The following is a 44,902-nucleotide window of genomic DNA, read 5'->3' on the forward strand; positions in this document are numbered from 1 at the left end:
AATGTCATCTCGGAGGCGATGAAGCCCACGCCCGACGACACCGTGCGGGCGTGGCTCGACGAGCAGGCGGCCGAGACGCTCTATCTCTCCAGCGTCACCATCGCCGAACTGTTGTACGGCATCGGTGCGCTGCCCGCGGGCAAGCGCAAGGACAGGCTCACCGAAGCCCTGGACGGGGTGATGGAGCTGTTCGCCGACCGCGTCTTGCCTTTCGATATCGCTGCCGCACGACGCTATGCCGACTTCGCCGTGAAGGCTCGTGCGGCCGGCAAGGGCTTTCCGACGCCCGACGGCTATATCGCCGCAATCGCAGCCTCCCGGGGCTTCGCTGTGGCCACGCGCGATACCAGCGCGTTCGACGCCGCCGGTGTGGAGGTCATCAATCCGTGGAGCGTGGAACGCTGACAGCTTGCCACGGCAGCAGGTGTTGGACCTGACAACCCTGCGGAAGCGACCTGCCACCGCGGCAACCCGCCATCACGGTCTCCTGACCGGACGGCCCCCCCGCTTCACGACGCTGATCCTTGGGTCCAGCCGATGGCCTGACGCCATCAACCCATGACGGGTCGGACTACGCTGCGCGTGCCGCCGCTCCGGCTGCGCCTCACGCGGTGATTGCGGCCACCGGCCGGCCTCTTCGGGCGCCTGTCAGCGGGGGATGGACCTCCGCTCGCGCAGGAGCCAGGTCGATGTCCGCCCAGATCGCTCACGCCTTCGCCTTCAGCCTCGCCACCACCCTGATGGCCACCGTCGTCATCTTCCGCGCCGGCGACGGCACACTCTCCGTCGCCCCGGCTGCCGAATATGACGGCGACGAAGCTGCCATCGTCCGCGAAATCGATCCCTTTGCCTCTTGAGAGGCGAGCGGGCGGCCATGAACGGCGGAGACGGCGTGCCCTCGTGCTCTGACGCCAACGCCAATCCCGCCTGTGCATCGTGGTGGTGGAGGCGCATCGGTCTGATTTTATGGAGCCGCCCCCATTATCTTCATCGGCATGCTCCTCAGCATGGCGACGATCGCATTCCTCTGCTGGCTGCTCTTCACGCTGGCGGTATTCGCGTTGCCGCTGTTTGCGGGCATCATGGCGGGCACATGGGCCTATGGTACCGGCGCCGGATGGCCCGGCGTTCTTGTTGTCGGCCTTGCCGCTGCTGGCCTGACTTACGCCCTCGGCCAGTTCCTGTTCGCGATCGTCCGTCCGATCTGGGCACGTCTGCTCATCGCCGCCGTGTTTGTCTTCCCGGCCGCAGCGGCGGGCTTCCACGCCACCCTTGGCATCGTGAAGCACACCATGCCCTCCCAGACGTGGCAGATGGGGTTTTCGATCCTCGGAGCCGGCGTGGTTGGCATTGTCGCCTTCGTGCGCATCACCGGAATGAAGACGTTCGGCCCTTCTGACGGGCACGGCTCCCCTCCCTTACACAGCGATAGCCGCTCGGCGCACCAGACGGCGAATGGCATAGCGTCCGCGTCAGCCGGCTGGGCCAGGAGGGAGCGGAGATCCGGCGCGCCGGCTTTGCCCTCCCATGCGGTAGGATTGGTGCGCGTGGAGGACGGCGGCCGCGTCGCAGTCGAAAGGCCCCCTGGGGCAGAGCATTCGCGACATTGGCGGGACGGGGAATGCGCATCTTGGCCAGCCTCAGGGCATCGTCCGCTCATATTGGCCGGTCGGGTCTGTGTAACCGGCGCGAGGGCCACGGCCTCTCCGTCATCCATCCGTCCGTGCCCGCTCCAGACGGCCTCTTCAATGGCCTGATCTGGCCGAAGGACGGCTTTGCCTCGAGCGTCTATGCCACAACGGCTGGTCCCGACTTTCTTCCCCTGCCGACGCCCACCCCGCGCACTGCGCGGGGACCCCGGATCGCCGTCATTCCTCGCGAAGCAACAAAGTCGCGCCTGCGCCGTCCTCCGCTGCGCTGCGGTCGCAATCCTCACCCCATCGCGCGAGCGCGACGGGGACCCCGAGCCGATGTGGCGTCGCTCGCCTCCGGCCTCTCGATCGCCATCGAGGCCGCAATGGTGCGGGCTCAGGAGACAGGACGGAGACGGAACATGGCCACCATCGGCACCTTCAAGAAGACCGGCACCAACGAGTTCACCGGCGACATCGTGACCCTCGGCGTGCAGGCCCGGGGCGTGCGCATCATCCCCGACACCCGCGCCAGCGGCGAGAACGCCCCCAGCCACCGGGTCCTGGTCGGCCGCGCCGAGATCGGCGCCGCCTGGTCCAAGCGCTCCACCGAGGGCCGCGACTATCTGGGCCTCAAGCTCGACGATCCGAGCTTCACCGCCGCCATCTACGCCAACCTCTTCGATGACGAGGACGGAGAGAACTTCTCCCTCATCTGGTCCCGCCCCAACGGGCGACGTGGCGAGTGAGGCGCCCAAGGCCCCGGCCGGATCTGGCCGGGGCTTTCCCCGCGGTTCAGTCCTTGCCGTCGGGGCGAACAAGCTCTTCGTGGCTGACGCCCAGCGCCTGTGCAAGTTCGTAGAGCGTGATGATGGTGGGATTGCGCCGGCCGCGTTCGAGCCCGCTGATGTACTGCTGGCTGAAGCCGGATCGCGTCTCCACGTCCTCCTGTGTCAAGCCCTTCTCCTGACGCAGGCGCGCGAAGTTCCGGCCGACCAGCTTGCGCATATCCATGCGCAGACGGATCGCAATTTACGCCCTCCGAGATTATCAACTATAGTATGTATAGGATCGCTTCGCCGCCAAGGCGCACAAACACCGGATTCGATGTGTTATTTCCCACTCGCGCCGTGTTCGCTACTCGGCTACGAAGCGTGAATAATAATGGTCATGGAGGTGTGGGGTCACATGACCGATTCTTTTGAGGATATCGCGCCGTCCAGCCTCCAACTCACCGGCTACGACAGATCGCACATACGCCTCTATGCGCGCCTTATGGATGCGGTGGCCGACGGCGCGGATTGGAAAGAGATCGTCGCAGCGCTCTTCGGACTAGATGCCGCGCATCAGCCTGAGCGTGCGCGTAATATCTTTGACAGCCATCTCGCCCGCGCCCGTTGGGTCGCCGCCAACGGCTACAAGGACCTTCTCCGCACCCGGGGCGACTGATCGGGCTGGCGGGATGCAGTCAGGGCATCACGCGATGCTCAAAGAGGGCCTTCCCTTAGGCGATGCAATTCTTGACTGTTTCGCTCGACACGCACGCCACTGATGCGGAGCCGAGGGAATGAAGCCGGACACATCGCGTTGGCGGGACAGCGCCAACTACGATTATTTCGACGACCTCTGCGTCGAAGGCCTCGCTTGGGAATGTCTGCGCCGAGACGAGACTTATCAGGACCAATACCACGCGATCGTCACAGCCGGTACCGAGGCCGAACCGCTCCCCCGGGAGGTGGAGCAGCGCTGGGGGCTTCGATTTCGCGGCAAGACCATCTCTCAGCTCGATCGAGCAGTCCATCATCTGGTCGCCGCGCGTCAATCCTGCCGCCGTGATTGTTGGCTCGTCTCCCCATTTCGCGGACGGCGTCCAGGTGAGGGAGGTCGATGGTATATCCGCGTTGCAGTTGAGCCCGGAAGGTGCTCACGCCTCCATCGGTGAGGGGAGGCACCAGTCGCAGATTCTGTTTCTCCCGGGCCGCCACCGTGACGCCCGCGTAGCAGTGGTCATTCCGATGGACGCGGACCTGATGGGCCGGGTGGAGGCGTTGAACCGCTTCTGGCGCACAGTCGAAGGGCGGCCGCCGCTGCCCGACACGCGCATGACTCTACAGCAACGGCACCGCCTGCGCAGCATGATGCTCGCCGCGGATGGTCGGGCCAACCGCGCCAGCTATCGCGACATCGCCGTGGCCCTGTTTGGCGCGGTGCGGGCAACTTCTGAGCCCTGGAAAACTTCGTCCCTCCGCGACCGGGTCATCGGCCTCGTCAAAGGCGGCCGCGCCCTCATCATCGGCGGCTATATGAAGATCCTGCGTCATCGTCGACGACCATAGCTGCGCCTTCGGCTTGGCGAGGGTGGGCATTTTACGCCCAACAACTTTCCCCCTCCTCCACGGCGGACGCCATTTGCCACAGTGATCGCCATTCGCCGCTGACACCCAGAGGTCCGAGATCGCCCACAGAGGTTCGATCTATGCGCCCCGACGCTGTCCCGCTGCCGCCGTGCTCTCTGCGCACCAAGGACGCCACCGTCTTCCTCAGCTTGTCGTCCAGGACCACTCGAGAAACACAGCACCTACGGGATAAGCGCCTCAAGGCCGCCCTCGACCGTCCGTACCCAGTGCGGGTCGTCGTCATGAGGGACCTCGGTCTCGATCCCTATGGAGGCTGACATACCGAGGATCGGGCATTCGCAGAGACGCGGCGCCCAGACCGTAGCGATACGGGCATGGTCCACGGTGCGATCAGCCCGACTGACCTGTCGTCCGAGCTAAAGTGAGGAGCGCACGAGCAGCTGGGCTATCATTCTTAGGAGAGGTTATGACAAAGATCGGGAGCACCTCTCCGCCGATCGGTCGATAAGTGACCCCTGGTATCGAAACAATTGTCTCCGACTCCAGCAGGGGCATTATTCCCAGGCAGGAGGCTACCAGCCCCAAAAGGCTATAACGCCCAATCTTATGAGCTACCACCTTCGGCTCGCCGCCCATGGCCCTTACGCGATCTGTGACGTAAGCGCTGATCTCATCACCTGAACCACCGGAGGACGTTAGAAGGCGTTCCTGAGCAAGCTCGCTCCAGGCCAAGCGGCTTTTAAACGTCAATGGATGCCCTTCACAAAAGGCGAGAAACACTCGCTCGTGCCATACCTCGATTGCATCATACGAATGTGCATGTGAATTCCCAATCGTGAACGCCAGATCAAGCCGCGCCATTCCAAGGGATAGCAGGTGGTGCGCCGCTGATGCTTCATGAAATTCAACGTCAATCTCGGGTTTCTGGCGGGCAAAATCGGCAAACAACTGCTAAATCGCTCCGCAAGCTGCAACTGAAAACACCCCGACCTTCAGATGGGCTCTCTCCGGCTGCCCTATAGCGGCCGCTTCTCGAGCCCCAGCTTCAAGCTGATCGAGCGCGTCCCGCACCCGATCAAGAAAGCGTTGCCCCGCGAGTGTGAGCGTTATACCCCCCGAGTGCCTGATAAAGAGCGAGGCGCCGATCTGGTCCTCAAGATTACGAATGGCCCGGCTTACCGATGATTCCTGGATGCCCAGCGAGATGGCGGCCCTGCGAAAGCTGCCCTGGCTCGCCACCTCAATGAAATAGCGCAAAACGCGCGTTCCAGTAAAAATATCCGGCATATCCCATTCAATCCGTCAAATTGAAAGCGTGACGGTCGGCCGACGAGGCCCGATCGACCAGAGATCATCGGCGCTGAACGCTATCAGGACGCGGATCATCTCTCCTGCCCATCGAATATCTTCTGGGGCTTGGTCAGGACGTCCGGGTGGAGCAGCACGTCCAATTGCGCCTTCGAAAGGAGGCGCTTCGCAAGGACTACTTCATAAACGCCGCGACCCGTGGCATGCGCTTCCTGAGCAACGGCCGTGGCGTTGGCGTAGCCGATGTACTGATTGAGCGCCGTCACAATGCCGATGGAGCGCTCCACCGCGGCGCGCATGGCGCTTCGGTTCGCCGTGATCCCCCGGATGCAGCGCTCTTCCAGGGTGAGGCAGGCCCGCGTCAGGTGCGTCACGCTCTTGAACAAGCTGTGCGCGATGATGGGTTCGAAAGCGTTCAGCTGCAGCTGGCCGGCTTCTGCGGCAAAAGTGACGGTGAGGTCGTTGCCAATCACCTCGAAGGCCACCTGGTTCACCATCTCCGGGATCACGGGATTGACCTTTCCCGGCATGATGGAAGAACCGGCCTGGACCGGCGGCAGGTTGATTTCTCCAAGCCCAGCCCTGGGCCCGCTGGATAGCAGGCGCAGGTCGTTGCAGGTTTTGGACAACTTGACGGCGGTCCGCTTCAAGACGCTGGAGAGCTGAACGAACGCTCCACAATCCTGGGTCGCCTCCACCAAATTGGGAGAGGTCACCAATGGAAGGCCAGTGATCGCCGACAGGTGGCTGCAGACCAGCTTCGCGTAGTCGGGGTGGGCGGTGATGCCGGTGCCGATGGCGGTCGCCCCCATGTTGATCTCACAGATCAGGCGGACGGCTTCCCCCAAGCGGTCCTCGTCCTCGCCCAGCATGACGGCGTAGGTGCTGAATTCCTGGCCGAGCGTCATGGGGACGGCATCCTGCAGCTGGGTGCGCCCCATCGTCAGCACGTCATGGAATTCCTCCGCCTTCACCTCGAAGCTCCGACGGAGCGTGGCCATCGCCTCGGTCAGCCGAAGGATCCCCACATGCGCCGCGACCTTCAATGCGGTCGGATATACGTCATTGGTGCTCTGGCTCATGTTGACGTGTTCATTGGGGAGCAGCACTTGGTACTCGCCCCTCCGGTGGCCCAGATGCTCAAGGGCCCTGTTCGCGATCACCTCGTTTGCGTTCATATTGGTGGAGGTGCCTGCGCCGCCTTGGATCACATCGACAACGAAATGATCATGCAGCTTGCCCTCACGGATCTCCACGCAAGCCGCGGCGATGGCGTCGCACCTTGGTGTATCCAGAAGACGCAGTTCCGCATTGGCGAGCGCGGCCGCTTGCTTGATGCAAGCCAAGGCCCGAATGAGATCAGGATAGATCGAGATTGGCGTGCCGGTGATCGGAAAGTTTTCCACCGCACGCAACGTATGCACGCCGTAGTAGGCAGAGGACGGCACGCGTTTGTCCCCGAGGAGATCGTGCTCCAGGCGCATCTCCACGTCTGGCACGTCCATTCCAGGCCTCACCATGCGCATCTCCCTTCCTGTGCTTTGGTCTTGCAGAGGGCCGACAGAGCGGCTTCCGTTTTCGGCGGCATACGCCAGTTCATGCTGCACGCCCGCTCACCATGCGAGGCGCGCCCGGTTTGAGCCGTGCAATACAGGCGCGGGCCAAGGCATCGGTGGCATCGATGAGGTGGGGGCGAAGGTCACTTCCGGCCTGGGCTAGCGCGATGGGAATTTCCGTGCACGCCAGCGCAACGGCGCTGCAGCCAGAAGACAGCAGGTCTTCGGCCTGCCGGGTCAATGCGCCGGCGGCATCATCGATGCGGCCGGCCTTCACGTGCCGTATACCGCGCATCACCTCATCTTGGGCGGCCGGCACGACACAGCTGTAATTGGAAGGCAGGCGTCGCTGGTAGATGGCGGCCCGCACGGTGCCCGTGGTCGCCAGCAAGCCAATGCGGCCGTCCACGATGCCGCGACGACGCAAGTCTTCCACCACGGCATCGACAATGTGCAGTATGGGGATCTGCGCCTCCGCCTGAAGGGCATCATACCAATGGTGCGCGGTGTTGCAGGGAATGGCCACACACGAAGCCCCTGAAACGTGCAGTCGGCGCAGGGCCTCAAGCATGGCGGGTAGGGGATCCGCACCCTGACCGATGATCGCCTCTGTTCGGTCGGGAACTTCGGTGGCGGAGCAGATGATCATTTGCAAATGATCCTGATCTCGTCCGGCCGGCGTGTTGGCTATTACCTTTTCCATGAAATCGACCGTCGCCAACGGCCCCATTCCTCCAAGAACGCCAAGCATATCGCACTCCTTCTTGCGTGCGACTATGGGTGAATTCTATTGGTTCAGTCCAATGCATATTCGGAACAATGAATTCCAAATATGCATAGCCGATCTTACAACTAATCTGTATCGTGCTCTCACCTTATTGCGCTAAGCAAAAAGGCCTGGCACGCGGCCAAAGCGATCCAGCCGAAAATGCTGCATCGGCAGTCTCGTTGCACGGCCATTGAGGAGGGCTGCAGCGGCTCGGCCCATCACTGGACCCGCCGTCAAGCCGAAATGCGAATTGCCGAAAGCCAGAAAGACGTTGGCGACGCCGCTCATTCGATCGAGTACCGGCAAGCCATCCGGAAGGCTCGGTCGGTCGCCGCACCACCGGCTGACTTGATCGGTCTGCACGCCTGGGAACATCCGCTTGGCCTGCTCCATCAGGAGGTCCGCCCTTCGCCAGTTCGGGGCAGCTCCGATCCCGGCGAATTCCACGGTGCCCGCCAGCCGCAGCCCCATGTCCATCGGCTGCGCCGCGAAGCCCCAATCGCGATGGGTCACAGGGCGGTGCAGGACAACGCCCGGATCGGCGAGGGTCACGTGATAGCCGCGCTCAGCCTCGATGGGCACGCTGCGGCCGAACTGCTTCAGCAGCCGGCCAGATCCCGCGCCGGCCGCAATCAGCAACGCATCGAGTGTGAGTTGGGAGCCGCCGTCCAGGATCAGACGGGTCACTCGGCTTCCTTCGGTCTGAATCGCCATGACCTCGCCCTGGACGATTTGGGCTCCGTTGCGCACCGAGACTTCAGCCAAGGCTGTGACCAGTCGATGCGGGTTGCGGCATCGCCCGTTGTCGGGGAGCAGAATGCCGCTCTGAAAACGGTGTGCCAGTGCGGGTTCCATCTGCTGGATGTCGTTTGCGTCAAGCACCTGGACTGCGACACCAGCCTTGGCGCGCATCTCTTGCGCCAGGGCAGATCCTGCGGCGGCGCCGGGCTTTTCGGAGACATAGAGTTGGCCGATCCGCTCCACCAGCCCTTCCGCGTCTGTGCCGCGGGTGAGTTGGGCATAGGCCTCAAAGCTTTCTGAATGGAGCGCGTGCATGGCCGCAGAGATGCGCAGGGCTTCCTCTTTTCGGCTGGCGCGCACCCAGCCGAAAAGCCAGGGCAGCAAACGGGGAAGATAACCGGGGCGGATGCTCAAGGGTCCAGTTGGATCGAAAAGCCAGCCCGGCACTTGACGTAGCGACCCTGGGATCGAGTAAGGCACGACGGCCCCCGGACTGATATTGCCCGCATTCCCGAACGAGGCGCCCCGTCCCGGAGGCAGGCTGTCCACGAGCGTCACCGCCCAACCGTCACGCTGAAGCCAAAGCGCGGAACACACGCCGACGATGCCGGCACCGACGATGGTGACGTGCCGCTCGGATCTCATGTTCATGATAGACTGCGCCTCCCGGCGGGCTGAAGGGATAGAGTTCCAACGGGAACGGTCAGTAAAGGTCGCGGCTCTCGCCACCGCCTCAGCCGCCACCTGATCTGGCGGTCTCAGATCTTGCTGGTGCTTGCGCGGCGCTTCGCCGACACGAGAGCGCCATCGCTCGCCCAGTTCTCCACAGCCACATCCTCGAACACGATGAGGAGGCGAGCGGGCGCGATCCCCGCATGCTCTTGGAGCGCGTCGGTCACCGCACGGGCAATAATCGCCTTTTGCTCCTCGCTCCGACCGGAGAGCATCTCGATACGCACATATGCCATTTGGACTGTTCTTCCCATTGCTCAGCGGTAGTACTTGCGGCGAAAATGCCCCTCGATCACGTTTGCAGCCATCGTAAGGGGGATAATGAGCGCCAAGAAAGTAAGGGCGACGGTCGTCAAGACCTCCAGCGGCCTGAAAGTCTGCATGCTGATCTGTTGGCCTTGGTAGAGGATGTCCGCAACCGCGATATAGCCGGCGAGCGCCGTATTCTTAACCACCAGCACGCACTGGCTGACCAACGGCGGCAACATGCGTTGCAGTGCGAGCGGCAACACCACCCGTCTGAAGGCCTGTGCCTGGGACATGCCGACGGAGGACGCAGCTTCGACCAACCCTCGGTCGATGGACTGCAAGCCGGCACGAAAGATCTCCGAAAAGAAGGCCGAGCTATAGAGGGCGAGCGCCAAGACGGCAGTTTGGAACGCAGGGATCGTCAAACCCGTCAGGATGGGGAGGCAGTAATAAATCCAGACCACCAGCACCAAGGGTGGAACAGCACGGAGCAGCTCCACCCAAGTGATGACTGGCCACCTCACGACCCGGTGGGACGACATGCGCAATAAAGACAGTGCGAGTCCGGCCAGCGCGCCCAGAATGATGGTTAACCCAGCAAGCGAAAGTGTCACTCCCATCGCGCGCAAGAAGACGTCCCGATACTCCCAAATGACCTGGAAGTTCCACTGGTAAGCAGCTTCGGTCATTCCGGTCGTCCCATTTCGATTTGATGGCGCTCCATGTAGCGGCGCGTGAACTCACGGGTGCGCGGGGCCGCCTGCTCGCCAAAGATGTGCGCGGGTGGGCCCAGGTCTTCGACCTTCCCGTCCGCTAGGAAAACGATTTGATCGCAGACCTCGTGCGCAAAACCCATTTCATGCGTGACGATGATCATCGTCATGCCTTCCTGAGCCAGGTCACGGATCACCTTCAGGACCTCACCAACGAGCTCCGGGTCCAGCGCCGATGTCGGTTCATCGAATAGAATTATCTCAGGCTGTAGAGCGAGCGCACGGGCGATCGCTACGCGCTGCTGTTGGCCGCCGGACAATCGACTGGGATAGGCGTGAACGCGCCCCTCAAGCCCGACTTTGCGAAGGAGAGTTGTGCCCATCTCTCTCGCTTGGTCTCGATCCATACCTTGCACAACCACTGGGCCCTCTATGACATTCTCCAGCGCTGTGCGGTGGGGCCAGAGGTTGAAGTGCTGGAAGACCATCGCCATCCGACGACGTTGACGACTGAGATCCCGGGCGGGCAACGGCTTGCGGCCACGGGGCGTATCGCGAAACCCCACCAATTCCCCAGCCAAGCGGATGCTGCCCACTTGAGGGACCTCCAGCATATTGATGCATCGGAGCAGGGTGGACTTTCCTGAGCCACTGGCTCCAATGAAGCCGAAAACTTGGCTCTTATGGATATCGATATTTATCCCCTTGAGTACTTCGATGTGCCCGAAACTCTTGTGCAGATCTCGAATGGAAAGAAGTGGACTATTCATCATGATGCTCATTCATGCCGGCGTGACATACTTGCTCCAGATCTCATCCAGGGCCCCCTGGATGCGGAAGTATTCAATTGCAACGTTCATCCAACGCTGAAGGTCCAGAGCTTCGAGGCGCATGCCGAAATTGATGGGCTGCGCACGAAGCGGCGTCGGGACCGCCAAAGTGCCTTGTCCGCGCTGGGACCGGTACAGGGAGAGCGTAGGCTCGTTTGACAGCACGACGTCGACGCGCCCACTCTCCATTTCCAGCGTCATGGCATCGTTCGTACGCACCAGGGTCCAACTTGCATTGGGCAGGAAATTCTGCGCCAGGCGCGTGGTGGATGCTCCATCGACGGCGGCGATCGTGACCGAAGCTTGATTCAACGCGGACCATTCGCGGAGCGTGTTCACTCTGGCTGTCAGGCCGAGGATTGCGAGCCGGCTCTGCGCGACCGCATCCGAGAAACCCGCCGCCAGCGCGCGCTGCGGCGTGGCATTGAACCCCCCGATGGTGTCGAAGCGGCGGGCCTGCAGCCCGGCGGCAGCGGTGCCCCAATCCGTCGTGACATATTCGCAGCGCACACCGATCGAGCCAAACATCAGCTCGGCGATGTCGGGCATGATGCCGGTCCAGCCTTGTGTTCGCAGGTCTCGCCTGTAGTAAGGAAAGGCTTCTACGGCGCCGATGCGGACCACCTTCTCTGTCAGAATGCGCGCCAAGTCGCCCTGAGAAGGGGCAGCCGTCGTCTGGGCTTGCGCGCTTCCGAGCAGTCCAACAGCGCTTAAGGGCGCCCCGAGGGCACCTGCCAAGAATTCTGCTCGATTCATTTTCGATCTTCCTCGGGAATGGACGGCTCCCGCCCTCTGCGGCTAAGTCCGTGCTTATTTTCATTATTTCCGGGCCAATTCCCTCGTACAGAACGCCGGGACGCTTGGGAAATTGATTATCGGTATATGCTATGCCGGATTTGCATTGGCGGCTCGGCGATGCTTGCGAACAAATGCAGCGAGAGCAGAAGGAGAGGGTTCTATGGAGCTGGCATGGCTGGAAGACTTCCTCACCTTGAGCTCTACGCTGAATTTCTCCAGGGCGGCGGAACTCAGGAATCTCACTCAGCCGGCCTTCAGCCGCCGCATCCGGAATCTTGAATCATGGCTCGGGGTTACGCTGATTGATCGCAGCACCTTCCCCGCCTCGCTCACACCGGAAGGGCTGAGCTTTCGGAAAGGGGCGCAGGAAATGGTTCGCGCCCTTTACCGGGAAAAAGAACAGTGCCTGCAATTGGGAGGGGTGGAACCCTCCTTCCACTCATTCGTGACATTACACACTATTGCGATGAGTTTTTTTCCGAAATGGCTGCACAGCTTAGAAGCCCGACTGGGGTCAATGCGCACTCAGGTTGTAGTTGGACCGATGCATGACTGCGTTGAAAGCCTGATTTCTGGCGCATCGGATTTCATGCTCTTTTACGCACACCCTTCTGTGCCGCTATTAATCGACGCGCAGCAATATCCCTCCTTTGCAATTGGGCGAGAGAGGTTGATCCCCGTTTCAATCCCCGGTCGGAGCGGGAAGCCTCGTTATGCTCTCAAAGCCGACAAACCCATCCCTTATCTGCGCTATGCGCGGCACACGTACATTACACGGTTGATTGATACCATCCTCGCCGCGCAACCTCATCTGCCCGAATTTGAAGTTGTGCATGAGAACAGGCTGACACTCGCGCTCAAGGCGATGGTGTTGGAGGGGTATGGCATGACGTGGCTGCCGGAAAGCACGATCGCTGCGGAGCTGCAGGCCGCCACGCTCGTCCCGGCCGGACCCGAGGAATGGTGGCTCGATATGCACATTCGCGCCTATCGCTCTGCGATCCGGGGGGCCCGAGAGAAGGAGAGGGTCTGGGCATCGCTGCACGACTTGGCCATTGACTGAACCAGCAGCGATATCGCGCGGGCGTCTCGCCCACGAAATTGCCCCACCGGCATGATGTGGGCGGAGCGCATCTCGCTCCAAGGTCGCCCTAAGCAGCATCAGATATCGCGAAGCGGTCGAGCGCATCGAGGAGGCCTTCGGCTGATGAAGGCGGTCGGGGATGCGCCGGCCGATGCTACGCGGCGTTGACCGGGTGGACTGGGCCTTCACTTTCGCGGCCGCGGCCTACGATCTTGTCTGCCCGCGCCTGCTGGCGGAGCCGGGTTGATGGACACGGCTCCAGCTTTCGCGAAGGCCTTCGCCGGACGCTGGCGGATGGTCGAGATGTGGCCCCCTGCGACAACGAAATTCTCGACTTTGGCGAAGAGACTCAGCTCAGGTTCGAGGCGCATCCAACGGCGAGATCGCCTTCGTCGCCGTGAAGGGCTTCCTCGATGTCCGCTACGGCTCGCGGGACGGCGTGGCCTGCGCTGAGCTCTTTTGGCAAGGCTACGACGCCGATGAAGCCTGCGGTCGCGGATAGGTCACGCTCGGAACCGCAGACCGCCTCGTCGGCCACATCCTCATCCATCAGAGCGACGATTCAGGCCTCGTCTGCGAACGCGACTGAGTTCTTCAACATCCTGCTAGCGGAGGAGTTCGGGGTCAGCGGAAATGGTCCAGCCAAGGTCTGCGACAGAATGGACGTGCTGTTGAATTCAATTGAGATCTGACCCGTCTGCTTTCCGGCGTTGAACCCGCCGCACCGATCGCCGCCCTCATCCCCTTCGACGACGACCTGCCCGACCGTATCGAGGCGCTGAACCTGTGGCATGCGCAGCGGGGGAAGCGGATGCCACCCGACACCCGACTGACCCGTCAGCAGCGCGGACGCCTGCGTCTGGTGCTTCAGGCCTACGATGGAGGAAACCGGGGCGCGAGCTACCGCGCCATCGCTGAGGCCCTGTTCGGCATCGAGCGGGTCGCGGCCGATCCCTGGAAGACATCTCCCCTGCGCGACCGCGTCATCGGCCTTGTGGAAGGCGGCACCGGCCTGATCGCCGGCGGCTATCTGCGGATGTTCCGCCACCGTCGCCGCCCGTGACGGGGTGGGGATTTTAGCCCCCCAATCTTCCCCATCCCTCCCGACATTCCTCCTCCGCCACCGTGGTCACCGTCCGCCGCCGCACTCCGGCGGCTCCCGCCACGCCCACGGAGGCCCGCTCCATGCGACCCGATCTCGCCACCCTCCCGCCGCGCTACCTGCGCACCAAGGAAGCCGCCGAGTTTCTCAGCCTGTCGGCCCGCACGCTGGAAAAGCACCGCACCTATGGCACCGGCCCCGCCTATCGCAAGCTTGGCGGGCGCGTCGTCTATTCCATCGACGACCTCCAGGCCTGGACCGAGCGCGGCGCGGTCACCTCGACCTCCGATCCGCGCGGCTCCGTCCTGCCGGCCAAGCGCCATGCGCTTGCCGCAGGTTCGTTCGCCGGCCGCGCCGCGCGCTGAACGCTTCCATGGCGGCGCGGCATCACAGCCTCTCGGAGCGCGGACAGCTGGACCTGTTCCGCGCCCGGCCAGGCGACTTCGCGCCACGAGATGCGCAGGATCTCATGGCCTATCCCTTCTTCTCCCTCTCCAAGACGCCGCGCGTTGCACCGATCGATTTCCGGACCGGCAGCATCGCCATCCGGGTCGAGGCCGTGCCCGACCACGGCATGGCTACCATCTGGGACGCGGACATTCTCATCTGGGCCGCCAGCCAGATCGTCGAGGCGCGCGACGCGGGGCTGCGCACCTCGCGCCTGATGGCGGCGACGCCCTATGAGATCCTCACCTTTGTCGGACGCGGCACCTCCCTGCGCGACTATCAGCGCCTCAAGGCCGCGCTCGACCGTCTCCAGTCGACGACGGTCTCGACCACCCTCCGCCAGCCGGCTGAGGGACGCCGGCACCGCTTCTCCTGGATCAATGAATGGCAGGAACGGACCGACCGCAACGGCCGGCCCGACGGCGTCGACCTTATCCTGCCGGACTGGTTCTACCGTGCCGTACTCGACGACGCGCTCGTGCTCACCATCGACCGGGCCTATTTCGGGCTGACGGGCGGACTGGAGCGCTGGCTCTACCGTCTGGTGCGCAAGCATGGCGGGCGGCAACAGGATGGGTGGCGATTTGATTTCCGGCACCTGCACCAGAAGTCGGGCAGCCTGTCGCCATTCAAGCGCTTCGCCTTCGAGCTCAGGGATCTGATCCGGCGCCAGCCTCTTCCCGGCTACAGGCTGTTCGTTGAGGTCGAGGTCAGCGGCCGGCTGCTGCTCGCCTTCGAGCCTGCCGCGCCCTGTGGACAGCCTGTGGATAGGCTCGTGCTATCGGGAACCCGGACTATCGTGCCATCGGGAACCGGTGCCTCGTGCTATCAGGAACCCAAACAGGCCTTAACCCCCTGTCCTCAATCAGAAAATCGCGCCCTTAACTTAGAGTCTAACCCAGAATCTAACTTTAAGAGGCGCGCGAGCGCTTTTGAGAGCGCCGCAGATCATCGCCGGCAGCGGTCAAAACGGCCTGGGAAAACGCCGCCTGACAGGTCTTCGCAGACACCTCCTCGCGGGGGAGATCGGCGATGATCGTCGCGCTCCTCAATCAGAAGGGCGGGGTCGGCAAGACCACCCTGGCGCTGCATCTTGCCGGGCAATGGGCTCGGCAGGGACAGCGGATCACGCTGATCGACGCCGATCCGCAGGGCTCGAGCCTCGACTGGTCGCAGCAGCGCAGCCGCGAGGGCCTGCCACGGCTGTTCGGTGTCGTCGGCCTCGCCCGCGACACGCTGCACCGGGAGGCCCCCGAGCTTGCACGTGACGCGGATCACATCGTCATCGATGGACCGCCCCGCGTCGCCGGGCTGATGCGCTCGGCCCTGCTCGCCGCCGACCTGGTGCTGATCCCGGTGCAGCCCTCGCCCTTCGATGGATGGGCGTCGGCCGAGATGCTGACGCTGATCCGCGAGGCGCGGATCTACCGCCCGGCGCTGTTGGTCCGGTTCGTCCTGAACCGCTGCGGCGCGCGTACAGTTCTCGCCCGCGAGACCGCACGGACGCTGGCCGACCAGGATCCCCCGGTGCTCGCCAGCACCATCGGTCAGCGCATCGCCTTTGCGGCGGCGGCGCAGTCCGGGCGTCTCGTCTTCGAGCGCGACGATGCGGGGCCGGCCACGCGCGAGATCGCCGCGCTCTGCGCCGAGATCAATGGTCTCGACCTCGGGAGGCTCGCGCCATGAGCGAGCGCCCGATCCGCCGCGACTTTGCCTCCCGACCTGCCGATCCCGAGCACTGGATCAAGGCGGCAGATGTCGCGCCAGAGCACCGCCCCGGCGCTACGTTCACCGCGCGCCTCACCATCGATGTGACGCCCGACCTGCGCGGGCGGATCAAGGTCGCCGCCTTCCGGCGTGGCGTCACCGTCGCCGAGATGCTGCGCGCCCTCCTCGCGCGCGAATTCCCTCCCCAATCTGGAGATCAGCCATGAGCGCGGCGTTTGCGCCCCGTGCGGCAAGCACGGCATCCGCGTCCAGTCCCCCGTCCGATGCCCTGACCCATGTGGAGTTGACCCATATCGAGAAGCGGATTGAGAACTGGATCCGCTTCGGCCATCACGCGCATGAGCAGCTTCTGGATCGCCGCCGGCGCATCCTCTCTTTCCCTCCCGGCTGCATCTTCGCCTTTGTCCGGTGGGCGTCGAACGACTTCGGTACCGTGGCCTCCCGCCTCGATATCGTGCGCTGCGTGGCGCCGGGCGAAAGCTACCAGACGCTGCCTTTCGTTCGGCCCGGCGGCGAGATCCTGCTGCGGGTGGATGGATGGCCGAAGGTGGAGAAAATCCTTCAGCACATCGACGCCATCGAGGCGATCGGGATCGATGCGGGGACCGTCGCCCCTGACCATTGGGGGCATGTCGCGCACCGCATCAGCGTCGGCTTCGAGCCGCGCGCCTACACGATTGAGCGCCATTTGGCGTGGTTGAAGCGGCAGGAGTGCGGGCAATGAACCGCGCCGCCTATGTGCTGATGGCTGCGGCCGCCAGCGTCGGCGTGGCCTACGCCGCCACGCTGCCGACGCCGCTCAAGCTGATCTGGAATGTCTCGGCGAGCGTTCCTGTCGGGCTCTATTCTCTCCACCCGGCCGATGCTCTCGAGATCACCGATCTGGTCGCGGTGATGCCACCGCCGCCGCTCGCTGCGTTCCTCATCGCACGTGGCTATATCGGCGAAGGCACGCCGCTGTTGAAGCGCGTGATGGGGCTTCCGGGGCAGGATGTCTGCCGCCTCCGTGACGCCATCACAGTTGATGGCGTGCCACTCGGCGAAGCGCTGCCGCGCGACCGCGTGGGCCGCGATCTGCCGGTCTGGCAGGGCTGCCGGCGTATTGCGCCTGGCGAACTGTTCCTGATGAACCCAGACGTTGGTGACAGTCTCGACGGACGGTATTTCGGGCCGATTTCAGACGGCACCGTCATCGGCCGTGCGATGCCACTCCTCACGGATGAAGCCGGCGACGGCGCCTTCGTCTGGCGCGCGGCGGTGCGCTGACATGCGTCGCTCGGCGCTCTTCCTCGCATCCGGACTGTTGATCGGCGGCGCCTCGCCTAGCTCTGCCACCGCGCAAACCATGTCGCCCAGTGTGACGTATTCCGTGACCTCCTACGCCGCCTTTATCGACGAAGCCGCACAGCGCTTCGAGCTTCCAGCCGGCTGGATCCGTGCGGTCCTGCGGGCCGAGAGCGGCGGCGATCCGCGCGCCGTCTCACCCGCCGGCGCCATGGGTCTGATGCAGATCATGCCTGCGACCTGGGACGAGCTTCGCGTCCACTACGGTCTCGGCGCCAATCCATTCGACCCGCGTGACAACATCCTCGCCGGCGCCGCCTATCTGCGTCAGCTCCATGACCGCTATGGCAGCATCCGCGCCATGCTCGCGGCCTATAATGCCGGGCCGGCGCGCTATGAGGCGTCGCTTGCGGGTGAGAGGCTGCCGCTGGAGACGCGCACTTACATCGCGGCCCTGGCGCCGATCATCGACACAGAGTCTGCAGCCGGCGCCACCGGATTGGTGCGGCCAATGGCGCAAAGCTGGCACGAGGCGCCGCTGTTCGCCGCGCAGCCCGCGCGCAGCAATCCCACCGATTCCCCGTTCCTCGCGCCGCGATCGGGCGCGCTTTCCGTTGCTCCTTTGCCATCGCGGAGGGCGCCATGAGCAGGCTGACCGGCTTTCGCATCCTGTCGGGTTCTGGCGTTCCATGGCGCGCGAGCAGGCGCAGGACAGGAACCACGACCGCACGAGGGCAGGATAAAAGGGCGCACATTGCGCGACGGTCGGGGTGTTGTTTCACCACGTGTTTTCCGCGCCTTCGGCACCTTGTGGAGCCAAACCACAAGGTTTGCGCGTGCCGCAAATGGCACCGCATCAACGATTTTCCGCACATTGCGAGGCTTCGCCATGAGCGATGAACGCGAGTTCCGCGTCCGTCCCGGCCGCATCCGCTCGACCCGCGCACAGCAAGCCCGTCCCTTTGTCGCCCAGGCGCTCGCCGCGGCCCGGAAGGCCGGCGGCGGGATCTCTCGCTCCGGCAAGATCGCCTCTGGCAACCGCTCGCGTTTCGGCAGCGGACAGGTTGCCAGCCTTCAGGCCAGCCGCCGGATCACGCCGCGCTCACGCGGCGCCGTGGTGAAGGCCCGCGTCGTCCGACACACGGCCCGCGCGGGCTCCCTCAGTCAGCACCTCACCTATCTCCGCCGCGAGGGCGTGACCCGCGAGGGCGAGAAGGCGCGGCTGTTCGGTCCCGAGAGCGACAGCGTGGATGTCGATGCCTTCACCGAGCGCTGCCGCGAGGACCGTCACCATTTCCGCTTCATCATCTCGCCCGACGATGCCCTGGAGATGGAGGACCTGCGGGCCTTCACCCGCGACCTCGCCCGTCAGATGGAGAAGGACCTCGGCACCGGGCTCGACTGGGTCGCCGTCGATCATTGGAACACCGAGCATCCCCATGTGCATCTGATCGTGCGAGGCCGCCGCGGCGATGACCAGGATCTCGTGATCTCCCGCGACTACATCAAGGAGGGCATGCGCGATCGCGCCCGTGACCTGATCACCCAGGAACTCGGCCCGCGCACCGAGCTCGATATCCGCCGGGGTTTGGAACGTCAGATCGAGGCCGAGCGCTGGACCGAGCTCGACCGCCAGCTTCTCCGCGAGACCGGCGAGAGCGGCATCATCGACATGGCGCCGGCTCCCGGCCGACAGCCGGACGAACACCATGCGCTGAAGATCGGGCGCCTTCGCAAACTCGAGACGCTCGGCCTCGCCAGTGAGATCGGCAACGCCCAATGGATGATGGAGCCGGAAGCGGAAGCCACCCTGCGCGGGCTGGGGGAGCGCGGCGACATCATCAAGCGCATGCACCGCGCCCTCACCGAACGCGGTATCGAGCGTGGCACGGCGAGCTATGTCCTCGCCGCCGAGAGTCTCGACGTGCCGGTCATCGGCCGACTGGTCGCGCGCGGTCTCGATGATGAACTCCACGGCTCCGCCTATGCCATCGTCGATGGCGTCGACGGGCGTTCTCATCACATCCGGCTGCCCGACCTCGATGCCGCCGGCGATGGCGCGCCGGGCTCCATCGTCGAACTACGAACCTTCGACGACGCGCACGGCAAACGGCGCGTCGCACTCGCGGTGCGCTCCGATCTGGACCTCGCCCATCAGGTGACCGCCACCGGCGCCACCTGGCTCGACCGGCAGGCCATTGCGCGTGACCCCATTGCTCTGTCAGACGGCGGCTTTGGCGCCGAGGTGAGCCAGGCACTTGACCGACGCGCCGAGCATCTCATCCGCGAGGGGCTGGCAGAACAACAGGGACGGCGCGTCGTCTTCGCCCGCAATCTCATCGACACGCTCCGCCGCCGGGAACTGGAGGCCGTCGGCGAGAAGCTCGCCGCCGAGACCGGCCTGGCGTTCAACAGGGCCGGCACCGGCGAGTATGTCGCCGGCACCTACCGCCAGCGCCTCAACCTCGCATCCGGCCGCTTCGCCATGCTCGACGACGGCCTCGGCTTCCAGCTCGTGCCCTGGTCGCCCTCTCTGGAGCGCCAGCTCGGCAAGCATGTCTCCGGCGTCGCTCGTGATGATGGTGGTGTCGACTGGAGCCTCGGTCGCAAGCGCGGCCTCGGCCTCTGACCCGATAGAAGGATAATCACCATGTCGGCGACGAAAATCCTGTGGGGGCAGATCTTCACCGTCCTGCTCATCGTGCTGGCGGCGATCTGGGGCGCGACACAATATGTGGCCTGGAGCCTCGGCTATCAGCCGCAGTTGGGCGCGCCGTGGTTCGTGCTTCTCGGCCTTCCGATCTACTACCCACCGGCCTTCTTCTGGTGGTGGTACGTTTTCGATGCCTATGCGCCGGAGGTGTTCTTCCGGGGCGCACTGATCGCCGCCTCCGGCGGCTTCCTCTCCATCGCGGTCGCCATAGCCCTGTCGGTCTGGCGGGCGCGGGAGGCCTCCCGGGTCGAGACCTATGGTTCAGCGCGCTGGGCCGAAAGGGATGAAGTCCGGTCTGCCGGGCTGCTCGGCACGGATGGCGTCGTGCTCGGCCGGTATGAACGGGACTATCTGCGTCATGATGGGCCCGAGCATGTGCTGTGCTTCGCGCCGACCCGCTCCGGCAAGGGCGTCGGCTTGGTCGTGCCCTCGCTGTTGACCTGGCCGGGATCGGCCATCGTCCACGATATCAAGGGCGAGAACTGGCAGCTCACCGCCGGCTTCCGCGCCCGGCATGGCCGCGTGCTGCTGTTCGATCCGACCAACGCCAAGTCCGCCGCCTACAACCCTCTGCTGGAGGTGCGTCGCGGCGAGTGGGAAGTCCGTGACGTCCAGAACATCGCCGACATCCTCGTCGACCCCGAAGGCTCCCTGGAAAAGCGGAACCACTGGGAGAAGACCAGCCACGCGCTGCTCGTCGGTGCCATTCTTCACGTGCTCTATGCCGAGACGGACAAGACGCTTGCCGGCGTTGCCGCCTTCCTCTCCGATCCGAAGCGGCCGATCGAGTCCACGCTCGACGCCATGATGAAGACCGCGCATCTCGGCGAGGCGGGTCCTCATCCCGTCATCGCAAGCGCTGCCCGCGAGCTGCTGAACAAATCCGACAATGAGCGATCCGGTGTGCTCTCCACCGCCATGTCCTTCCTCGGCCTGTACCGCGATCCGGTGATTGCCGAGGTGACGCGACGCTGCGACTGGCGCATCGCCGATATCGTCGGCGGCAAGGCTCCCTCGACCCTCTACCTCGTGGTGCCGCCCTCCGACATCAATCGCACCAAGCCGCTGATCCGCCTGCTCCTCAACCAGATTGGCCGGCGTCTGACCGAGGACCTACAGGCCAAGGGCGGACGCCACCGTCTGCTGCTCATGCTCGACGAGTTCCCCGCACTCGGCCGGCTCGACTTCTTTGAATCGGCACTCGCCTTCATGGCGGGCTATGGCCTGAAAGCCTTCCTCATCGCCCAGTCGCTGAACCAGATTGAGAAGGCCTATGGGCCGAACAACTCGATCCTCGACAATTGCCATGTCCGCGTGAGCTTCGCGACCAATGACGAGCGCACCGCCAAGCGCGTCTCCGATGCGCTCGGCACCGCCACCGAGATGAAAGCGATGAAGAACTATGCCGGGCACCGGCTCTCGCCGTGGCTGGGTCATCTCATGGTGTCGCGCTCGGAAACCGCCCGCCCGTTGCTCACCCCCGGCGAGGTCATGCAGCTCCCGCCCACAGACGAGATCGTCATGGTCGCCGGCACCCCGCCGATCCGGGCCAAGAAGGCCCGCTACTACGAGGACTCGCGCTTCCGTAACCGGGTCCTGCCGCCGCCAACGCTCTCTCGCAGTTCGAGCGCCCAACACGATGACTGGACCGCGCTGCCGGTGCCCGCACCACAGGAGAGCACGGGCGGGAGCCCCGCCGTCGAAAGTCACGACGATGACCCGACCGGCTCTGAGCACCGGCTTCAGCCCGAACTTCGCCGCGTGAAACCGGTCGAGAAAATGCAGCCAATCGAGAATGAGTTCGAGTTCGACGCCGATCGCGACGACGAGATGGACGACGTCGCCGCCCGGAACCGGCGCATGACCGGCCTGATGCAGGGCGTCGCCCGACAGGTCAGCCTCAATCCCAACGACGGCATGGAGCTGTGATCGCCATGGCAGGTCGCACGAAGAAAGCGCAGATCTCCGTCTATCTCGAGCCCGACCTCATGGACATGTTGGCCCACTACGCCGCCCAGCGCGACCAGTCCATGTCCCTGATCGCCCAGGCCGCAATCGCCTCCTTCCTGTCGCCCGACAGCTCAGAGCGCCAGGAGGCCGCTCTTGCCCGGCGCCTCGGCCAGATCGATCGCCGCCTGGCCCGGCTGGAGCGGGATCTCGGCATCTCGACCGAAGCCTTCGCCACATTCATCCGCTTTTGGCTCGCCACCACCCCCGCGCTGCCCGAACCGGCCGCCCAGGCCGCGCGGGCAAAGGTGTCCGAGCGGTACGCAGCATATACCACCGCGCTTGGCCGGCGCCTCGCCAAGGGGCCGCAGCTGCGGCAGGAGATCGTTGAGGATGTTTCTCAACTGGAGGGTGACGGAGGCCGCCGGTAGTGACGCATTCTCGGGCTTTGAGTACGTCTGCTTGTGACGAACGGACCGAGCCAAGTCGCCGAATGGGTCCGAAATCTCAGAGTTGAAACGCCCCGAAGCTATTTGAACATGGAAGTGTTCATCGAGCACTTCGGATCGCTCTGGGATTCAATGTGATGGCATCCGGCTTTAGGCTAGAAAGAACCACGCCGAGCGCCGCGGTGTGGAGTGGTGCAGAGGAGTGCGTGACACGGTGTCCCCCGAAGGCCACATTCTCATCGTTGACGACGATGCCGAGATCCGGCGCCTCGCCGGCAAGTTCCTGCGTGAGCACGGGCACAAGGTCACGGCCGCGCAGGACGCCCGCGAGATGCGGGAGACAATGGCCGCCGGCACGGTGGACCTCGTCATTCTCGACATCATGCTGCCGGGGACGAGCGGGCTCGATCTGTGCCGGGACATCCGCCGCACCTCGAATTTGCCCATCATCATGCTGACCGCCCGCGGCAGCGACGTGGACCGGATCGTCGGCCTGGAACTCGGCGCGGACGACTATCTGGCCAAGCCCTTCAACCCGCGCGAACTGCTCGCCCGCATCCATGCGGTGCTGCGGCGGACCCGGCTGTCCGACCCCGCCGCTGTTAATGGCGGCACTTGCCTGGCATTTTCCGGCTGGATGCTCGATACGCGGCGACGGGAACTGACCAACCCGGAAGGCGCCATCGTCGACCTCTCCACCGGCGAATACGACCTGTTGCTGACCTTCCTTGAGCATCCCCAGCGCGTGCTCACGCGCGACCAGCTGATGGATGCTGCGAAAAACCGCATCGCCACCGGCTTCGATCGGGCGATCGACATCCAGGTAAGCCGGCTGCGCAGGAAGCTTGATTCGAGCGGCGGGCCGGAGATGGTCAAGACGGTGCGCGGGACCGGCTATTTCTTCGTCCCGGAGGTGGCGCGCTCATGATCCGCGCCCTCGACAGCCTCGCCCTGCGGACCGCAGTCGTGGCCGTGCTCGGAATCGTCGTGGTCCATGTGTTGAGCCTGTGGACCTACGAACATGCCATGGAGCGGGAGCGCCATGCGGCACATGCCGTCCGCCTCGCCGACCAGGTTGTGGCGCTGCGCAGGTCGCTCGCCGCGACGCCGCCGGACCAGCGCGAGGACGTCGCCCATGCGCTTTCCGGCGGCGCCATTGATGCCCATTGGGGCCGCGCGGCCATGGCGGCGGCGGGGCCCTACGCCGACGAGTCCGCCCAGCGCCTCGCCGCCGAGGTTCGCGCGCTCGCACCGGACCTTGCCGCAGCAGACATTCTGGTTGGCGCCGGGCCCGATCCACACCTCAGCCTTGTGGCCGTGCGCCTGCCCGATGCGAGCTGGCTGAATGTGCGCCTGTTCGCCTCCGTGCCGCAGACCGCCGGGGGGCACGGCTCCCTGCTCTCCACCACGTTGATGGCGGCGGGCGTGCTGCTCCTGTCCCTCGCCATCGCCGCATGGCTCACGCGGCCTTTGCGGGCCATGGCGCGCACCGTCGCGGCCCTGCCACCGGATGCGGCGCGCATTCACCTGCCCGAGACCGGACCGAAGGAGGTGAGGGAGCTGGCCCATGCCTTCAACGGCATGCAGGCGCGCATCGCTGGGTTGGTCGAGCGGCGCACCCAGGCCCTCGCGGCGGTCTCCCACGATCTGCGCACGCCCATGACGCGCCTGCGCTTCCGCCTCGAGGATGTGAGCGACCCGGCGCTGCGCGAGGCCATCGCCGGGGACGTCGCGGAGATGGAGCAGATGGTCGAGGCGACGCTCTCCTACCTGCGCGGCGAGGCGAGCGAGGAGCCGGTGCGGCCGCTCGATCTCGTGGCTTTGGTGGAAACCATCGTGGACGACGCGCGGGACCAGGGCCTGCGGGCCGATCTTTCGGCGCCGCCGCGCCTCGTCGTCGCGGGACGGCTCGTCAGCCTGAAGCGAATGGTGGGCAATCTGGTGGACAACGCGCTCGCCTATGGCGGCTCCGCGCATGTGTCCATTATGGATGAGGAAGCGGATGCCGTCCTGACGGTGCGGGACAAGGGACCGGGGATTCCAGAGGACCAACTCGCCGCCGTGCTTGAGCCCTTCGTGCGGCTTGAGGCGTCGCGCAGCCGCGCCACTGGAGGCGTCGGGCTCGGCCTCACCATCGCCAGCGCGGTGGCCGAGGCGCACGGTGGCACGCTGAGCCTCGCCAACGCCACCGGCGGTGGCCTCATGGTGACGGTGCGCCTGCCCAAGGTCCAGGCTGAAACAAACTGATACAGAAGCGATACGCGGCGTGACGCGCCGCACGCTATCGCTCTCCCGTACCGGAATAACCAGCGGACGGGTTGAGGCATGGGTCGCCATTTCTTGCGGAAAGCCGTATTCGGCCTGTGCGGGCTTCTCGCCGGCGCGGCGCTGTCCGGTCCCGCGGCGACCCACGAAGGCCACGACCACGGCGCGCCCCCGCCGCCCCCGGTGACGACGCTCGCCCCCCGCGCCGAGGCGACCTCGGCCGATTTTGAGCTGGTGGCGGTGCTGCGCGACGACACCCTCACCATCCACCTCGACCGCTTCGCCGACAACGCCCCGGTGGAGGGCGCTGCCATCGAGGTGGACACGCCCGAGGGCTTGCAGGCCGCGAAGCCCTCCGGGCTTGGCACCTATGTGCTGCCGGTTCCCTTCGCCGCGAAGCCCGGCGCGCACGACCTTGCCTTCACCGTTACGGCCGGCGACACGGTGGACGTTCTTGCCGCCACCTTGACCATACCTGCCGCTCCAACATCGTCCGAGACGCAAGCGCCGGCGATGCTGGCGCAGCTCGGCGGGCTGCGAACCGACCTCCTCGCGGGCATTCTGGCGGGCCTCCTCATCGGCTTCCTGGCCGGGGCGCTGGTCATGTCCCGGCGTCGGGTGGGCGCGCTCCTCGTCCTCGGATCGCTCGGCGTCGCTCTGGCCGGCGCCCCGCACGGGGCATGGGCGGCGGACACGCAGCCGCCCGCTCGGCAGCTCCCCGCCCGCGATGCCGCCCAGCGCCTTCCTGACGGCTCGGTGATCGTGCCCAAGCCGACCCAGCGCATCCTTGGCGTGCGCACCCTCGTGACCGCTGCCGGCACCTTTGCCGGCACTGTGGAACTACCCGGCCGCGTGGTGCCGGATGCCAATGCCAGCGGCCTTGTCCAGACCGCGGTGGGTGGGCGCCTCGCCCCGCCGGAGGGGGGCTTCAAGCCGCTCGGCACGAAGGTCGCGGCAGGCGAGATCCTCGCTTATGTGCATCCGCCCATCGGCGCCTCCGACCTCAAGGACCTGGAGCAGCAGGGCTACGAACTGGACCAGCAGATCGCCATCGTGAAGCGCCGCTACGAGCGGCTCTCGGCCATTCCCAACGCCGTCACCCGGCGCGAGGTAGAGGAAGCGGAAATCGAGCTGAAGGGGCTTCAGACCCGCCGCGCCAGGCTGGAGCGGGTGCAGCGCGAGCCGGAGGCCCTGCGCGCGCCGGTGTCGGGCGTCATCGCCGCCGCCGATGCGGTCGCGGGGCAGATGGCGGACCCGAATACGGTGGTGTTCCGCATCGTCGATCCCGGCCGACTGTGGGTGGAGGCGCTCGGCTTCTCGCCCGATGCCGGCCGGTCCGGTGCCACAGGACGCCTGCCCGACGGGCGCACCGTGGCCCTCGCCTTCGTGGGCGCGGGGATATCCGACCGGGCCCAGGCGTTTCCCGTCCTGTTTTCCGTCGCCGCGGACACCGGGGAGCTGCGCCCCGGCCAGTTCCTGACGGTCTTCGCGAAGGCCGGCGCCCCGCGCACGGGCATCGCCATCCCCCGCTCGGCGGTGGTGCGTGGGGCGAACGGCCAGCCCATCGTCTATGAGCACGTCAGCGCAGAGCGCTTCATGCCGCGCGAGGTGAAGACGGAGCCCCTCGACGCGTCCCGCGTGCTGGTGCTGGCGGGCCTCGCCCCCGTACGCCGCATCGTGACCGATGGCGCCGAACTCATCGACCAGATCCGCTGAGGCCGGTGATGTTCACGGTCCTCGTCACCCAATCGCTGCGCAACCGCCTGCTGGTGCTGGCGCTGGCTCTCGTGCTGGTGGTCTATGGCGCCTATGCGGTCACGCGGCTGCCGGTGGACGTGCTGCCGGACCTCAACCGGCCCACCGTCACCATCATGACCGAGGCGGAAGGCCTCGCCCCAGCGGAGGTGGAGCAACTCGTCACGTTCCCGCTGGAAACGGCCATGAACGGCCTGCCGGGCCTCGTCCGCCTGCGCTCAGTGTCCGGTGTCGGCCTCTCCGTGGTCTATGTGGAATTCGACTTCGGCACCGACATCTTCCGCAACCGCCAGCAAATCGCCGAGCGCCTCGCTTTGGTGCGGGACCGGCTCCCGGCGAACGTTGCGCCGCAGATGGGCCCCATCAGCTCCATCATGGGCCAGATCCTGATGTTCGCCGTCACCAGCGATAGCGCATCGCCCATGGCGGTGCGGGAGGCGGCGGACTTCGTCATCCGCCCGCGCCTCCTCGCCATCCCCGGCATTGCGCAGGTCATCCCCATGGGCGGGGAGGTGCGGCAGTTCCGCGTCTCGCCAGACGTTTCCGCCATGCGCGCCTACGGCATCACGCTCGATGCGCTGGAAAAGGCGCTCTCCAAATTCGGGACCAATTCCGGCGGCGGCTTCGCAGACCAGGGCGGCCGGGAGTTCCTCATCCGCAACATTGCCCGCACCCTGAGCCTTGATGACCTCAGGACCCTCGTCCTGCCCCGCCCCGCCGGTGGCAATGTCTTCCTCCACCAGATCGCGCAGGTGGATTTCGCAGCGCGGCTAAAGCGCGGCGATGCAGGCTATATGGGGCGGCCTGCCGTGATCCTCTCCGTGGAGAAGCAGCCGGAGGCGGACACCCTTGCCCTCACCAATGCGGTGGAAGCGGCGGTGGCCGACCTCAACCGCACGCTGCCCGACGGCATCCGCATCTCCCCGCCCGTGTTCCGTCAGGCGGACTTCATCGCCGCCTCCATCGGCAATGTGGAGAAGGTGCTGCTGGAAGCCATGGCGGTGGTGGCGGTGGTGCTGTTCCTGTTCCTTCTCAACTGGCGCACAACCGTCATCTCGCTCACCGCCATCCCGGTGTCGATCCTGGCCACCGCCATCGTGTTCCACGCCTTCGGCCTCTCCATCAACACCATGACGCTGGGTGGCCTCGCCATCGCCATCGGCGAATTGGTGGATGACGCGGTGGTGGATGTGGAGAACATATTCCGCCGCCTGCGCGAGAATGCCGCCGCAGCCGTACCCCGTCCCGTGTTCGACGTGGTGGTGGCGGCGAGCCGGGAGGTGCGCTCCGGCATCGTCTACGCGACCCTCATCATTGTCCTGGTGTTCGTGCCCTTGTTTGCCCTGCCGGGCATCGAGGGGCGGCTGTTCGCCCCGCTGGGGCAGGCCTATATCGTCTCGATCCTCGCGAGCCTTCTGACCTCCATCACACTCACGCCGGTGCTCGCCTTCTACCTGCTGCCGGCCCTCAGCCGCCATGCGGAGCGAGACGGCGCGCTGGTGCGGATGCTGAAGGGTGGCTACGCGGCGTTGCTCTCCACCGCCTTCCGCCACCCGCGCCTGGTGATGGGCACGACCGCGCTGCTCTTCGTCGGTGCGCTGGCCGGTGCCGCAAGTCTGCCGCGCGCCTTCCTGCCGCCGTTCAACGAGGGCTCGCTCACCATTTCCATGTCGTTCCGCCCCGGCCTCTCGCTGGCCGAGAGCGACCGCATGGGGCTTGTCGCCGAGACGCTGATCCTGGACGTGCCTGAGGTGAAGGCGGTGGGTCGGCGCACCGGCCGGGCGGAGCTGGACGAACATGCGGAGGGCGTGCACGCCTCCGAGATCGAGGTGGACCTGCGGCCCTCCGACCGCAGCCGGGCCGAGATCACGGCGGATATCCGCGACCGCCTCGCCGTCCTGCCGGCGTCCTTCAATCTGGGCCAGCCCATCTCCCACCGGCTGGACCACATGCTCTCCGGCGTGCGGGCCGAAATCGCCCTGAAGCTGTTCGGCGACGACCTCGACACCTTGCGCGCCACGGCGGAAAGCCTGCGCCAGCGCCTCGGCGCCATTCCCGGCCTCGTCGACCTGCAGGTGGAGCGGCAGGTGCGGGTGCCGGAGGTGACGGTGAGCGTGGATTACGGCCGCGCCGCCCTCCATGGCCTCCAGCCCGCACAGGTGACGGACGCGCTGGCGCGGCTCTCCAACGGGCGCGTGGCCTCGACCCTCGTGGACGGCAACCGGCGCTTCGACCTAGTAGTGCGCCTGCCCGAGGCAACGCGCAGCGCCGAGGGGCTGGCCCGCCTTCTCATCGAGACCTCATCCGGCTGGGTGCCCCTCTCCCAGGTTGCGGACGTGAAGGAGACGGACGGGCCGAACCAGATCCTGCGCGAGGGCGGGCGGCGGCGAATCGTCGTGCTCGCCAACACCTCCGGCGGGCGCGACACGGCGACCATCATCGCCGACATGAGCCGCGTGATCGCCGCGACGGACTTGCCGTCCGGCATGTCCGCGAGCCTCGAAGGCACCTTCGCGGCGCAGGAGGAATCCATGCGCACCATCGGCGCACTCGGCGCGGTGTCGCTGCTCCTGGTCTTCGCCATCCTCTACAGCCGCTACCGCTCGGCACTGTTCGCGCTGGTCATCATGGGCAGCGTGCCGCTGGCCCTCATCGGCGCGGTGGTGGCCCTGTGGCTGGCCGGGCAGCCGCTCTCGGTGGCGAGCATGATCGGCTTCGTGACGCTGACCGGCATCGCCGCGCGTAACGGCATCCTGAAGATCAGCCACATCATCAATCTCGCCATCACCGAAGGCCTGCCATTCGGTCCCGCACTGGTGGCGCGCGGGAGCCTTGAGCGACTGACCCCGGTGCTGATGACGGCCGCCTCCGCCGGCATCGCCTTGCTGCCGCTCATGAGCGGCGCCGAGATGCCGGGCAAGGAGATCCTGCACCCGGTGGCCGTCACCATCTTCGGCGGCCTCGTCAGCGCCACGCTGCTGGATGCCGTGCTCACCCCCGTCCTCGTCCTTGTCTACGGCCGCCGCCCGCTGGAGCGGCTCGTGGCGGCGGTGGGCGAGGCCGGCCCCAACCCGGCCGCCGCCCGCGCGGATGCCTTTTGATCGGAGTGACCCATGATCTTCCGCCCCCTTGCGTCGGCCCTCATCGCTCTTCCCCTTCTCGCGACGCCGCTCCTGGCGCACGAGCCCGGCATCGGCCCCAACGGCGGCGTGCGCTTGGACGCCGGGCATTTTCATGCGGAACTGGTGGCCGACGGGACGCCTGCCGTCTCGCTCTATCTCAGCGACGGCTCCGACAAGCCGGTTCCGGCCGACGGGTTCAAGGCCAATGCCATCCTGGTGGTGGACGGCAAGGCCCAACGTTTCCCTCTGACGCCCGCCGGCGGCAGCCGGCTTGCCGGGACCGCCCCGGTCGCCGTGCCCAAGGGCGTGAAGGGCGCCGTCCAGCTCACCGCGCCGGACGGCTCAACGACCCAGGCGAAATACTGAACTCAATCCCTGCCTCGCCTCGTCTGCACGGCGACGCCCCCAGGAGGCCGACCATGACCCGACCTAAGCACCTGTCCTCCGTGTCCCGCCGCACCGTCCTCGCGGGTGGCGCCGCTGCCGGCGCGCTCGGTTTCTCCGGCGGGTGGAGCCGCGTCCTAGCCGCCCCGCTCATCACCGTGGAGAGCCTCACAATCGACGTGAACGGCAAGACGGCCAAGGTCTTCGCCGTCAAGGGCCCGGCGGGCGAAGGCATCTTCGCGAAGGAGGGCGATCGCCTCGCCGGCGCGGTGCTCAATGCTTCGCAGGCGCCGGCGGTGATGCACTGGCACGGCCAGATCTTCGCTCCGGCGGACCAGGACCGCGCCCGCCCCGACGGCGGCGAACTCGCGCCCGGCGGGACGGACCAGGTGGACTTCCTGCTCACGCCCGGCACCCACTGGATGCATTCCCATACACTGAGCGAGCAGCAATTGCTCGCCGCTCCCCTTATCACCCGAGAGGCGGATTCGGGCGATGCGCAGGACGCGGTGGTGATGCTGCACGATTTCTCGTTCCGCAGCCCGGAGGAGATCCTCGCCGGCCTCGGTGGGAGCAGCGCCCATGGCGCGCACGGAGCGAGCCAGCCCACCCCGGCCGCGGCGGGGATGGCGATGCCGGGAATGGGCCATGCCGGCCACGGCATGGGCGCGATGGGCGGCATGGGCGGCGGGATGATGGGGCCTGCTCCTGCTGGCGCCGACGCCGGCCACGCGGGGCACGGGATGGGTGCGGGAATGGGCGGCGGGATGATGGCCCACGCCAATGACGTCGACTACGACGCCTTCCTCGCTAACCGCCGCACCCTTGTCGATCCTGAGGTGGTGAAGGTGGAGAAGGGCGGACAGGTGCGGCTACGCATTATCAACGGCGGCACCGCCACTGCCTTCTTCGTCACCGTGCCGGGCCTGAAGCCGCGCTGCGTCGCGGTGGATGGCTCACCCTGCGTTCCGCTGGAGGCGGATGCTTTTCCGTTGGCCCAGGGACAGCGCATCGATCTTCTCGTGGATATTCCGGCGAGCGGCGGGGCCTTCCCGGTGCTGGCGCAGGTGGAGGCCTCGCCCCGGCGTACCGGCCTCGTCCTGGCAACCGCCGGAGCGACCGTCGCGCGCATTGCCGACACGGCCGACCGTCCGCAGGGCCTGCTCGACCTCACGTTCGAAGCGCGACTTTCCGCTGGGAAGCCGCTCGCGCCGCGCAGGGCAGACAAGGTCTTCCCCATCATGCTCGGCGAGGAGGCGGGCTATCGCTGGACCATTAACGGCCGCACTTATGGTGAGGCAAGCCCCTTTGCCGTAAGCCCTGGCGAGCGGGTGGAGATGACCTTCATGAACCCCACCACCATGAGCCATCCCATGCATCTGCACGGCCACCATTTCCAGGTGGTGGGCATCGGCGGGCGCCGCTTTTTCGGCGCGGTGCGCGACACGGTGATGGTGCCGCCGCACATGCCCGTCACCATCGCCTTCGACGCCGGGCCGAAGGGCGAATGGTTCCTTCATTGCCACCACCTCTACCACATGGCCACCGGCATGATGGCGGTGGTGAAGATCGCTTGAAGCCGCAGAGGAGAGACCGTCATGAATTACGATCAGATGATGGGCAGTGGCATGTGGGGGATGTGACTCTTCGGCCTCCTCATCCTGGCGCTGGTCGTGCTCGGCATTGCGGCGCTCATGAAATATCTCCGGCGCTGAGGCGGAATACACTGGCAGTCTGACCGTCCACGGATAGGCCTGATCGTGCCTACGGCGCGGCCAAAGATTTTGCGGGGCGGACGGTCAAGCAGCCTCGTGCCGTGCTCCGGTCACGACGCTCAATTCGGCCCTGGCTTGGACCGGAACATCGCTGCTTGGTGCTCGTGACGGCCTTCGCCGAACCCGCGCGATGCGGATGGCAAGCGCACCAACGCCTGCTTCGCCCTGGGCGAAGACCGGCCGCTCCTCCCTTTCGCCGGCCTCTGATGCGCGTGGGAAGGCGTGCGCTAGCTCAAGGAAGGCGGGGTGCGGAGCGACCTCTATGGCTTCCTCGCCACCGAGCCGAACGCCGAAGTGGCCGCCGTGCACCAGAAGGCGATGCCGGTGTGCCTGGTCACGGCCGACGAGCTGGACGTGGGATGCGGGACGAGGCGAAGACGTTGCAGCGGCCGCTGGGGATGGAGTGCTGGCGGTACTAATAGTCGCTCGGACAATGTCGCCGATTGACCCATACCGGCCCCTCGAGTGCCCTCTCAGCGACGTCCGCTTTGCGCCGCCATTTCCGCCGCTCAGGCTTCGGCGATGCATCCCCAAGAGCGGACGTCTCGCCGGTGGCTGCTCCTGTCACGATGTGCCATGGCTTATAGCAATGGTTGGTCGGCGCGAGCCATTCGGCTCTGCGCCCGATTCCGGAAGCCGACATTCGAGCGTGTGGCGTAGGCCCGGTTTGGCCGGAGGTACTGCGCGCGGAACGCGGGCAGACTAACTCCCTCTCTTGCCGATTGGCGCGCCGCCTCCGTATCCGCCCGGCAATGTGAGCTCAGCCTCTGGTCAGGCGGAAAGCTGCGTGGCGGCGCCGGCTCTGACGTTGCCCCTTGTCCCTAATCCAGCTTGAAGTTCGTTCTGGCCCGACTTTAGGACCAGGACATGAAGCGCCGCCGTCTTTCAGAAGAGCAGATTATCGGGATCCTGAAGGAGCATGAGGCCGGCATCCCGGTTGCGGAGCTGTGCCGCAGGCACGGGGTCAGCGACGCCAGCATCTACAAATGGAAGGCGCGGTTCGGCGGCATGGAGGTGTCCGAGGCCAAGCGGCTACGGGCGCTGGAAGATGAGAACGCCAAGTTGAAACGCATGCTGGCCGATGCCATGCTCGACAATGTGGCGCTGAAGGATCTCCTGGGAAAGAAATGGTGACGCCCGCTGCCGAGCGGAAAGCTGTCGCGCATCTGGTGGGCCATCACGGGATGAGCGAACGGCGGGCGTGTAAAGCCACCGGCTTCTGCCGCATGACCATGAGGTACAAGACGACGCGTGTGGACGACACCGCCCTGCGCGAGCGCATGAAAGCCATCGCCCATGAGCGGCGGCGGTTCGGCTATTGGCGCCTGCACGTGTTGCTGGGGCGGGAAGGCTTCGTGGTCAACCACAAGCGCCTGTTCCGGCTCTATCGCGAAGAGCGCCTGACGGTGCGCCGGCGCGGCGGCCGCAAGCGGGCGATCGGAACGCGCGCCCCCATGCTGACGCCACGGACACCGAACCAACGCTGGTCGCTCGACTTCGTGTCCGATCAGTTCACCTGCGGTCGCCGCTTCCGCATGCTCACGGTCGTGGATGACTGCACCCGGGAATGCCTCACCCTGGTGGCGGACACATCGCTGTCCGGCGTGCGGGCGGCCCGGAGCTGGATCGCCTGATGGCCGAGCACGGCCGTCGAAGATGATCATTAGCGACAATGGCAGCGAGTTCACCTCGAACGCCATCCTCGCCTGGGCGGACGCGGCACAGGTCGAGTGGCACTACATCGCGCTGGGCAAGCCCATACAGAATGCCTTCATCGCGAGCTTCAACGGTCGCCTGCGCGATGAACTTCTCAACGAGACGCTGTTCTCGGCGCTGAGCCAGGCGAGGGCCGCCTTGAGCGGATGGCGGTCCGATTACAATGGATCCAGGCCCCACTCCGGCCTCGGCTGGCAAACCCGTCCGCCTTCGCCGCAACCTTCCACCCCCGACGGGATCTGCCGCTGCGCCAAGCCAGAAGCTCCGCGCCAGATCCCGCCGCTCACACCGCCGAACAGGCCAAACCCCACCGCCGGAGCGAACTCACCGCTGGATAGAAGTTGGGGGCAACGTCACAGACCTTCCCAGCGTCAGCTCAGGGCCACTTCCCGGCCCTAGGCTGCTGTCGGCGATATGTCCGCTTCTCGTTTGAAGTCTCCGTTGGCGGTCAGTCTGCTCCCGGCCCCGGAGCCGTCCGTCAGCAAAGCGCGCCCATCTCGGCCAATGAGCTGGTAACGGCCGCGGCCCAAAAGCGCACATTCGCTAGGTGGAGGACGTCGGCACCTTTGCGCCAAGAGGGAAATTGGATCGTCCGCCTACAGGGGACGTTCGGCTTTGCCCCTATTGGCTGCCATTGAACGTGGTGGGCACCGCACCCAAGCTGTCGCTTCAATTTACCAAAGAGAATTTCGGCAAACCAGCGCCAAAATCAATCGGTATCCGCACGCGACTGCGAAGTCGAGACGACGTTCGACCGCTCGCTCTATCGCTGACAGCCTGCGGCGTCAGCGTCGTTACCGTCCTCGTAGCACGCGACGATCATGAGCATCCGGAAGCGGATGATCTCGTCGAGACCGTGCGGGACGCCCTCGGGCGCCCGCGGTCTTGGATGCAGGCGGCAGACGCGCGGCGATCCCAAGCCGTTGCTCGACCTCCCGCAGCACCAGCAGGCCGCCATCGGAGGACATCAGCGCGCCGTCGAAGTGGGTCTCGATCGTCCGCCCGCGGATTGGTGACAGGCCGGGCAGGATGGCGGTAGCGTCGTTGCTGGTGGGCATGGCGCGTCCGGATCAATGCGGATTGGCCCCGACAGCCGAATCCTACATCAGATCAATAACTTGCGCTCGTGCCCGCCAACCCTCATGCCTTATTGCGGTTAGGGCGCGACTGCCCGGGCAGCCTGCCCGATCACATCGACCACGACGTCTGGGAAAGTTACGGGGATGGCGTGCGAAGATCTCAGCTCAATGACCTGAGAGTGGGCACGATCGGCCTCGAACTTAAACTCTGCTTGCGGGATGACAGGATCCAGGAGTGGCCTGATTTGCCAGCTTGGCTTGCTCGTCCAGGCAGCCGATGTCCGTTTCTCGTTGAGCGCCGCCAAGGAAATCGGTCGCTGGGTGGCGATCATCAGGGCGAGCTTGTCCTCGGGCATGTCGGCGGCGAGGAGATACCCGTATTTGTCGGCTTTGACGACGAGATTGGTGCCGCTGGTCCCGTCGGGCAAGATGTACGGGATCAGGTCGACCGACGTCGCGAAATCGCCGCCGGGGAAGCGTTCGAGACAGTCGTTTGTCGATTCCCCCGCCGCCGGCATCGGCGAGCCCGCGTAGATGAGCCCCTTGACCTTGGGGTCGTCCCCAGCCTGGCTGATGACGGCGCCACCGTAAGCGTGCGAAACGAGCAGCACCGGTCCCTCGATCGTGTCGAGCAGGCTGCGCAAATAGGCGACATCGTGCGCCACGCCCCGCAAGGGATTGGAGAAGACCTTGAACGAATACCCGTCACGCTGGAGCCCCTGGATCACGCCATGAGTCCAAAGCGACGAATCTTCGACGGCACCATGCACGAGCACGATCGTGGGTTTAGCGGATCCAATAGCCACTGGATGTCCTTCCGAAGAGAGTTGTGTTTGAAAATGGGCGGCTGGCACGTGCGGGTGCGCCAAGCCGCCCAAGATCGTTTCAGAATCGGTGATCAGGCGCCGACGTGCGGCCTTACTTGAAGGCGACCACCTGCAAGCGGAGGACCTTGGTCTCGCTGAACAGATCGTCCGCCCGCTCGACGAATTCCTGGCCTGCCGGGCCGGCCATATGCGCTTCGCCAGCAGCTTCGTCGACGAACGAGTCGAACACGCGATAGAGCCCCGTATCGCCTTCGACCTTCGAGCCGTGCCACGTTAGGTTGCCGGGCTCGTCCTTGACCAGCGAGGCTTCTTTGGCGAGAAACGCCTCGACTTCTGCTTCCTTGCCGGGCTTGGCCTTCATTTCGATGAGGAATGCAAACTTAGCCATTTCAATCGTCCTTCTGTTGACATGCGCGCGCGGCTTCGGGCGCAGTACTAAGCTGACGTAATCGCGATCTCAGTTCCGTTACGTAAATCTGGATTTACGCGCTTGAGAGGATCTGCTCGCTACCTGGTTTGTGATCCAGGGTTGCGCCGTATCGGCGCGGAATCCGGCAGTGGTGGCGTGCAGAAAGGACCTCAGATCGTCCAACCCCGCCCCAGGTGGTCCAAAGCACCGAAGGCGCGGTCAAGCGATAGTGGGGCGATCAGGCGCCGCGCTGGCGCGCCAGCTGATCCAGGACCGGGAACATCGCCAACGGCTCGGGGCGCCGGGTATAATCGGCGTTGACCTCGGCATAGACGACGGTTCCGTCCGTTGCGATGACGTAGCGGGCGGGCATCGGCAGGGTCCAGCTGTCCTCGCCGTTGAACTGCGGCAGGTCAGCGCCGAGCGTCTTATGGGCCACGCGCAGATAATCCGGCAACGTCCAGCGCACGCCGAACCGGGCGGCGACTTCGCCGCCATGGTCGCCCAGGATCGGGAAGCCGAGCCCGTTCTGGCGCTGCGATTTGCGGCTGTTGGGCGCCAACTGCTGGGAGATCGCGACCAGGGTCGCACCACGCGCCTCGATCTCCGAGCGGGCTTCTTCGAGCGCGGTCAGGTCGTAGTTGCAGTACGGACACCAGACGCCGCGATAGAAGGTGACCACGAGCGGGCCTCTGGCAAGGTGCGCTTTGGAAGAGACCGGATTGCCGTCAGGGTCAGGCAGGGTGAACTCCGGCGCGACGTCCCCGACCTTCAGTGCGCGATCCGGTGCGCCCGACGCGATCAGTTCGTCGACGGAGCGATGCAGGGCATCAACTGCCGCCGGGGGCGCGAGGCGGGTATCGAATTCGAATTTGAACGCATCCAGCTTGCCTTGCAGCGGCAGACCAGATTGGGCGATCTGGGCGAAAGTTTCCTGGAAAGTCATCGAGCTTCTCCTTGTCGTCCGGCACCAGCGCTGGCGTGCGGCCCAAATGATCCATTCGCTCGGCTTCCAGAAGGAGGGGAGAAACGATATCATTTATTCCTGGGTGGAATATGCGGGGCGTGCGTGGATCGGTTGCAAGCGATGGAAGTCTTCGTCCGGGTGATCGAGACCGGGTCGTTCTCCGCGGCGGCGCGCGATCTGCGGATCGGTCAGCCCGCGGTGTCGAAGCTCATCGCGGCGCTGGAGGATCGCCTTAAGGTTCGCCTCCTGGTCCGTTCGACCCGGCACCTGCGCCCTTCCGAGGCCGGGCAGATCTTCTACGAAAGGGCGCGGCGAACGCTGGCGGAAGCCGACGAGGCGGAAAGCGCAGCGCGCGGAGAAGGCGCCGGCCTCCAAGGGCGCTTGCGGGTCTGCTCGTCCGTGATCTTCGCGCGGTTGCATGTCGTGCCGAGGATTGGGGCGTTCATGGAGGCGCATCCCAATCTGAGGCTCGATCTCGTCATGGACGATCGCTACATCGATCTGCTGGAAGAGAATATCGACGTGTCCCTGCGTGCGGGTGAGCTATCGGATTCGAGCTTGACCGCGCGCCGACTTGCCACCTGCGAGCGCCATGTGGTCGCAAGTCCGGCCTATCTCAAGCGGATGGGGGTACCAAACACACCCACCGACCTCCTCGCCCACAGCGCGATCGTCTACACGCAGGGCCTGATCGCCGAGGAGTGGCGCTTTCGGCGTGGGACGACGTATACGACCGTGCGCGTTCCCACCCGGCTCTCGTTCAGCGCGGCGGATGGGGTGCGCGAGGCGGTGATTGCCGGTCTCGGCCTCGCGATTAGCTCGCGCTGGATGATGGAACCAGAGCTTGCGAATGGGAGCGTTGTTCCAGTGCTTACCGACTGGACTCTTCCGAGCGCCGACTTGTGGGCTCTCTATCCGAGCGGGAGACTGCCGACGGCGAAAGCGCGCGCCTTCGTCAACTGGTTTGAAGGAAGCTTCTCATCGATTTAGCCATCAGCCCACCTCAGTCGGCCAAGTGAGCTAGCCCGGATTATGCGTCAGTTCACCCGGTGGTCGCTGAAAGGCAGGGGCAGGCGGCTGATCTGCGGAGTTGATTGCATAAATCTCTACGAAATACGCATTTCGTAATCCATTAAGCAAATCCAATAGCTTGCATTAGGCTTGGCATTTCTCATGAATAATCCGCCTAGCTGCACCGGCAATGGAGGCCGGCCACATTTGCGAGCATTGTCAGCCTCGCCGATCGAGAGCAGACCTTCCACACGTCAGCTCAGGGCCACTTCCCGGCCCTCAGCTTCTACTGGCGATATGTCCGCTTCTCGTTTGAAGTCTCCGTTAGCGGACAGTCCGCTCCCCGCCCCGGAGCCGTCTGTCAGCAAAGCGCCGCCCCCCTCGTCATTTAAGCTCGCCGGGATCGATCCCGGAAGCCGCCATCCGTTGATGTGGCGCCCCAGCCGCCTCCATGAGCCGTCGGCACGACAGCCAATGGCGGCCAGCGCTGCGTGCAGGTCCACGGCGAACCATCGATAAGCGCTCGCATCCGGTGTTCGCCTTGACCAAAAGGATTGTGAATCGGGAATGGATTGGCTCTGCCAAGTGGTGGCAGGCAGCGATCACGTCGCGGGCGCGCTGCCTGCCCGTGAACAGCTCCGCCAGTGCGGTGGATAAGCAGCGTCATATCCCCGCATTTTCTCCATCCGCGACAGCCACGCGCCCAATGCTGGCAGACGCGCGCCGAGGTCTTCAAGGCCAAGAGCCATCTCGATCGCTTCCGGACGCGCTGCGGCCCGTCGCAGCATCTGGATGTTCGGCAGCGCGACGATGTCCGCTGCGGTGATATCGTCACCCGCCAGATAAGGCGCGACCGAAAGCGCCTGCTCCATCCAGCCAAGCGCATCATACGCGCGAGCAGCGGACGCGCGCATGGCCTCGGGATCGTCCTTCGCATGGCCGCGCAACAGCGGGCGGACCATCTCCACATCGAACAGATCGCGCGTGTAGTTCTCGAACTCGCTCACGCGTTGCCAGATGCGGCCGTGCTCCTGCGCCGTCTGGCCGAACAGCGGCACGGCGGGATGGCTGCGATCCAGGAAGGCGATGATCGCGACGGATTCGTAGAGCGCCGCGTCACCGGTCCTCAGCACCGGCACCTTGCCGCGCGGGTTGAGCGCGAGAAATGCCGGCGAGCGATTCTCCCGCTTGGCTGAGTCCAAGCGGTGGGACGCATATGGTACGGCCTTGTATTCGAGCGCTAACTGCACCCGCCACGCATAGGGGCTGCCGCTGATCCAGAACAATTCGTAATCCATCGACGCCTCTACCGCGCTCACAGTTCTATCCCTGCACCGGCGAGCGCACCGTCGATGCGCTCATCGACCTCGCGCTTCGTCGCAGCCCAACCAGGTACCGTGTCCAGCAGGCGCTGCTGCCAGGCGACCAGATTGGGGAATTCGTTTAGCGGGATCTTCGTCCGTTCGTTCTGCGAGAACGGCCCGGCGATGTCGAAATCCGCCAGCGTCAGCCGGTCGCCGACGATGTAGTCATGCTTGGCAAGATGCGCGTCCAAGACGGCAGCCCCCGCACGGATCTTGTCGGCCGCCAGTTGTACGATGGTCTCATCCGCAGGCCGGCCCATGAAACGCTTGCTAAGCACCTCATCGAAAGTGAGCGTCGCGAAGATCCGCCACTGCTCGCCTGACCAGAACATCCACTGGAGGATCTCGTACTTCTCACGGATCGTTTTACCCGCTAGATCGCTGCCTGCCTTCTCAGCGAGATAGAGGTTGATCGCCGCCGACTCGTAGAGGACGAAGTCGCCGTCCACCATCACCGGCGACAACCCGTGCGGATTTAGCTCCAGGAACTCGGGCGTGTGGCTCTGGCCCTTGAAGAGATCGACGTTCACGATCTCGATGTCGATGCCCATGGCAGCCGCTGCTGCCGTGACACGGCGCCGGCTGCCCGAGCCGGGGTCACCGTAGATCCTGATAGCCATTGTGAGATCATCCTTTGAATGTGGGATCAGACCGACCGGACCTGGGAGATGGAACGACGCGGCTGATCCGACCTCGGAAGTAGAGAAGGTTCGCGGTGGACCCACCGGAGGCTGGGAATTAGGCCATGCGTGAAAGGACGTGTATCCATCCAATATGGAAAACATATATCCGGATTTCAAATGAGTGATCGCTGGCAGGAAATGGCTGTGTTCGTCCGCGTGGCGGAGAGCGGCAGTCTCTCTCGCGCGGCGCGCGAGCTGAAGCTTTCTCAACCGTCGGTATCGCGCATCATCGGTACGCTGGAGGCGCGGCTGGGGACGACACTTCTGCTGCGCACCACCCGCAGCGTCTCGCTGACGGAAGCTGGCGCCCTGTATCTGGATCGCGCGAGATACCTGCTCGCAGAAATGGAGGAGGCCGAGCAGGCAGCCCGGGGGACAGACTCGCTGCACGGCGTGATACGCTTGGCGATGCCAGTGCTCTATGGCACGCGCGCGGTCATTCCGGCGCTTGCGCCGTTCTTGGCCAGACATCCGGATCTTCGGGTCGAGATGATCATGAGCGATGCGCGCCAGAACCTCATCACGGACGGTGTCGATGTCGCCATCCGCCTGGGCGTCGGACCGCTGGACGACTCCACCTTTGGCGCCCGCCAACTTGCGCTAGTCGAGCGACTGGTGGTCGCGGCCCCGGCCTATCTCTCAGCGCATGGCGCGCCCGCCAATCCGGCCGAACTCGCCCGGCACGATTGTATCGTCCAGCATGGCCTGTTTGGCCGCGAGAGCTGGCGCTTCACGCACAATCAGACCGTCACCTCCGTCAATGTCCCCGCAAAGCTTTGGATCAACTCAGCACCGGGGATTCTGGCGGCTGCGGTAGCAGGGATGGGCATCGCGCTGGTGACCCGCGTGATGGCAGGAGAGGAACTCCGCACTGGCCTGCTTACGCAACTACTCGAACCCTATCGGCTCGATCCGGCCGAGGTCTACGCCATTTTCCCGGCAGGTCCCAGGCCATCAGCGAAAGTCCGCGCGATTGTCGATCACCTGGGTGCGACACTCGACGCGAACAGGTGATCGACAACCAAACCACCTCATGAAGGACTGATCCGCCGCTTACTTCGCTTCCTGATCAACGCTCGCTCGCCTGGATCGCCGGTGCCGCGAATGGGCCTGTCGGCCCAGAGCGCTGGCGTTTCCCAAATTCTGCTCCCGATAGGCGGCTCTAGGAATTGCGCCGTCTGACGTGGCGAAACGGGAATCATTCGGCTCGCCCAAAATTCGAACTTGGGAATTGCGCAACACTGCCTGCACGGTCATGCGCTTGCACCAGACACCGCTTTGAACGGCGGCTACTCACGCTCCGCTCCCAAAACCCGCCTGTCGGCTAGCGGCCCCGATTGCACCGTTGCGCCGGTGATGGGAATCTCCTCAGCGATGACCGGCAAGGCGTGGATTGCGGTCAGGGCGCTTTCTTGTGACGGAAGCGATAAGCGGACGCTATGCTAGCCTCGCTTCCGATCGTTTGCAGGCTTGCGACTTACTCGGCCTCGGCTCAACGAGCCAAAGGCTCATTTGGTCGGTCGCCCGGCTGCTGCTGGGCGCTCCAGGTGAAGAAGGTTTCGCGGTCAGGCTGCTGCGCCGCGATGGCGGCGAGGTAGCGTGGTTTCCAAACGTCGCGGACGAAGGCTTCCAGTTTGGTCGGCAGCGGGGGACGGTCGTCGTGGAACCGCACGCGGCCGTCGTTCAGCGCGTCTAGCGTCTGCGTATCGTCAAGCCACTGCTCCTGGGTGCCGAACCGTCCGAGGAACTCGGCCTCGACTTCGTGCCGCCTTCTGTCAACGAAGCGGTATTCGACCGGTCGCCCGACTTCACGTGCAAGGATGGCGGTTACCTCAGACATCGTGAAATCCTCACCGAGCTCACGGACCACGCCATGTCGACCGGTCTGGCCTGTCAGTTCCTTGAAGGCCAGATCGGCGATGTCCCCTGTGGCCACCCAAGGCGTCTTCACGTTCGGGTCCAGCGACCAGCCGATACCGCCATACTGGGCCACGGCGTCGGTCCAGGCGAACAGGTTCTCCATGAACCAGCCCGCCCGCAGGTGAACGAGGTCCGTGGCTTCCAAGCGGTTGAGGATCTGATCGAGCTGGTAGAACGGCTGGAAGTGGCCGGTGCTTCCCCTGACCTCCGACCCCATGGACGTCAGGCTGACCGCGCGCTTGACCGAGGAGTGGCGCAGCGCGTCGAAGAACCGCAGAGCGACGTCGGCGTAGTGGCCGTGGATGTTGTTCCAGTCCGTCTTGACCATGAGAAACGCGGCGTCCGCATTTCGAAAGAAGTGGTCGAGGTTTCCTGTCCCATCGTCGAAGCTGCCGGTGAACGGCTCGGCGCCGATCTCGACCAGGGCGTCAAGGGCCGGCCCGCCTCTCGACAGGGCCCTGACCTGATGGCCGGCATTGAGCAGGGTTCGCGTGAGCTTCGCACCGATCCGTCCGGTGGCACCGACAACAGCAATTCGCATGGCTTTTTCCATCATTCGCAAATGGATTTTATCAAGTTGCCGAGCGGGCGAAATTGGCGATAATGCCATATGATCGTCAGATTAGGCCAATTTGCTGCCACATCCTGCTATGCCGCCGTCGTGCCGGACGGGTCTGGTCGAACGGCAACCGCGTTTCATCTCGATTTCGCCGACTATGAAGCGGAGATGCCTCACCATCATCATCGGCAGGGCCAGCTTATTCTGGCCTTGCATGGCGCCGTCACCTGCACGGCCGCCGATGGACTGTGGATCGTGCCACCGACATGCGGGGTCTGGATTCCAGGCGGCGTAGCGCACAGCAACCATCCCACCCACAATGCTCGGCTTGCGTACCTCTTCGTGGAGCCCGACGCAGCGGTCATGCCCCAGAACTGCTGCACGCTGTCGATCTCGCCGATGGTCCGCGAGATGATTCTGCGCTTGGCGGACGCACCCGCGGTGTCCGCGGCGGACGACCATTTCGGCCGTCTCGCACGGGTGCTTCTCGATGAGTTGACGCTGATGCCGGGAAGCGGCCTCAGGCTACCCACGTCTGCCCATCCCAAGATCGCCTTGGTGACCAGGCTGCTTGCCGCAGCGCCGGCAGATCGGCGCCCATTGGGTGAATGGGCGGAACACATCGCCATGAGTGAACGATCCTTCAAGCGGCTCATGGTTCAGGAGACGGGGCTGAGCTTTGGACGATGGCGTCGACAGCTCCACTTGCTTGTCGCGCTACGGGAACTAGCGAGCGGCGCGAGTGTGCAGCATGTGTCCGGCACCCTCGGTTACGAGTCGCCCACCGCCTTCATCGTCATGTTTAAGAAGGCGATGGGCATGACGCCAGCCCGGTACCTATCAGCTCAAACCGGCGAGCGCGTGGTTCGATAGTATCAAAGAAGGGACAGGGGATCGCGATGTCCGCTTGGGGAAACCGCTGACACATGTTGCCACGGCCATATCGGGGTCGTTGACCGAACGTCCGCTTTCTCAGTTTCTCGGCGAGAACCGGACAGTCAGCAGACCGCCCCAAATCGGCCGTTCGTCGCAGCCGCAGCGAACTTCGGCTTCTGGCGCATCCTGCAGGTTTAAGGGGGGATGCCTCGCCGACCTCGACCCAAAGACCCCGAATAGTTGCGCCACTTGCCGCTAGCTCACGACTTTACAGTCTTTCCCGGCAGATTCAGGTAGTAGCGCGTATACCGGCGCTCGCCGGTGCGTGTGAGGGCGCCTTTCTCGACCAGATCGTGCAGATCGCGCGTGGCGGTGGGGCGTGAGGTGCCGGTGATCGCGAGGTAGTTCTCCGCGCTCAGGCCTCCCGTGAAGCCGCCGGGGCCCTCACGGAACAGACGGGCGATCACCTTTTCCTGCCGTTCGTTCAACTTGTCGCGGAAGCGATCATAAAAATGCGCCTTGGCGATGTGGAAGGCGACGCGGCCGAGCGTCGTCTGCTGGGCCGCGATGATCGTTTCCGCAAAATAGACCAGCCACCCCATGACATCGAGCGTCCGCTGATGGATCTCGAGCTGGTCGTAATAGGCCTTGCGATGCTGCTCGATGGTATGGGCGAGCGCGATCAGCGTCGGCTGGCCGATGTTCTGGGCCAGGGACTTTTCCGCGAGTGTTCGGCCTACACGGCCGTTGCCGTCCTCGAAGGGATGGATGCTCTCGAAATAAAGATGCCCGATCCCGGCCCGGGTAAGTGCCGGCAAGGGCGCGTCCCCGTTCGGGGCCGAGCCATTGAACCAGGTGAGATAGGCGGCCATCTCGTCCCGAACCCGAGAAGATGGCGGCGCCTCGAAATGCACGGTCGGCCGATCCTGACGGCCGGACACGATCTGCATCGCGTCTTCATGGCGACGGTAGCCGCCGATCGTTTCCAAATGCGGGCTGTCCGCCATCAGCATGCGGTGCCAGCGGAATAGCGTGTCGGCGTCGAGAGGATCGGCCCAGCTCCGATAGAGATCGACCATCATCTCCGCGATGCCCCGCTCTTTCGGCTTCACGTTGCGATTGTCGGTGTCGAGGCCGAGCTGACGGCGCAGGGAGGATTGCACGCTGAGGCGATCCAGCGTCTCCCCTTCGATCGCGCTGGTCTTGACCGCCTCGTCGCTGAGGAGTTCGATCCGCAGCAGGTTCCGCTCGCCCTCGCTGACATGCCGGACCGCACCGATCACCTCGCCGGTGAGCAGCAGGAACCGCCGCTCCAGCGGTTCGAGGGCAACCGGATCATAGGCAAAATGCGGCCAGCCGGGCTGCGTCCAGTTCCACACCATGAGCGATAGAGTCTCCCACTATCAATCACATATTAGCGGATATGTGATTGATAGATAGCCGCCCTATCGCTCACGGCAGTGCGAAGGAGAACTCAGAGCGTGATGCTGGGTCGATAACGTGACGCGCGCGACAGGGGGGAATGGCCCCCCTGCTGCCGAATGCGTTCCAATCTGCGATAGGATCGAACGGGGATCAGGGATGGCACATGGGATTCGGCGTCTTCATTCACCGCTCGGACTCGATCTATGACGATAGCCCGGCTGAGCGGTATCAGTTCCCGCGCCCATATCTGGGGCGGGTCGAGGCCTGCGTAGGGGACTGGATCGTTTATTACGAACCCCGGAAAGTGGCGGAGACCCGCGGCTATTT

At 64.9% G+C, this 44,902-nt stretch carries 44 protein-coding genes and 6 pseudogenes; 32 read left to right on the top strand and 18 right to left on the bottom strand.

Annotation, left to right across the window (positions count from 1 at the left end):
- The 4 genes and pseudogenes from AAG816_RS22870 to AAG816_RS22885 form a co-directional block, all read left to right on the top strand.
- Positions 1–405, top strand: a 405-nt coding sequence (locus tag AAG816_RS22870) for a type II toxin-antitoxin system VapC family toxin (RefSeq protein ID WP_341991997.1), incomplete at its 5' end; no start/stop codon positions are given.
- Positions 406–689: 284 nt separating this feature from the next.
- Positions 690–857 carry a hypothetical protein gene (locus AAG816_RS22875; RefSeq protein WP_188079217.1) on the top strand — a complete coding sequence of 56 codons (168 nt, stop codon included), beginning with the start codon at positions 690–692 and terminating at the stop codon, positions 855–857.
- Positions 858–980: 123 nt separating this feature from the next.
- Positions 981–1,397, top strand: a pseudogene (locus tag AAG816_RS22880) (hypothetical protein); the annotation flags it as partial.
- Between the two features lie 656 nt (positions 1,398–2,053).
- Entirely contained in the window at positions 2,054–2,380 is a 327-nt protein-coding gene (locus AAG816_RS22885; protein ID WP_341991999.1) for a DUF736 domain-containing protein, read from the top strand.
- A gap of 46 nt (positions 2,381–2,426) precedes the next feature.
- Here AAG816_RS22885 and AAG816_RS22890 read toward each other — a convergent pair whose 3' ends face one another.
- A complete protein-coding gene (locus tag AAG816_RS22890) occupies positions 2,427–2,645 on the bottom strand; it encodes a helix-turn-helix transcriptional regulator (RefSeq protein WP_341992000.1) in 219 nt (72 codons plus the stop codon).
- Positions 2,646–2,819: 174 nt separating this feature from the next.
- Between AAG816_RS22890 and AAG816_RS22895 the strand changes: the two genes are divergently transcribed.
- The 3 genes from AAG816_RS22895 to AAG816_RS22905 all read left to right on the top strand — a co-directional run bounded on the left by AAG816_RS22895 (position 2,820) and on the right by AAG816_RS22905 (position 3,967).
- Positions 2,820–3,080 (top strand): DUF2285 domain-containing protein, encoded by a 261-nt coding sequence (locus AAG816_RS22895; RefSeq protein WP_341992001.1) that lies wholly within the window; start codon positions 2,820–2,822, stop codon positions 3,078–3,080.
- Between the two features lie 118 nt (positions 3,081–3,198).
- Positions 3,199–3,573, top strand: coding sequence for a DUF6499 domain-containing protein (locus AAG816_RS22900; RefSeq protein WP_341992002.1), 375 nt, complete (start codon positions 3,199–3,201; stop codon positions 3,571–3,573).
- Between the two features lie 73 nt (positions 3,574–3,646).
- Entirely contained in the window at positions 3,647–3,967 is a 321-nt protein-coding gene (locus AAG816_RS22905) for a DUF2285 domain-containing protein (protein ID WP_341992003.1), read from the top strand.
- A 411-nt stretch (positions 3,968–4,378) separates the two neighbouring features.
- On the opposite strand, the gene AAG816_RS22910 is transcribed toward AAG816_RS22905, so the two are convergent.
- The 9 genes from AAG816_RS22910 to AAG816_RS22950 all read right to left on the bottom strand — a co-directional run bounded on the left by AAG816_RS22910 (position 4,379) and on the right by AAG816_RS22950 (position 11,534).
- On the bottom strand, positions 4,379–4,936 hold the full coding sequence (locus AAG816_RS22910) for a LysR family substrate-binding domain-containing protein (RefSeq protein WP_341992004.1): 558 nt from the start codon (positions 4,934–4,936) through the stop codon (positions 4,379–4,381).
- 3 nt (positions 4,937–4,939) lie between these two features.
- The gene (locus AAG816_RS22915; protein ID WP_341992005.1) at positions 4,940–5,275 is read right to left on the bottom strand and encodes a LysR family transcriptional regulator; all 336 of its coding nucleotides are present in this window, start codon (positions 5,273–5,275) and stop codon (positions 4,940–4,942) included.
- A gap of 95 nt (positions 5,276–5,370) precedes the next feature.
- A complete protein-coding gene (aspA, locus tag AAG816_RS22920) occupies positions 5,371–6,801 on the bottom strand; it encodes an aspartate ammonia-lyase (RefSeq protein WP_341992006.1) in 1,431 nt (476 codons plus the stop codon).
- Positions 6,802–6,892: 91 nt separating this feature from the next.
- Positions 6,893–7,603 carry an amino acid racemase gene (locus AAG816_RS22925; RefSeq protein WP_341992007.1) on the bottom strand — a complete coding sequence of 237 codons (711 nt, stop codon included), beginning with the start codon at positions 7,601–7,603 and terminating at the stop codon, positions 6,893–6,895.
- Between the two features lie 132 nt (positions 7,604–7,735).
- On the bottom strand, positions 7,736–9,013 hold the full coding sequence (locus AAG816_RS22930) for an FAD-dependent oxidoreductase (RefSeq protein ID WP_341992008.1): 1,278 nt from the start codon (positions 9,011–9,013) through the stop codon (positions 7,736–7,738).
- Positions 9,014–9,120: 107 nt separating this feature from the next.
- Entirely contained in the window at positions 9,121–9,348 is a 228-nt protein-coding gene (locus AAG816_RS22935) for a tautomerase family protein (protein ID WP_341992009.1), read from the bottom strand.
- 3 nt (positions 9,349–9,351) lie between these two features.
- Positions 9,352–10,032: an amino acid ABC transporter permease gene (locus AAG816_RS22940; protein ID WP_341992010.1), complete on the bottom strand. Its 681-nt coding sequence runs from the start codon at positions 10,030–10,032 to the stop codon at positions 9,352–9,354.
- Entirely contained in the window at positions 10,029–10,838 is an 810-nt protein-coding gene (locus AAG816_RS22945; protein ID WP_341992011.1) for an amino acid ABC transporter ATP-binding protein, read from the bottom strand. The genes AAG816_RS22940 and AAG816_RS22945 overlap by 4 nt, the downstream gene beginning before the upstream one ends.
- Positions 10,839–11,534 (bottom strand): transporter substrate-binding domain-containing protein, encoded by a 696-nt coding sequence (locus AAG816_RS22950; RefSeq protein WP_341992012.1) that lies wholly within the window; start codon positions 11,532–11,534, stop codon positions 10,839–10,841.
- A gap of 310 nt (positions 11,535–11,844) precedes the next feature.
- Between AAG816_RS22950 and AAG816_RS22955 the strand changes: the two genes are divergently transcribed.
- The 21 genes and pseudogenes from AAG816_RS22955 (at position 11,845) to AAG816_RS23055 (ending at position 33,793) form a co-directional block, all read left to right on the top strand.
- A complete protein-coding gene (locus tag AAG816_RS22955) occupies positions 11,845–12,747 on the top strand; it encodes a LysR family transcriptional regulator (RefSeq protein ID WP_341992013.1) in 903 nt (300 codons plus the stop codon).
- Between the two features lie 154 nt (positions 12,748–12,901).
- A pseudogene (locus tag AAG816_RS22960) lies at positions 12,902–13,015 on the top strand (IS5/IS1182 family transposase); the annotation flags it as partial.
- Positions 13,015–13,357, top strand: a pseudogene (locus tag AAG816_RS22965) (hypothetical protein). The pseudogenes AAG816_RS22960 and AAG816_RS22965, both read left to right, overlap by 1 nt.
- A 150-nt stretch (positions 13,358–13,507) precedes the next feature.
- Positions 13,508–13,831 (top strand): DUF2285 domain-containing protein, encoded by a 324-nt coding sequence (locus tag AAG816_RS22970; protein ID WP_341992042.1) that lies wholly within the window; start codon positions 13,508–13,510, stop codon positions 13,829–13,831.
- 122 nt (positions 13,832–13,953) lie between these two features.
- Positions 13,954–14,235: a helix-turn-helix domain-containing protein gene (locus AAG816_RS22975; RefSeq protein ID WP_214008348.1), complete on the top strand. Its 282-nt coding sequence runs from the start codon at positions 13,954–13,956 to the stop codon at positions 14,233–14,235.
- 8 nt (positions 14,236–14,243) lie between these two features.
- The gene (locus tag AAG816_RS22980; RefSeq protein WP_341992014.1) at positions 14,244–15,353 is read left to right on the top strand and encodes a replication initiator protein A; all 1,110 of its coding nucleotides are present in this window, start codon (positions 14,244–14,246) and stop codon (positions 15,351–15,353) included.
- Positions 15,350–16,003 carry a ParA family partition ATPase gene (parA, locus tag AAG816_RS22985; protein WP_341992015.1) on the top strand — a complete coding sequence of 218 codons (654 nt, stop codon included), beginning with the start codon at positions 15,350–15,352 and terminating at the stop codon, positions 16,001–16,003. The genes AAG816_RS22980 and parA overlap by 4 nt, the downstream gene beginning before the upstream one ends.
- On the top strand, positions 16,000–16,251 hold the full coding sequence (locus AAG816_RS22990; protein ID WP_341992017.1) for a hypothetical protein: 252 nt from the start codon (positions 16,000–16,002) through the stop codon (positions 16,249–16,251). Before parA ends, AAG816_RS22990 begins: the two co-directional genes overlap by 4 nt.
- The gene (locus AAG816_RS22995) at positions 16,248–16,769 is read left to right on the top strand and encodes a DUF2840 domain-containing protein (protein ID WP_341992018.1); all 522 of its coding nucleotides are present in this window, start codon (positions 16,248–16,250) and stop codon (positions 16,767–16,769) included. The genes AAG816_RS22990 and AAG816_RS22995 overlap by 4 nt, the downstream gene beginning before the upstream one ends.
- Entirely contained in the window at positions 16,766–17,311 is a 546-nt protein-coding gene (locus tag AAG816_RS23000; RefSeq protein WP_341992019.1) for a S26 family signal peptidase, read from the top strand. Before AAG816_RS22995 ends, AAG816_RS23000 begins: the two co-directional genes overlap by 4 nt.
- A gap of 1 nt (position 17,312) precedes the next feature.
- Positions 17,313–17,975 carry a lytic transglycosylase domain-containing protein gene (locus AAG816_RS23005; RefSeq protein WP_341992020.1) on the top strand — a complete coding sequence of 221 codons (663 nt, stop codon included), beginning with the start codon at positions 17,313–17,315 and terminating at the stop codon, positions 17,973–17,975.
- 243 nt (positions 17,976–18,218) lie between these two features.
- Entirely contained in the window at positions 18,219–19,958 is a 1,740-nt protein-coding gene (locus AAG816_RS23010) for a DUF3363 domain-containing protein (RefSeq protein WP_341992021.1), read from the top strand.
- Positions 19,959–19,979: 21 nt separating this feature from the next.
- Positions 19,980–21,971, top strand: coding sequence for a conjugal transfer protein TraG (locus AAG816_RS23015; RefSeq protein ID WP_341992022.1), 1,992 nt, complete (start codon positions 19,980–19,982; stop codon positions 21,969–21,971).
- A 5-nt stretch (positions 21,972–21,976) separates the two neighbouring features.
- Positions 21,977–22,420, top strand: a complete 444-nt coding sequence (locus AAG816_RS23020) for a CopG family transcriptional regulator (RefSeq protein ID WP_341992023.1) — start codon at positions 21,977–21,979, stop codon at positions 22,418–22,420.
- Positions 22,421–22,640: 220 nt separating this feature from the next.
- Positions 22,641–23,366, top strand: coding sequence for a response regulator (locus AAG816_RS23025; protein ID WP_341992024.1), 726 nt, complete (start codon positions 22,641–22,643; stop codon positions 23,364–23,366).
- Entirely contained in the window at positions 23,363–24,685 is a 1,323-nt protein-coding gene (locus tag AAG816_RS23030) for an ATP-binding protein (RefSeq protein ID WP_341992025.1), read from the top strand. The genes AAG816_RS23025 and AAG816_RS23030 overlap by 4 nt, the downstream gene beginning before the upstream one ends.
- A 78-nt stretch (positions 24,686–24,763) precedes the next feature.
- The gene (locus tag AAG816_RS23035; RefSeq protein WP_341992026.1) at positions 24,764–26,419 is read left to right on the top strand and encodes an HlyD family efflux transporter periplasmic adaptor subunit; all 1,656 of its coding nucleotides are present in this window, start codon (positions 24,764–24,766) and stop codon (positions 26,417–26,419) included.
- A gap of 8 nt (positions 26,420–26,427) precedes the next feature.
- Entirely contained in the window at positions 26,428–29,559 is a 3,132-nt protein-coding gene (locus tag AAG816_RS23040) for an efflux RND transporter permease subunit (protein WP_341992027.1), read from the top strand.
- 12 nt (positions 29,560–29,571) lie between these two features.
- Positions 29,572–29,946 (top strand): hypothetical protein, encoded by a 375-nt coding sequence (locus AAG816_RS23045; protein WP_341992028.1) that lies wholly within the window; start codon positions 29,572–29,574, stop codon positions 29,944–29,946.
- A gap of 53 nt (positions 29,947–29,999) precedes the next feature.
- Positions 30,000–31,541, top strand: coding sequence for a multicopper oxidase domain-containing protein (locus AAG816_RS23050; protein ID WP_341992032.1), 1,542 nt, complete (start codon positions 30,000–30,002; stop codon positions 31,539–31,541).
- 1,065 nt (positions 31,542–32,606) lie between these two features.
- A pseudogene (locus AAG816_RS23055) lies at positions 32,607–33,793 on the top strand (IS3 family transposase).
- A 446-nt stretch (positions 33,794–34,239) separates the two neighbouring features.
- Here the strand turns inward: AAG816_RS23055 and AAG816_RS23060 are convergent.
- From AAG816_RS23060 to AAG816_RS23075, 4 genes and pseudogenes are all read right to left on the bottom strand, one after another.
- A pseudogene (locus AAG816_RS23060) lies at positions 34,240–34,513 on the bottom strand (transposase); the annotation flags it as partial.
- A 98-nt stretch (positions 34,514–34,611) separates the two neighbouring features.
- A complete protein-coding gene (locus AAG816_RS23065; protein WP_341992033.1) occupies positions 34,612–35,340 on the bottom strand; it encodes an alpha/beta hydrolase in 729 nt (242 codons plus the stop codon).
- Positions 35,341–35,452: 112 nt separating this feature from the next.
- Positions 35,453–35,749, bottom strand: a complete 297-nt coding sequence (locus tag AAG816_RS23070) for an antibiotic biosynthesis monooxygenase (protein ID WP_341992034.1) — start codon at positions 35,747–35,749, stop codon at positions 35,453–35,455.
- 259 nt (positions 35,750–36,008) lie between these two features.
- On the bottom strand, positions 36,009–36,674 hold the full coding sequence (locus AAG816_RS23075; protein ID WP_341992043.1) for a peroxiredoxin-like family protein: 666 nt from the start codon (positions 36,672–36,674) through the stop codon (positions 36,009–36,011).
- Positions 36,675–36,857: 183 nt separating this feature from the next.
- On the opposite strand from AAG816_RS23075, the gene AAG816_RS23080 reads away from it, so the two are divergent.
- Positions 36,858–37,727: a LysR family transcriptional regulator gene (locus AAG816_RS23080; RefSeq protein ID WP_341992035.1), complete on the top strand. Its 870-nt coding sequence runs from the start codon at positions 36,858–36,860 to the stop codon at positions 37,725–37,727.
- Between the two features lie 623 nt (positions 37,728–38,350).
- On the opposite strand, the gene AAG816_RS23085 is transcribed toward AAG816_RS23080, so the two are convergent.
- Both AAG816_RS23085 and AAG816_RS23090 read right to left on the bottom strand, forming a co-directional pair.
- A complete protein-coding gene (locus AAG816_RS23085) occupies positions 38,351–39,046 on the bottom strand; it encodes a glutathione S-transferase family protein (RefSeq protein ID WP_341992036.1) in 696 nt (231 codons plus the stop codon).
- A 17-nt stretch (positions 39,047–39,063) separates the two neighbouring features.
- A complete protein-coding gene (locus AAG816_RS23090) occupies positions 39,064–39,732 on the bottom strand; it encodes a glutathione S-transferase family protein (RefSeq protein WP_341992037.1) in 669 nt (222 codons plus the stop codon).
- 180 nt (positions 39,733–39,912) lie between these two features.
- On the opposite strand from AAG816_RS23090, the gene AAG816_RS23095 reads away from it, so the two are divergent.
- Entirely contained in the window at positions 39,913–40,809 is an 897-nt protein-coding gene (locus AAG816_RS23095; RefSeq protein WP_341992038.1) for a LysR family transcriptional regulator, read from the top strand.
- A gap of 478 nt (positions 40,810–41,287) precedes the next feature.
- On the opposite strand, the gene AAG816_RS23100 is transcribed toward AAG816_RS23095, so the two are convergent.
- Positions 41,288–42,256, bottom strand: coding sequence for an NmrA family NAD(P)-binding protein (locus tag AAG816_RS23100; protein WP_341992039.1), 969 nt, complete (start codon positions 42,254–42,256; stop codon positions 41,288–41,290).
- A gap of 69 nt (positions 42,257–42,325) precedes the next feature.
- Between AAG816_RS23100 and AAG816_RS23105 the strand changes: the two genes are divergently transcribed.
- Positions 42,326–43,147, top strand: a complete 822-nt coding sequence (locus tag AAG816_RS23105; RefSeq protein WP_341992040.1) for a helix-turn-helix transcriptional regulator — start codon at positions 42,326–42,328, stop codon at positions 43,145–43,147.
- A gap of 263 nt (positions 43,148–43,410) precedes the next feature.
- Here AAG816_RS23105 and AAG816_RS23110 read toward each other — a convergent pair whose 3' ends face one another.
- Positions 43,411–44,532 (bottom strand): Fic family protein, encoded by a 1,122-nt coding sequence (locus AAG816_RS23110; RefSeq protein WP_341992041.1) that lies wholly within the window; start codon positions 44,530–44,532, stop codon positions 43,411–43,413.
- 206 nt (positions 44,533–44,738) lie between these two features.
- Between AAG816_RS23110 and AAG816_RS23115 the strand changes: the two are divergent.
- Positions 44,739–44,902, top strand: a pseudogene (locus AAG816_RS23115) (restriction endonuclease); the annotation flags it as partial.

Source organism: Azorhizobium sp. AG788 (assembly GCF_943371865.1).
GTDB lineage: Bacteria > Pseudomonadota > Alphaproteobacteria > Rhizobiales > Xanthobacteraceae > Azorhizobium.

Excerpts from the sequence above, each read along its gene's own strand:
- AAG816_RS23085 (WP_341992036.1), bottom strand. The coding sequence starts at position 39,046 with ATGGATTACGAATTGTTCTGGATCAGCGGCAGCCCCTATGCGTGGCGG.
- AAG816_RS23080 (WP_341992035.1), top strand. The coding sequence starts at position 36,858 with ATGGAAGTCTTCGTCCGGGTGATCGAGACCGGGTCGTTCTCCGCGGCG.
- AAG816_RS23045 (WP_341992028.1), top strand. The coding sequence starts at position 29,572 with ATGATCTTCCGCCCCCTTGCGTCGGCCCTCATCGCTCTTCCCCTTCTC.
- AAG816_RS22995 (WP_341992018.1), top strand. The coding sequence starts at position 16,248 with ATGAGCGCGGCGTTTGCGCCCCGTGCGGCAAGCACGGCATCCGCGTCC.
- AAG816_RS22940 (WP_341992010.1), bottom strand. The coding sequence starts at position 10,032 with ATGACCGAAGCTGCTTACCAGTGGAACTTCCAGGTCATTTGGGAGTAT.
- AAG816_RS23090 (WP_341992037.1), bottom strand. The coding sequence starts at position 39,732 with ATGGCTATCAGGATCTACGGTGACCCCGGCTCGGGCAGCCGGCGCCGT.
- AAG816_RS23040 (WP_341992027.1), top strand. The coding sequence starts at position 26,428 with ATGTTCACGGTCCTCGTCACCCAATCGCTGCGCAACCGCCTGCTGGTG.
- AAG816_RS22980 (WP_341992014.1), top strand. The coding sequence starts at position 14,244 with ATGGCGGCGCGGCATCACAGCCTCTCGGAGCGCGGACAGCTGGACCTG.
- AAG816_RS23005 (WP_341992020.1), top strand. The coding sequence starts at position 17,313 with ATGCGTCGCTCGGCGCTCTTCCTCGCATCCGGACTGTTGATCGGCGGC.
- AAG816_RS23050 (WP_341992032.1), top strand. The coding sequence starts at position 30,000 with ATGACCCGACCTAAGCACCTGTCCTCCGTGTCCCGCCGCACCGTCCTC.
- AAG816_RS22935 (WP_341992009.1), bottom strand. The coding sequence starts at position 9,348 with ATGGGAAGAACAGTCCAAATGGCATATGTGCGTATCGAGATGCTCTCC.
- AAG816_RS23000 (WP_341992019.1), top strand. The coding sequence starts at position 16,766 with ATGAACCGCGCCGCCTATGTGCTGATGGCTGCGGCCGCCAGCGTCGGC.
- AAG816_RS22930 (WP_341992008.1), bottom strand. The coding sequence starts at position 9,013 with ATGAACATGAGATCCGAGCGGCACGTCACCATCGTCGGTGCCGGCATC.
- parA (WP_341992015.1), top strand. The coding sequence starts at position 15,350 with ATGATCGTCGCGCTCCTCAATCAGAAGGGCGGGGTCGGCAAGACCACC.
- AAG816_RS22975 (WP_214008348.1), top strand. The coding sequence starts at position 13,954 with ATGCGACCCGATCTCGCCACCCTCCCGCCGCGCTACCTGCGCACCAAG.
- AAG816_RS23030 (WP_341992025.1), top strand. The coding sequence starts at position 23,363 with ATGATCCGCGCCCTCGACAGCCTCGCCCTGCGGACCGCAGTCGTGGCC.
- AAG816_RS22890 (WP_341992000.1), bottom strand. The coding sequence starts at position 2,645 with ATGGATATGCGCAAGCTGGTCGGCCGGAACTTCGCGCGCCTGCGTCAG.
- AAG816_RS23095 (WP_341992038.1), top strand. The coding sequence starts at position 39,913 with ATGAGTGATCGCTGGCAGGAAATGGCTGTGTTCGTCCGCGTGGCGGAG.
- AAG816_RS22990 (WP_341992017.1), top strand. The coding sequence starts at position 16,000 with ATGAGCGAGCGCCCGATCCGCCGCGACTTTGCCTCCCGACCTGCCGAT.
- AAG816_RS23015 (WP_341992022.1), top strand. The coding sequence starts at position 19,980 with ATGTCGGCGACGAAAATCCTGTGGGGGCAGATCTTCACCGTCCTGCTC.
- AAG816_RS22925 (WP_341992007.1), bottom strand. The coding sequence starts at position 7,603 with ATGCTTGGCGTTCTTGGAGGAATGGGGCCGTTGGCGACGGTCGATTTC.
- AAG816_RS22905 (WP_341992003.1), top strand. The coding sequence starts at position 3,647 with ATGGACGCGGACCTGATGGGCCGGGTGGAGGCGTTGAACCGCTTCTGG.
- AAG816_RS23100 (WP_341992039.1), bottom strand. The coding sequence starts at position 42,256 with ATGCGAATTGCTGTTGTCGGTGCCACCGGACGGATCGGTGCGAAGCTC.
- aspA (WP_341992006.1), bottom strand. The coding sequence starts at position 6,801 with ATGGACGTGCCAGACGTGGAGATGCGCCTGGAGCACGATCTCCTCGGG.
- AAG816_RS22895 (WP_341992001.1), top strand. The coding sequence starts at position 2,820 with ATGACCGATTCTTTTGAGGATATCGCGCCGTCCAGCCTCCAACTCACC.
- AAG816_RS23070 (WP_341992034.1), bottom strand. The coding sequence starts at position 35,749 with ATGGCTAAGTTTGCATTCCTCATCGAAATGAAGGCCAAGCCCGGCAAG.
- AAG816_RS23020 (WP_341992023.1), top strand. The coding sequence starts at position 21,977 with ATGGCAGGTCGCACGAAGAAAGCGCAGATCTCCGTCTATCTCGAGCCC.
- AAG816_RS22955 (WP_341992013.1), top strand. The coding sequence starts at position 11,845 with ATGGAGCTGGCATGGCTGGAAGACTTCCTCACCTTGAGCTCTACGCTG.
- AAG816_RS22875 (WP_188079217.1), top strand. The coding sequence starts at position 690 with ATGTCCGCCCAGATCGCTCACGCCTTCGCCTTCAGCCTCGCCACCACC.
- AAG816_RS23010 (WP_341992021.1), top strand. The coding sequence starts at position 18,219 with ATGAGCGATGAACGCGAGTTCCGCGTCCGTCCCGGCCGCATCCGCTCG.
- AAG816_RS22900 (WP_341992002.1), top strand. The coding sequence starts at position 3,199 with ATGAAGCCGGACACATCGCGTTGGCGGGACAGCGCCAACTACGATTAT.
- AAG816_RS23105 (WP_341992040.1), top strand. The coding sequence starts at position 42,326 with ATGATCGTCAGATTAGGCCAATTTGCTGCCACATCCTGCTATGCCGCC.
- AAG816_RS23035 (WP_341992026.1), top strand. The coding sequence starts at position 24,764 with ATGGGTCGCCATTTCTTGCGGAAAGCCGTATTCGGCCTGTGCGGGCTT.
- AAG816_RS23110 (WP_341992041.1), bottom strand. The coding sequence starts at position 44,532 with ATGGTGTGGAACTGGACGCAGCCCGGCTGGCCGCATTTTGCCTATGAT.
- AAG816_RS22945 (WP_341992011.1), bottom strand. The coding sequence starts at position 10,838 with ATGAGCATCATGATGAATAGTCCACTTCTTTCCATTCGAGATCTGCAC.
- AAG816_RS22885 (WP_341991999.1), top strand. The coding sequence starts at position 2,054 with ATGGCCACCATCGGCACCTTCAAGAAGACCGGCACCAACGAGTTCACC.
- AAG816_RS22915 (WP_341992005.1), bottom strand. The coding sequence starts at position 5,275 with ATGCCGGATATTTTTACTGGAACGCGCGTTTTGCGCTATTTCATTGAG.